We start from the raw sequence: 57,671 nt of genomic DNA on the forward strand, positions 1-57,671 counted from the left end.
CGATCCGACTGTGGGTTCAAGGTCTGTGCAGCGTGTAGAAAGGAACCTACACCGCAGGTTGGTTCAAGAACCTGGGCAGGCGTGTCAGTGGGAAATCCGAGGACTTCCAAGCAGCGTTGTGCCAGTGGCAGTGGTGTTTGGAAATCACCAAATTCATTATTCGCCATGCTTAAGATCCAGTACCTCGTCAACGATCTTCTTGGTCGCTACATCAATGACTCGTTTGTACTGTAGTCGCCACTGCAAAGCGTTGGAGATGGTGAGATAGCCCTGTTCTGGAGGGTCGATGACGATTTGCTGTGCTAGCTGGTAGCGAGATGTTTCGTCCAGAGGGACATTCTTGTCCTGCAGAATTGCGTCAATGTCTTCAACTGCCAGTTCTGGGTCTTCGGCATTATCGATGATCTCGCGCAGCTGGCGTGTCAGGGTGTAGTCGGCTGTGCGGGACTTGTCTACGAAGATCACGTTGTGAATGGTGAAGAACGATGCTTGCTGTTCGATGTCATCGTTCTTGGTGTAGACGATGATCATGAGGTTGTAGCCGAGTCCGTAGATCTTCTGCTTGGCGTCTTTGAATGGACAGCTGGATTGTGGCTGTCGCAGTGAGGTGACCTTGAGGTCGGTGTTAATTGTTGGGAAGTCAAGACCCTTTGCTGCATTGCCGGTGGTCACACTGTAGCGCCTTTCCAGAAATGCTTTGAACATTGCCTCGATTCGAGTGCCTACTGCCTTGCCGTCGGAGGAGCCGTAGAGCTCTGGAAATGGGAGGTCTTTGAGAGTGTCGGCAAAGTCTCCTGCGGCTTCTCGGAACAAGTCAATGGTCATTTCTGGAAGTGATACATCAGCGTCAGACATGCCTAAAAATGGTAGACGTCAGTGGTGTTTCTTCGCAGTTGAACACGCGAAAAGGTAGATAGGTCACACTCGGTTGAGGGTTCGTAGTCGCAGAGAGTCTCCAACGCGTTTCAGTGTTTCTGGCGCGCCGGGCTTTACTGTGTCCTGTTTTACGGGAACCGATCCGACCACAGCTGCATCTAACCTATGTATGAACCATTTCTCTCTTTCGAATTTTCTCGACTCAGCTATTTCTCGCCACGAGACGCTGTGCAGTTGGAACTATGTTGAAGCAGGCGACGATGACGCGCATGTAGACGTTGTTACTGTCTCAGGAGTTGTTCGTGTCCATGTGTTCCTGGAAACGAGCTTCACGGCCTTTCTACGCACTGAAACGCACTTCCTGAAGGCCACGACCCCAAGCGATTTTGAATCCGCCCTTGTCTCCTTGAGCTAGTGGCCGACACGTCTTCACCTCTTTACCCAGTGTCAGTAGGTCCGTTGTCTCTCCTCGCGACAATCTTCCCGAGCACACTTGTCAGCGTCGATAGCCTCTTTTCATAGAACATTTTGACTATGAAAAATTGGCTGATGAGGGAGCCGAGTTCGGTGACGGCCGCTGGAATCATATGCTGATTCAGGCAGCAGGACTTACCAGTGCAGAAGCCGTGTACGTCCGGCGCAGCGACTTCCACTTCACTAGAGACGGGATTCTGGTGACCACACCTACCCGTATTGCTGTTCTTGACCCGAGTGCTGCACCTTTAGCTTTCGAAGCGATTGACGACATTAGCCTCGATTATCTGATGTGGCCTGGATATCCACGAGCACCGGAGAACTTGGAGACGTTGACGCTTCTGGCGGGTAACGATGAAACCAGATGAAATCTTCTCTCGCCGCCCGCACACCGTCGATTCCTTGACATGGAAAGCGATTGGCCCTGTCATATGCGACCTCGCAGCTGAGGTAGTAACGAAACGACCAGAGACTAACCTGGAGCATGTTCGCGCTGCTATCACTCGACATGTGCTCTACTGCTATTGCCACGGACTTCCGCTTGAACGAGGGGTGCTGCTCGATGAGTACGTTATCGAGAGGCACTATATGAATTTCGACGGTACGGTGCAGACGCGAAAGGCACACCACAGCACCATGAAACTCGCCGCTCGAATCCTGAATGGCTCGCTACCACAAAGAAGACCAGTTCATCCTGACTACGAACCTGAAAAGCCCTACAGCCCAGCTGAGATTGAGAAGCTGCTGACGTGGACCACTGCAGCGAGAAGCTCAACGAAAAGAGACAACAGGCTGTTGGTTTTCGCTTTGGCTTATGGCGCTGCGCTGAAAACGAACTAGATCAAGGCTCTTCGCGTAAAGGATGTGTTGATCGAGGGAGACGTTGTTTTCGCCGGAACCTCGTCACGGATAGTTCCTGTCGCAGATGATTACGCTGAGATAGTCGCTGACGCAGCTGTAGGAGACCCAGACGCGTTCCTTGTGTGCCCAGGTCGCATGGCTCGCGACGTACGCTCGCGGCTGAGTAACTGGTTAGCTGAGCTTGGTGAAGACACGAGCGCAGTCCCGTCGCTGCGCAGGCTTCGTACCACGCGCATCATTGAGCTCATTCAGCAGGGACTGGCTGATGAGCTAATTTCAGCAGTCACGGGTATTGCGAGACTCGACTGTTACGCGTCGTATCGTCCTAAGTACTCCCGCAGCGATGTTATTGCTGCAGCAAGCCTTATTGCAGGAAAGCCGACGAAGCTGCGAGCTGTATAAAGACACAAAGAAACCTCCTGGCAAGTAACAGTCAGGAGGTTCTTCTATAGCCAGGGGCTCTAAGCTACTTTGCCCCATTCAATGACATCTTCACCGCCAACAAGACGGCGGACGATACGCCACGGGTTCTCATTGGTGATGAGTTCAGGATCCAGCTGGTACATGGAGTCTTTCCAACGGGACACTCGTGCCCAGTGTTTTTCTGAGATGCGGAGCTCGACGGCGTATTCGTAGTTGAGGGAGGCGATGGTTTCGCAGGCTTCGAGGGTGATGGGGCTGATGTTTCTGTCTCTGTTGAGGACGAGGTTGGCGGTCTCTGGTGACATCACAATTGCTTCCTAACTGCCGGTTGTTACATGAACCGCTTTTGAGCGTATCGGCCATAGGTTTGGGTCGTCAAATGGCTTTTGGGAAAGGCTGATCGATTCCAGAGCGGTCATTTCAGTACCCAAAATCAAGAATAGGCATCCTAAGCAACAATGAACTAGGAGCAACCGCTATTCGCTATCGCTTCCGCCAAGATTCAGCTCATACTGCTCATCCGGACCCGAATCCAAAGGGACCATTCTCAACACTTGGTATTGAGGTCGGACCGCTTTGCCATTCTCAATTCTGGACTCAGCGTGGATCTTCGCCTTAAATCTGGATCCGTGTTTTACGTCTACATTGTCCTGTAAAACGTCTTCAGCAAAATCAGCATCGAGCATCTTTGCCATGAAAGAGTAATCATCCTCATCCCTTAGCAAACGCCACTTGCGAGCGAGTGGATTATCCAGATGAGGAGTTGCTACGCGAACAATCCATTCTTCGATTGAGACTGAAACATCTTCATCTTCTTCAAAGGATTCAACAATTGCGGTGGCTTGCTGTTTGTCAACTTCAATAGGCGCCTCTACGACCGGAGACTCAATCGCAACCGTGTCTACTCCCTCTGCAGTTACTGGTTTGACGATTTCTTTGACCTGCCGGTGAACAACCTTCTGTTTGGCGAGACTGTCACAAAGAGCCTGAAGTCGTTGATCTTCTGCATGCTCCTTGGAAGAAATGTCTTCGACCTTCTCATTCCCCTTATTCTTGAAGCGGTCGATCACCTTCATGAACATGCCGACTAACGGTGTACCAATGCCGGCTAAGGTAGCAGCAGCTTGAACTTCTCTTGTGGTGAGAAAATCAACAACATCGTCTATGTTGACCATGGTCAGTTCAAAGAGGACAGTGAATGACCCAGGCTCTGCTCGTCGAACTCTCACCTGCGGGACGTGGTCATCGAAAACGTCGTATTGGCGGTGAATAATCTCGAATAACTGGGCAGTGGCGGCAAGGACAGGTGCGAGAGTTTTCGCAGACATCGGTTCGGCATGAAGCCGCTCACCATCGTACGTTAATGAAAACTCTGTGCTGTCCATGAAAATATCCTAACCCTGAGCTGAAAGATAACCATTGTCGAGAAACTTTCGGGTGCCCTATATTCGCCCTGTTCAGGCAGCGGTAGTTTCTGGTGAGGAAATCTCGTTTCGACAGTGAGGACGCTTGGATGGAGAAGCGAGACGGCTGAGGTAAGGCAGTTGTACGAGAGCCCCCTTTTTTATGCCCTCCATCTCCCTAGCGCTCCCCCACCATTGTTGATATTGTGACTGAAGTGTTAGAACTCAACTCGCGAGTTCACTAAAACCCCTGGAGTGTCATGTCTCAGCATTTGTCCCGTCGCGCTTTCCTGCAAGCAACTCTCAAGGCTTCCGCCCTTGCGGCGGCCGCCCCGATTGCGTTAGGGGGCGTCGTTAAGCTGCCTCAGGCGCATGCCCTGGGCGCACCGATCGGCACCGTGATTGACTACTCCGCTGGCGTGCCGAACGCGAAGGACGTGAAGGCGAAGGGGCACCTCGGCGCGGTGCGCTACGTGTCGGAGCGTCGCCCTGGCGCCGAGTGGATGAAGGGCAAGCCGGTTCGTAAAGAGGAAGCCACGGCGTATGCCGACGCCGGGCTGGAAGTCGCGTCTGTGTACCAGTTCGGTCGCGCCGAGACCGCCGATTGGCTCCAGGGCGCTGCCGGCGCCGCAACGCACGCCCCCAAGGCCATCTCCCTACACTCCGCCGCCGGCGGCCCCGCTGGTCGCCCGATCTATGTCGCCATCGACGACAACCCCACCCGCGCCCAGTACGACGGCCAAATCCGCCCCTACCTCACCGCCTTCAAAACCGCACTGGCCGCCGCGAACCTCAAGCTAGGCGTATACGGCAACTACAACGTCATTGAGTGGGCCTCCAAGGACGGGCTCGGCGAGTACTTCTGGATGCACGACTGGGGCTCCGAGGGGCGCATCCACCCACTCACCACCATCCACCAAAAGGCCGGCCTGAAAGACACGATCGATGGCATCGAGGTGGATATCAACAACGTCTACGCCCACGACTGGGGTCAGTGGAAGCCGGGCTACGGACCCGCAGCAGCCAACCCGCTCTCTTACCTGCTTCCCGCCGACATTCCACTGCCGAGCCAGCAGCAGCTTAACGACGCCGTCCAGCTCATCAACAAAGCCCAGGGATTATCGCATTAATTCCGGCTCCATATAGCGCTTCACCAGCGCCGTGAGGTCGCTCGCGGAACCATACACCGCGGCGGCCGCCACGAAATCCTCCCCGAACGTCACCGAGGAGTGGAGGTCGTACCAGTTGGACCATCCCCACTTTGTTCCTTGCGCCCCGGGGAGCTTTGCAGTGCCGTAGTCCTGCCCATAGCCATCTGCAGCGATAGCGGCGCTCGCCTTCATGGCCTCCAGCACCGGCGATGTGGGGTCTTGCTCTAACTTGGCCTGGACGAATTTCACCACGTCGTATGTCGAGGTCGTGCTCAACCCCCATGTTTCGCCCGCCCGTGTGGACCACAGCCCATACTTGCGGGCGGTGGCTGAGATCGCTTCCGGGTACTTTTCAATCAGCTCATAGGCCAAGGAGTCACTGGACCGCTCAATCATCTCGCGTGCTTTGTCACGGTCGTTGTCATCGCCGTGCTCGAAGACGTAGTCGGCTAGATACAGCTTCGCCAGGCTGAGCGCCGGGCGGGGAAAGCGTTCCGTGGCGCTTCCAACATGCTCGCCAGTGCGAAGCTTCACGAGCGTCATCTGCGAGCCACCGGGAAAGTCCCGAAAGTTATCCAGCTGCTCCACCGCGATGTAATCGGCTTGTGCCTCAGTCTTCGCCACTACCGTGGGCTCAGGAGGCTCAGGCTGCGACCAATCTTTCACCGCCAACGTTCCCCCGATGAGTCCCGCCACTGCGGACAATGACACTGTCCAGCGGAACACTTCAAACATACGACTAGCCACGAAAAATGATCTTAGCCCGCACCCAAGCGCGAAACTTAAGTGCGGGCTAGTTAACGTCGAGATCCGATCTTAGTGGTCGACCGGAGCCTCCACGCCAACACCGGTGAGGGAACGAACTTCCATCTCGGCCTGCAGGTCATCGAGGTTGTCTGGCTTACCCAGCAGGCTGCCGACAATACCACCGAGGAAGCCCATCGGGATGGAGACGATGCCTGGGTTCGCCAGTGGGAACCAAGCGAAGTTCGCATCTGGGAACATCGAGGTCGCGCTACCGGACACCGCTGGGGAGAAGATGATCAGGACCAGGGCGGACACCAGGCCGGCGTAGATACCGACCACAGCACCGGTGGTGTTGAACTTCTTCCAGTACAGGGAGTACAGGATGGTAGGCAGGTTAGCGGATGCTGCGATAGCGAACGCCAGCGCCACCAGGAAGGCCACGTTCTGGCTCATCGCCAGGATGCCGAGGATGATTGCAGCGACACCGATCACCACCACGGTGATGCGGGAGACGCGGACCTGCTCCTCTTCCGTGGACTGACCGTTACGGATGATGGAGTGGTAGACGTCGTGCGCAACGGAAGCAGAGGCGGTAATTGCCAGGCCAGCCACCACAGCAAGAACTGTAGCGAAGGCGATTGCGGAAATGATGGCCATGAAGAAGGAACCGCCGAGTTCCAGTGCCAGCAATGGAGCTGCTGCGTTCGCACCACCAGGAGCCTTCTTAATGACGTCCGGACCAACCAGGGCGGCTGCGCCGTATCCGAGGACCAGGGTCATCAGGTAGAAGGAACCGATGAGGATAATTGCCCAGGTCACAGACTTACGTGCTTCCTTAGCGGTAGGCACGGTGTAGAAACGCATCAGAACGTGTGGCAGACCCGCGGTACCGAGCACCAGGGCGAGGCCCAGGGAGACGAAGTCAAGCTTGGAAATCTCCGTCTTGCCGTACTTCATGCCCGGCTTGAGCAGCGCCTCATTGCCGTTGTGAGCCTGCACAGCCTTGGAGAACAGCTCAGACAGACCACCCTTGACTGCGAAGAACACGAGTGCGGTCATGATCACGACAGTACCGACCAGCAACACAGCCTTAATCATCTGGACGTAAGTGGTGCCCTTCATACCACCGATCAGCACGTAGGCAATCATGATGACGCCCACGACCGCCACGACGATGGCCTGCTCGGTCTTACCATGCAGGTCCAGCAGCACGGCCACCAGCGAGCCCGCGCCTGCCATCTGGGCAATCAGGTAGAACAGGGACACGAACAATGTGCCCATCGCCGCGGCCAGACGCACTGGCTTCTGACGCAAGCGGAAGGACAGCACGTCCGCCATGGTGAACTTACCCACGTTACGCAGTGGCTCTGCCACCAGCAGCAGCGCCACCAGCCACGCGACGAAGAATCCGATGGAGTAAAGGAATCCGTCGTAACCCGTCAGCGCGATCGCGCCGACGATACCGAGGAAGGACGCGGCCGAGAGGTAGTCCCCCGCGATAGCCAGACCATTCTGGGTACCGCTAAAGGACGCACCACCGGTGTAGAAGTCGGATGCCTCGGAGGTCTTCTTACCTGCGCGCATCACGATACCCATGGTGACCACGATAAAGATGATGAAGACGGAGATATTAAGGATTGGGTTGCCGGTATTACCTTCGGCGGCAAGGATCGCAGTGGTATTCATGGTCGCCTACCTACCCTTCCATTTCTTGGCGAATCGCGGCAGCGCGCGGCTCAATGTTCTTGTTGGCATACTTGATGTAAATCCAGGTGATCAAGAATGTGGTCACAAACTGGAGCAGACCCAAAATGATGCCGAGGTTAACCTCACCCACCACCTTGGTTGCCATTGCTTCCGGCATGTAGGTAGCTACCAATACGTAGCCGATAAACCACACGAAGAAGGCCACCGACATAGGGAAGGTAAAGTTGCGGAAAGTGGAGCGCAGTTCCTTAAACTGTTGGCTCGTCTGCATCGCGCGAAATTCCGCGGCCGTAGGCTCACGACGCGTGAGCGGGGCGTGTGTACCAGTGCTCATCGTGGAAGTCCTCTCGAATTCTCATTTTCAACTTAAAAGGGCTACGGGAGTGACCAGAGATTAACTGGCTTGGCAGTGTGCAACCAGTCACAAATTCCGCATGCATGAAAAGTTACCCAGCTCACATTGCAATTGTGAAGTTGATGACTAAAGAATTTGCCAATTAGCTAAGTGAGCACCCCCGACTTTGCCACCTAGCTGGACTAATGGCGATTTGCCAAGCACCCCCACATGGAAAACTGAAGCAAGTCTGCAAATGTTGTTAATGTTTAACTCATTGCGATCTAAGGCTTTGCAACCGACACAAAAGCCAACTTTGTGTTGCGCTAGCGACGCCGATTGTCCACCCACCGAGACAGCCATCGAGTCCCCTCGATCGCTGCCGCGCCCACGAGGCCCGTGAGGATGGCGTCGATAAGCAGTGGCACGTTAGCAGAGTCCAACAGCAACCACCGCTGAAGCACCGGCACCGAAAAAATCACCACATACCCCAAAACGCCCGCCCCGATGAGAAGCACCTTCCACCAGCGCCACGGCCGCGCGACCACGCCGAGCACCCACATCGCCATGATGAGCAGCACGGCTAGCGTCGCCGTCGCCACCTGACGATGCTCCACTCCCCCAAACTCCGCCGGATAGTGCGCGAACCAAAAACCCATGGTGAACAGCGCAATCAGCACACCAAACGGAATCGCCAGCCACAACACGCGCCGCACAAACCCTGGACGCGCACGCTCCGTATTCGGTGCAAGCGAGAGCACGAACGCCGGAATTCCGATCGTGAACCAGCCAATCATGGTCACGTGAATCGGCTGGAAGGGATACGTAAGTCCCGCCACACCCAGCACAAACGCAACCACCACAGAGTAGATTGTCTTGGTCAAAAACAGGTTAGCTACCCGCTCAATGTTCCCGATCACTCGGCGGCCCTCCGCAACGACGTGCGGGAGCGTCGCAAAGGTGTTGTCCAGCAGCACCACCTGCGCCACCGACCTACTTGCCGGAGCTCCCGCCCCCATTGCCACGCCAATATCGGCGGCCTTGAGCGCCAACACGTCATTGACGCCATCGCCGGTCATCGCCACCGTGTGGCCCTCCGCCTGCATCGCTACCACCATGGCGCGCTTTTGATCCGGCTTCACCCGACCAAAAATCCGTGCCTTCGCCACCTGCTCCCCCATGGTGTCCGAGGTGAGGTCGCGAGCGTCCATGGCTTCCCCTTCGATCCCCACCTGACGCGCCACAGCCGACACCGACACCGCGTTGTCACCCGAAATCACCTTCACCGTGACGTCTTCGTGAGCAAAGTACTCCAGAGTCTCCCGAGCGTCCGGGCGTAGTTTCTGCTGCAAAATCACCATGGCCTGCGGTGTCGGCCGATCCCTGAACTCAGCGACCTGCGCCACGAGCAGCACCCGCAGCCCCTGGTCTAGCTGGCCAGCCACCGCATGGAGCACCGCGTCCTCATCGCACAGCACCTCGGGCGCGCCCAACACCCATTTGCCGCGCTCCCCCAGGTCCACGCCGGACCATTTCCGGGCGGAATCAAAGGGCTCCACCCGCACCAGCTGCGGAGTTTCTCCGTCATCCAGGCCCGCAGCGATGGCCTGCATTGTGTCGTTCGGGTGCTTATCCGCCGCCACCATCGCGCGTAGTACGGGCTGCACATCCGTCTCCCCCAACGGCTGAATCTTCAGCAGCTCCATCCGATTTTCCGTCAGCGTGCCCGTCTTATCCACGCAGACGGTGTCCACGCGCGCCAAGGACTCAATCGCAGTTAGCTCGTTGACCAGCGCTTTCCGACGTCCCAGCCGGACCACACCCACGGCAAACGCAATCGACGTCATGAGGACCAGCCCCTCCGGGACCATGGGTACGAGCGCCGCAACCATCGCCAGGATCGCTTCCTTCACCGGTGCGCCCGTGCGCCACAGCTGAGTCCAGATTGTCAGCGCGCCCGTGGGAATCAGCAGCCATCCAATGATTTTCAGGATCTTGTCGATGCCCTTTTGCAGCTCCGAATCCGTAAGCCGAAACTCCCCCGCCTCTGCGACCAGCTTCGCAGCATAGGAATCTTCCCCGATCCGCGTCGCCTGAAACGTGCCATCACCAGCGACAACGAACGACCCGGAAAGAACCTCGTCGCCAGCCTTCTTCCGCACCGGGTCCGATTCTCCGCTGAGCATCGATTCGTCCACTTTCAGCTCGTTAGCCTGCTTAACGACGCCGTCCACCAAAATCTGCTCCCCCGAGCCGACCTCGATAAGGTCGTCGAGCACAATGTCGCTCTGTGAGATTTCTGTGGTGGTGCCGTCGCGAAGCACGCGCGGCTTGCTTTCCCCCAAAATGGTCAAGCGGTCGAGGGTGCGTTTCGCGCGGAGCTCTTGGATGATGCCGATGCTGGAGTTCGCGATGATCAACAGTCCGAATGCGCCGTTGATCCAACTTCCGGTGACCATCACGATGGCGAAGAGGATCGCCAGGATGGCATTGATGCGGGTGAACACATTAGAGCGCACAATCTCACTGACTGTGCGCCCCGTTTTGCGTACCACGTGATTGACTGCGCCTTGTTCGCGTCGCTGAGCTACTTCTGCGCTGGTCAAACCGTTTTCGGAGGTCACAAAACTCATGTGACCTAATTTTAGTGCAGGTTAGCGAGCCTTAAACTCAGGTGCTCGCTTTTCGCTGCGGGCCTGGCGCGCTTCTTTAGCATCTTCGCTGTTCCAGGCCGCTTCATAGTCCTGTTGTTGCATTGGCGACAGGTCAAAGCCGAAGCCTTCATCATTGAGGACGTTCTTCAGGTGCTTCATGGATAGTGGAGCGTTTCGAGACACCTCGTGTGCGTATTCGAGCGCAGCATCGGCGTCCCCCAACAGATGCACAAACCCAACATTGTGAGCTTCGTGCGCATCCATTTTCTGCGCCGCCAGCAACACCCCACGGGTGACTGAGCCACCCAGCAGCTGCACGCAACGACGAATAGTCCAGTTGTCCAGGGCAAACCCAAGTTTCGCCGGTGGCACCTGGAACCAGGCCTTTTCTCCCACCACCCGCAGGTCACAGGCGAGGCTAAGCTGCACGCCGGCGCCGACGGCCGGTCCCTGAATATCCGCGATGACCGGGACTGGGCAGTTCATGATGGAAGTGAGCATGTGCTGCAGGCTGGTGAGGAAGCCACCACCGTAGACGCCCCCGTCTTCCTTACCGAGGTCAGCCCCGGCGCAAAAGGCCCTGCCCTCACCCCGAATGAGTACGGCGCGGATCGGCGCTTCATTGTCCAGGGTGATTTCACCCACTAATTCTGCGATATCCATGCACAGTTCGGTGTTGAGTGCGTTCCGCTTTTCATCGCGATCAATCGTCAGGACCAAGACCTTCTCATCAATCGCGCTGTTCAGGTGTGACATCTAGTTGTTCTCCTCGAGTGGTTCTGGGAAGGTCATTGGGGCAGCGCCCAGGCGACCGTGTTCTTCGCTGCGATCAAGGTCGCTCAGCACCGCCATCTGGGCTGGGGATAACTCAAAGTCAAAGATCTCAAAGTTTTCCGCGATCCGCTCGTCATTACTGGAACGTGGCAGCACCATGTTTCCGAGCTGCAGGTTCCACCGCAGGATAACCTGCGCATTCGTCTTGCCGGTCTCCGTTGCAATGTCAGTAACTTCCGGAAGGTCGATGATCTTTCCCGACCCCAACGGGGACCACGCTGAGGTGACAATTTTGTGTTTCGAGTGATACTCACGCAGCTCCTGCTGGGAAAAGCCAGGGTGCAACTCAATTTGGTTGCATACCGGGACCACGCCGGTGCGCTCGATCAGATCATCGAGCACCTGTGGGTAAAAATTAGATACACCGATGGACTGGACAGTGCCCATCCCCTGGATCTTTGCCATGTTCTCGAAAGATTGGGCATACCGGTCTGCGGACGCCCAGGGCCAGTGGATGAGGTACAGGTCAAGATAGTCAAGGCCGAGGCGTTCCAGGGTCTGGTGGAAGCCAGTAGCAGTGTCCTCTCCCTGCTGGTTGTGCCACAGCTTGGAGGTAACAAAGATTTCATCGCGGGTGACGTCACCAGCAGCGATGGCGTCGCGGATCGCTTTCCCTACTGCTTCTTCGTTTTGGTAAATGGCTGCGGTGTCAATGTGTCGGTAGCCCACTTCGATGGCGCGACGTACGCAGCGTTCCGCATCTTCTGGTGAAAGTTGCCAGGTTCCAAATCCCACTTGCGGGAATTCTGTGCCGTCGCGGAAAACAATCATGGGGTTATAGGTGGTGTCTGTCATATCGCCAATGTAGCGCGCCCCACCGCTGTTGTGCAGGGGCTTTCTAAAAACTTCTCCCTCAACCTTGACATTTTGTTGGGTTTATACAACACTTTAAAGTATGAGCCCAGCAAAGAAACCTACAAAACCAATATTTAACCGGATCCGATTACTCAGAACCGAGCGTGGGCTCTCCCGGGCCCAACTTGCTGAGATCATCGGAGTCAACGTTCAAACGGTCGGCGCATTGGAACGAAGCGACCACTACCCCAGCCTCGACCTCGCAATGAACCTTTCAGAGGCATTCCAGCTCCCCATCGAAGCCATCTTCTCCCGCACGGAGTTCACCCCCATGTCCACGCAGATCTACCAGGAGAAATAGTCATGAAGCTCGAAACATACCGCAAGCAACAACAGCGCACCGCAGGCCAGCTTCCTGGCTGGCGCAGCCAAGCACGCCGCCGAATGCTGGTGAACGCCTACGTGCTCATCGCCGCCCTTACTACTCTGGGCGTCCTACTCATTCCGGCATCCAACCTCTATCTGCTCACCTTGACCGTCGGCCTCGGAGCTCTGGCTGTACTTTGGACGATGATCCGCATCACCATTGATTGCGAGGACCAAGCCCCACCGGAAGCACTCGATGAGTACCAATTCGAGCGCCTGGAAGGCTACCGTTCTTTCGCATTCCGCCTCTACGGTTTCTTTGGTGCAGCTCTTGCATTCTTCCTTATTGCCCTGGGGGCAGTTCTTCCTGACCTGGCAATAAGTCCGCGTTCCGTCTACCTCGTCGCTGGTTACCTGCTCCTGCTGACCACCTTGACTGTGGGCGGCTATCCAGCGCTCGCTCTCGCCTGGAACAAACCCGACGAGGATTAATACCCCCATTAGTAAGAAACCCACACGAACTACGTGTGGGTTTCGCTACGTTTAAGACATGACTCGCACAAGCGCACATGACTTAATCACCGAAGTTCTCGACCCAGGTTCCTACATCAGTTGGGACACCCCTCCTGAGTACGGCGACATTTCCGACGACTACCGCGCCACCCTCGAGCGGGCCCGGGAAAAAAGCGGCGTGGATGAGTCCGTCATTACTGGTGAGGGGACGATTGATGGCCGTCGCGTAGCGACGATCCTCAGCGAATTCAGCTTCCTCGGCGGCTCCATCGGTGCCGCCACTGCACGCCGCATTATCGACGGCATCCACCGCGCAACCGCGCAGCAGCTACCGCTTCTCATCTCCCCCAGCTCCGGTGGCACCCGCATGCAGGAAGGCACCCCCGCTTTTGCACTCATGGTGTCTATCACCACCGCCGTTTACCGCCATAAGGATCAGCACCTTCCTTTCTTGGTCTATCTGCGCAACCCCACGACCGGTGGCGTGATGGCCTCGTGGGGTTCGGCAGGTCACTTCACTTTCGCCGAACCAGATGCACTGTTGGGTTTCCTGGGGCCACGAGTGGTGGAGCTCACCACGGGGACCCCGATGCCGGAGGGTGTCCAGACGGGCGAGAACCTGGCCCGGTGTGGTGTTATCGACGGTGTAGTCTCTCCAAAGGACCTACGCGCCTCAGTTAAGAAGATCAATGAGGTTCTGCTATCCACCGTGCCTTCTCAGCAACCCGCACTTCCCGAGGTGCAACCTCACGAGCCGGAGAGCGTGTGGGATGCCATCCAGCGGACCCGGCGTACTGATCGTCCTGGGGTGCAGGATATCGTCGCGAAGCTGCGTGCGAAGCTCATTTACCTTTCTGGCAGCGGTGATGGCCGACGTTCCCCTGCTGTGACGGTGGCCCTGGCCCAATTGGATGGCCGCCCTGTGGTACTCATTGGGCAAGATCGCCACCAGCAGCCGCCGCTGGGTGAGCACCCACTGGGAACCGAGGCACTGCGCATGGCCCGTCGTGGCATTGCGCTCGCGCACCAGCTCCAGCTGCCATTGGTGTCAATCATCGACACCCCTGGCGCAGAACTGTCCCAGTACGCAGAAGAACATGGCATGGCCGGATCCATCGCGCGCACCCTGGGTGAACTGGTGGAATTGGATGTACCCACTGTCTCCATCATCCTTGGCCAGGGCTGTGGCGGCGGTGCGCTCGCGATGCTGCCATCGGATCGGGTGCTGGCCGCAAGCAACTCGTGGCTCTCCCCGCTTCCCCCAGAAGGGGCGTCCGCGATCATCTACCGTGACACAGAACACGCACCACAGATGATGGAAGAACAGGATGTTTCCGCATCCGCACTGCTCAAGGCGGGAATTGTGGACGCTATCATCCCTGAGATTGGCGATGCCGCGGACGAGCCGGAGGCCTTTATCGACCGCGTTTTGGCCACCGTCAGCCACACTTTATGGGAACTGGATCACAATCCGCAGCGAGTTGGCCGAGAGAAGCGTTTCCGACACTACGAAAAGTTAGCGACGCTACAGTAGCATTAAGAAATGATCAGCGACCAGGATATCTTTGACACGCACCGCGGGGGCAAGCTGACGATCTCTTCCACTCGCCCCCTCGAAACCACCCGCGATCTTTCGATCGCCTACACCCCAGGCGTAGCCCGGGTCTGCGAGGCGATCCACGACGATCCCGCGCTGGCACGCGAGTACACCTGGGCGGGAAAAAACGTCGCGGTCATTTCTGACGGCACCGCCGTCCTCGGCCTCGGCGACATCGGCCCTGCAGCCGCGCTCCCCGTCATGGAAGGCAAAGCGCAGCTATTCGGTCGTTTCGCCGGGCTCAACGCCATCCCGATTGTCCTGGACACCACCGACACCGACGAACTCTTCGATACGATCGTGCGCCTGGCCCCCTCTTTCGGCGCCATCAACCTCGAGGACATTTCTGCGCCCCGCTGCTTCGAACTGGAACGGCGCCTGATCAAAGCCCTCGAGATCCCCATCATGCACGATGACCAGCACGGCACCGCGATCGTCATCACCGCAGCGCTGCGCAACGCCTGCGAGCTGCTCGACCGCGCATTGAGCGACCTCAAGGTAGTCATCACCGGTGCGGGAGCGGCAGGCGTAGCGACGGCCAAAATGCTCATCGCCGCCGGCGTCCGCCATATCGTGATGGTGGATTCCCGGGGCATTATCCACCAGGATCGTTCGCCCCTGAACACGGTCAAGCAGGAACTAGCTGCCATCACCAACCCAGAGGGAATCACCGGCGGACTGGAGGCCGCTATGCTGGGCGCCGATGTGTTCATCGGCCTCTCCCGTGGCCACGTCAATGAAGAGCAGCTGCAGCTCATGGCCCCTGACCCGATCCTATTCTCGCTAGCGAACCCGACCCCGGAGATCGCGCCAGAACTCGCAGCCCGCTACGGCGCCGTCGTCGCCACTGGTCGCTCTGATCTGCCTAATCAGATCAACAACGTGCTCGCCTTCCCCGGCATTTTTAAGGGCGCGCTGGAAGCGGGGGCCACGGAGATTTCCCAGACCATGAAGCTCGCCGCCTCCCGCGCTATCGCGGAAATCGCTAAGGAAAACCTCGACGCGACACACGTGGTGCCGTCCCCGCTCGACCCGCGGGTGGCGCCGGCCGTGGCTAAGGCCGTGAAAGCAGCTGCGTTAGCGTAGGAATATAACAACAAGTGGCAGGCATTAGTGCATCATTCCCAAAAGTAACAGTTCGATAAAGATGCTATCGATAATCATTGCAGTTAGCTAGATTTAAATCGAAGCGTTCCCACCGGAATCGCTTCCACCACAGCCCATAGAAGGAGCATCGATTGAGTCCGTTAAAAAAATCTTAGTAGCATCTGTGGCATTTCCATTGCTACTCAGTCCAAAGACCACACTCGCACAGACTACGGTTGAGACTAACACCGGTTCCCTACATTCCGATAACCATGCGAGCACCTCACCTGCAGTAGAAGAAGTTTTAAAAACCTTGGAGCAGCTCGAACCATACGTATTCACGAAATCCAAAGAATTGGACTTCGAATCAGCCAAAAGCAATCCACTGGTCGACAACAACATTCTGAGTGAGTATTCAGCAGCACTTGCCTCGCAAGGTTGGGCCGTAAAAGCATCAGAATCCGACCTCATAGCCATTCAGTCGCAAGCATCTGAAGTTCTACCCACAATGACAGCTCTGCGTAATAGCTGCGAAGGGCGCAATGGCTTCGAAGCAGTTCCCCCTGCAATTCTTTTGGACAGCTGCGCTGCAACAGCAGTTCAAAATGCATACAGCTCTGGAGCTGGCGTTGCGGCCATAGCAGCGCTACTCACTGCCTAAACTGGCGTAGGTCCTTTGCTCGCTGGAGCTATTGCAGGCGCTTTGGCCACCCAATCGGGAATCGTTGGTCTCTGCAATTCATGGGGACACGGCGTTAAACTTTTCCCAGGCGGTGCCTGCTGGTCTCAGTAACTGGAGGGAAAGTGTCAAAACTAGAATTAACTCTCGCAGCTGTCACTTGTATCGGCATCTTGCTTAGCTTGGCCGATTTGTTCGGCTTACCCCTATCCCCAATAGTTCGGGCTCTTGGCGGTCCGCTAACTACTGGTGGCGGAATGTGTCTCGTCATGTGCGTACTCTACCGACGCCGAAACAAGGACAGACGAAAAAGGCGCGCTCCTGCAATAGGTAGTGCGCCTTACTGCGTCGAAAAGCTTAGTGCGTGCCGACCAGGTCGATCACGAACACCAGGGTGCGGCCGGACAGTGGGTGTCCGCCACCTGCTGGGCCGTAGGCTGCCTCTGGTGGGATGGTCAGCTGGCGGCGGCCGCCAACCTTCATGCCTGGGATGCCTTCCTGCCAACCGGCAATAAGGCCGGCGAGTGGGAATTCAATGGTCTGGCCACGGTCCCAGGAAGAGTCGAACTGCTCGCCGGTTTCAAAGTCCACGCCAACGTAGTGAACTTCCACCATGCCACCGGCTTGTGCTTCTGGGCCGTCGCCGACGATGAGGTCTTCAATGACCAGGTCCTCTGGCGCTGGGCCGGTCTGTGGGGCGATTACTGGCTTTTCCATGATGTCTTGATTCTCCTTTTAGTGAAGGGGATAAAACGCGTTAAGCCAAACGCTTCTCCACGATCTTACGTAACTGGGAGGCGTTTGGCTTTATGCTGCGGCGTGTGTCTTAGCCGCGCTGGTCGCGTGGCACGAACTCGCGGAGGGTCTCGCCGGTGTAGATCTGACGTGGACGGTAGATCTTGCCACCTGGCTGGGAAACCTGCTCGATGTACTGTGCGATCCAGCCTGGGAGACGACCCATGGCGAAGAGCACAGTGAAGAAGTCGGTTGGGAAGCCCATGGCACGGTAGATCAGGCCGGTGTAGAAGTCAACGTTCGGGTAGAGCTTACGGGAGATGAAGTAGTCATCTGCCAGCGCGATCTGCTCCAGGTTCATGGCAAGCTCAAGCAGCTCGTCCTTGCCTTCCTTCTCCAGCAGCTCGTGAGCGGTCTTCTTGATGATCGCAGCACGTGGGTCGTAGTTGCGGTAGACGCGGTGGCCGAAGCCCATGAGCTTGACGCCCTTTTCCTTGTTCTTCACGCGGGTCATGAAGTCGGTTGCGTCGCCGCCGTTGGCCTTGATCTCGTCCAGCATTTCCAGAACAGCCTGGTTTGCGCCACCGTGCAGTGGGCCGGACAGTGCATTGATGCCGGCTGCAACGGAGACGAACATGTTTGCCTGTGCGGAGGCAACCATGCGGACGGTGGAGGTGGAGCAGTTCTGCTCGTGGTCAGCGTGCAGAATGAGCAGCTGGTCCAGGGCCTTAACGTGCAGTGGGTCTACCTCGTATGGCTCGGTTGGGAAGCCGAACATCATGCGGAGGAAGTTCTCGCGAGCGTTGAGGGAGTTGTCTGGGTACATGTATGGCTCACCGTGACGTGCGCGGTGTGCGTATGCAGCCAGCATCGGCACCTTTGCCATGAGGCGGATGGTTGCCTTGTGGAGGTGATCCTCGTTAAGTGGGTCGAGGGTGTCCTGGTAGTAGGTGGACAGAATGTTCAGGGAAGATGCGAGCACGGCCATTGGGTGCGCGTCGCGTGGGAACACGCTGAACTGTGCCTTGAAGTCTTCATCGAGAAGGGTGTGGTGACGGACTTCGTCGTTAAACTTGGACAGCTGCTCCTGGGTTGGCAGCTCGCCGTGGATCAGCAGGTAGGAAACCTCGTTGAAGGTGGCCTTCGCTGCCAGGTCTTCAATGGCGTAGCCACGGTAGCGGAGGATGCCCTGTTCGCCGTCGATGTAAGTAATCTTGGACTCGGTGGAGCCGGTGCTCACGTAGCCTGGGTCGAAGGTGACCAGGCCGGTCTCAGCAAGCATCTTGCCGAGGACGATGCCGTCGTTACCCTCGGAAGCGCGAGCAATGTCCATTTCGAACTCGCCACCTGGGTAGTGGAGTACAGCCTTCTCTTTGTTGTCAGAAGCCACAGTTTCCCTTTCGATTTATCACAGTCCAGGAACCCTGGTGGGATCTCCTGCTGTAAGCGGGTAGTGCTATTAAATTTTTGCCGCATGTGTTAGGCGTTCTAAGTTCACCATATGTGCTGGAAAACTTTTGCTTACCAGCACTGGATCACTGTGCGTTTGAGCCACATCATATTGCACCTTAGGCAGACCTACACAATATGCACCATTGTTCCACAATTAGAACGTTAGGATATTGCAAGGTCACCTCAAATGTAGCGCGGGCGCAATCCTAGAACCTACTGCGGCAAGAAATTTAGCAAGAAAATCCACCGCGTTAGGCTCACGGGACTATGGCAACCAACCATAACCCCGTGGGACAACACACATAATAGCAAAAACTGTGACGCCTCCAACAAAATTTTTAGTTTCCGCTCCAGCCACCCCCTCGCATGATTTGCAAGCCAGGTCGAAGCATTAACAAACTTTGCACATTAAAAAAAACTTAGCTAGACAAAACCGCGTAGTTGCAACGATTGTTACAACTCGGCTGACGTCACCCCCATCTTTGCATACTTTCAATCCTTTGTATTTATTACAGGTAGAATGTTGACATTCTTTAACCGCGCCGAAGAAGAAAAGAAGGTTGGCCCATGACCGATCAATTCCCTACCCTGCCCGCAGAACTTCTCCCAGCTGATGGCCGTTTCGGCTGTGGCCCTTCCAAGGTCCGCTCTGAGCAGATCGACGCCATTGTCCAGGGCGCTTCCGGAATCATCGGCACCTCCCACCGCCAGGCAGCCGTTAAGGACGTTGTCGGTTCCCTGCGTGAGGGACTGAGCGAGCTCTTCTCTCTGCCGGAGGGCTACGAGATCATCTTGTCCCTCGGTGGCGCTACCGCGTTTTGGGATGCTGCAACCTTTGGCCTGATCGAAAAGAAGTCCGGCCACCTGTCCTTCGGCGAGTTCTCCTCCAAGTTCGCCAAGGCTTCCAAGCAGGCCCCGTGGCTCGAAGCTCCGGTCGTCGTTGAGGCTGAGCCGGGCGACGCTCCTGCACCACAGGCAATCGACGGCGTTGACCTCATCGGCTGGGCACACAATGAGACCTCCACCGGCGCGATGGTTCCTGTCGAGCGTCCAGCTGGCACCGACGCCCTCATCGCTATCGATGCCACCTCCGGCGCAGGTGGCCTCCCAGTGGACATGCGGAACACTGACGTCTACTACTTCTCGCCACAGAAGTGCTTCGCCTCCGACGGTGGCTTGTGGTTCGCGGCGATGAGCCCGAAGGCCATTGAGCGCATCGAGAAGATCAATGCTTCTGACCGCTTCATCCCAGCGTTCCTGAACCTGCAGACTGCGGTGGACAATTCACGTAAGAACCAGACGTACAACACCCCGGCCGTCGGCACGCTGCTGATGATGGATAGCCAGGTAAAGTGGATGAACGCCAATGGTGGCCTGGACGGCATGGTGCAGCGCACCACTGCTTCTTCGGACATCCTGTACAAGTGGGCTGAGGCCCGCGAGGGCGCTACCCCGTTCGTCACGGACCCTGCGAAGCGTTCCCTGGTCGTGGGCACGATTGACTTCGATGACGCTATCGACGCCGCGAAAATCGCTAAGGTGCTGCGCGCTAACGGCATCGTGGACATCGAGCCGTACCGCAAGCTCGGTCGCAACCAGCTGCGCATCGGCATGTTCCCGGCGATTGACTCCCAGGATGTGGAGAAGCTGACGAAGGCCATCGATTGGGCTATCGACGGCGGCCACGCTAACGCATAACACGCCCTAGCAAAAGCGCAGTAACTCCCACGTTATTGCGCTTTTTTCGTCTACAGTGGTGTCTGACACGTCCACGTTAGAAGGAGTTTCCCGTGCGCGAGCTGAAATTTGTAGCCGAAGAATCCACAGCGTCGTCGCTGGTTTTCCGCGCAGACGACGAGGACTTCTTCGTTGAGGTCACCGACGAGTTGCGCCAGCTTATCGACGCCTCCCCCACCGAAACACCCGCCCCAGCGGACACCACGGAACCCGAGCCCGAGCAGACCCCTGAGCCGGAGCCTGTGGCGGAAAAACCGGCACCCCGCGAGGTCGATCCGCGCCTCTCCGCGCCACTAAAAATGCGGCCACGCGAGATTCAGGATCGGGTTCGCGCTGGCGCTACGATCGCGCAGCTCGCGGAGGAAAACGAAGTAGCGGAGGCCCGTATTGAGCCGTTTGCACACCCAGTGCTGATCGAGCGCGCTCGGGTAGCGGATATGGCGAAGCGTTCCCACCCGGTACGGGAAGACGGCCCGGCTAAGCTCACGCTGTGGGAAGTGCTAGCTACCGCCTTCGCTGCCCGTGGCAACGACCTGTCGACCTCAACCTGGGATGCATACAAGGATCCTTCCGGCCAATGGGTGGTGCGGGTGTCCTGGCAGACAGGAATGTCCGATAACACCGCGGAATGGTCCTATCACAGCCACGGCATGAGCAACGCTACTGCGGTTGCCCGGAACGCCATCGCCGCGGAGCTCACTGATCCAGACTTTGGTCAGCCCGCTGTGCGTAACCTGTCGCCGGTGGAACGCGATGAACAACCGGCCGAGGAACCGGTGGAGACTACCGAGGAAGAATTCCTCCAGCATCCGGAGAGCGCTCCACAACCACAGAAGCGTCGTCGTAAAGCGGTGACGCCCCACTGGGAGGATGTCCTCCTTGGTGTGCGCACTAACACGAAGCGACCACGAGGGTAGGCCGCCATGCAGCCGCATGACGCCGTCGTGACATTGTGGTTTGTCAATGTTAGCGATCCCGCAGCGGTTCTTAACGCAGGTCCGAAGGCTGACCGCGGGTTTGGGCGGAAATACCTGGCCTTGATGAATCCCTCCTGGCCTATCTCCGTGTTCGGCGAGTTCCCACTGAATCGTTCGGTCAGCGCGTCGAAGGGCGAGTTTTATATCGCGGGTTACCCTGGTGTGACGGTGGTGCAGACGTTCCTCGAGGAGATGACTGTGCTGTCAGAGCTGCCCACGAAGCTGCTGAACTCCATCGAAGCCCGCGACGTGTACGCCTTCGCAGAAAACGGCGACACCGGTTTCGGTGGGATTGCGCACTGGCAGGGTGGCGAACTGCGACGCAGCTTCTGTGCGCGCCGCGACCGGGTCTATGAGGACGTCGGCCTGCCGGAGCCCTTCGAAGCGCCGCTGTGGGCCGGGCAAGCTACTGGCATCAACCTGCCGTTTGAGCCGATTGACCTGGTCCGCGAGGCAGACACGCACTGGCTCGGCATCGACATTTCCGCCGACGGCCCTGACCTCTCGGTGGTCGGATACGCCGTCGACGGCCGCAAAGAGCCGCGCTTATCGACGCCCCGTCCCCCACGTTCAGTCAGCGACATGGTAGAATCCGCCTCCACCAAGCTCGGTCTGAACCCAGCCACCCGCGCCTACGACGACTACGAAGAGGCCCCCGACGATGCCCGCCTCGACCGTGCCGGTCAAGCCTGGGCTGACGCGAAGGCCCTGGCAAAGTCTGCGAGACGATCCCTGCGAGCATTCGGTGAAACAGTGAAAGACAAACTGCGCCACACCGATCGGGGTTAGAAGGGAGCGCTGTGCCTCGCAAATCACTTAGTTTAGGTTTTATCCCCATACTGCTCTTCTTAACGCTAACCATATGTGCGACAGCAACGAACACCTTTCGCACGGAGAGCCTGCTCCTCGTTCCAATTGTTGTAATTCAGACACAGTGGAAAGAAGTCGGATTTTTCAGTCAGCTGCTGTTTGCGGTCTTTGTGGTGGCCGACGTGGCAGTGCTGTCAACGTGGCCACACCACTGGGATCAGTTCGCCCCCTATTTCCTCGTCCAAATCGGGCTAATCCTGGCGCTGTCGCTCGTAGAACGCTATCGCCGCGGCAGTCGCCAGGTTCAGTGAGTCGGTGCCGGGAGCCATCGGGATCTTCGCGCGGGCATGCGTGACACGCATTGCCCGTTCTGTCAGGCCGGGCCCCTCCGCGCCCACCAGCAGCGCAACCTTCTCGTGATCCCCCGCCAACGCGTCTTTCAGCAGGGTGTCCGTGTTGGGGGTCAAGGACACCAGGTGGAAACCTGCTAATTGTTGTAGTTCGTGGTGCCAGGTCCGCGGAGTACCACCAAAATGTGCGAATGGAGTGCGCAGCACGTGCCCCATGGATACTCTCACTGATCTGCGGTAGAGCGGGTCAGCGCAGGCCGCCCCGAATAAGATCGCGTCCACCCCCCATACCGGCGGCGTTGCGGAACATCGACCCGATATTTTCGTGATCCCCCACACCTTCGAGGATCGCGATGGTTGTTGCTCCGGCGATCGCTTCCGCGATGCTGAGGGCTGGGGCACGATCGGCTGCTGCGAGCAGGCCCCGGTGCATGTCGTAGCCCGCGACCTCAGCGAGCACGTCCCTAGTCACGCAGTAGATCGGAATGTCCCGGGTCAACTCCGCCACACCTTCCTCAGCAAGGAAGGAATCCAGCTTGTGTTCAAAGCCCACCAGCGCGCGGACCGGGAACCGCGACTCAAGGCAGCGTCGCACCACCAATGGCCCCTCAGTGATCACGAGCCCCTTGCCGCCGGGCAGGTCGGGGCGGTTGTCGGAGTGCTTGAGGTCGCGGAAATCGTCCAGGCGTGGATCCGCTGGGTCATCGATGTGAATGTAGGTAGCCATAGCAGTGTCATTTTAGCGCCCCGGAACTGCGTCGATAAGCCAGCGCCCTATGCGAAAACCCGGCCGCGCCTTAAGGCAGCGCCGGCCGGGTCACCAGAAACAGCAGTGATTACGCCAGGGCGTTCATCACTGGGTCGATAGCGAAGAACACCATGAACAGGATGGCGATCAGCCAGAGCAGCCAGTGCACCTGCTTGCCCTTGCCGGAGGCCAAAGCCATGAAGACGTAGGCGATGAAACCGACGCCGATGCCGTTAGCGATGGAGTAGGTGAACGGCATGACCACGATGGTCAGGAACGCCGGGAGCGCGATGGTGAAATCGGTGAAGTCGATTTCTTTGATTTGCCCCATCATCAGGGCACCGACGATCACCAGTACCGGGGCCGCGGCTTCGATGGGAACCACAGAGTACAGCGGGGTGAGGAACATGGCCAGCAGGAACAGCACACCGGTGATCACGTTGGCCAGGCCAGTGCGGGCGCCGTCAGCGATACCGGCTGCAGAGTCAACGTAAACCGTGTTGGAGGACGCAGACATGCCACCACCAACGATCGCGCCAGCGCCCTCCACGATCAAGGCCTGCTTCATGTCTGGCAGGTTACCGTGTTCATCAGTGAGTCCCGCCTGCTTACCAAGGGCCGTCATGGTGCCCATGGCGTCGAAGAAGTTGGCCAGCACCAAGGTGAAGATCAACAGGCAGGCGGAAAGCACGCCGACGCGGGTGAAGGCGCCAACCAGGTCAACAGCACCGATGATGGACAGGTCTGGCAACCCGCCGAGGGAATGCGGAATTTCTGGGACAGCCAAAGACCAGCCGGTTGGGACTGGCTTGCCATCGACGAAGGACGGCCCCGCACCGAAAATGCCTTCCACCACCATGGCGATCACCGTGGTAATCACGATGCCCAGGAACAGTCCGCCACGCACGTGCCGGGCCACCATGATGCCACAGATGATGAGACCTGCGACGAAAACGAAGGTCGGCCAGGAAGCGATGGAGCCGTTAATACCAAGGCCCACTGGCACGGTGGTGCCTGCTGCGTCCGGGATGCGACGCACAAAACCGGAGTCCACCAGGCCGATCATGGCGATGAACAGGCCGATACCCACACCCATCGCAGCCTTTAGCGCGTCAGGGATCGCGTTGAATACAGCTACGCGGAAGCCAGAGACGGCCAACAGGACGATGATGATGCCGTCGATGACCACCAGGCCCATGGCTTCGGGCCAGGTCAAACCTTCGCCCGCGACCATGGTCACAGCCACGAGGGTGTTAATGCCCAGGCCGGTGGCGATACCGAACGGGTAGCGTGCGACTAGGCCGAAGAGGATGGTCATGACGCCAGCGGCCAGCGCGGTCGCAGCCGCGACCTGTGGGACGCCCAGCGCGTGGCCAGTGTGGTCTTCGATGGTGCCGATAATCAGCGGGTTAAGAATGATAATGTAGGCCATCGCGAAGAAAGTCACGACGCCAGCGCGAACCTCGTTCCCTACTGTGGAACCGCGTTCACTGATAGAAAAATATTTATCCAACGCACTGCGTTGCGATACTGCGGGTGCAGTCATATGTTCTCCCAAAAACTAAAATGCACCTTGTCATGGTGATTGGTGCCCGTTACACTTTTGCACCTCACGCAGGGCTTTCGCAACATGGGCTGTACAATAAACCAAACCAAAAATGCAGATGGGACCACCGCCACGTGACCAAGATCGCGCTCATTGATAACCATGATTCATTTACGCACCTACTCGCTGATTTGATTTTCCGCGCAGTAGGGATAGCGCCCACGATCGTGCCCAATGACGCTCCCCTCCCCGACGCCGACCTCTACATCATCTCGCCGGGCCCGGGCCACCCCGCACATCCAGCGGATATTGGCACCTCGGCCGAGGCGATCCGCAGCGACACCCCCGTGATTGGGGTGTGCCTCGGGCACCAGGCGATCGCCCTGCACGCCGGCTGCACTGTGACTCGCGCGCAGCATCCGCGCCACGGCCTAGAAAGCCAGGTACATCACGACGGCACCGGGATTTTCGCCGGGATCCCCTCCCCTTTCCAGGTGATCCGCTACCACTCGCTCGAAGTCACCGACCCGACCGGCGTCGAAGTGCTAGCGACCGCGGAAGACGGCACGATTATGGCTCTCCGGCGCGTCGGCAAGCAGCAGTGGGGCGTGCAGTTCCACCCCGAGTCGATCGGCACCGGGCACGGTGAGCGGCTGATGCGCCAGCTTATCGACGCCACCGGCGCCCTCCCCACCTGGCACCGCCGCGCCACCGACCTGATGAGCCCCGCCGCGCTTGTCGACGCCTGGCGCACCGAATACCCCTACCTGTGCTGGCTCGATACCGCGACAGGCGACGGCATGCACCTTATTGGCGCAGGCCACCGGCTCGTTGCGCCAGACGATGTTCCACACGGCTTGCTGAGCCTCGACTCCGATCCCGCTCCGGTGGACTTCGTGCCCGGCGCGCTCGGTGTGCTGCCCTACGAGGCGACGGGTGGCAGTGACGGTGGGCCGTATGCGGCAGGTGAGCTGCTCGTTCCGGAGGTGGTGTACCAGGTGTGCGGCGAGCAGGCGTGGCTGCTGTCCCAGCGCGATGTGCAGCTGCCTGAGTTGCGGGAGCCGGAGCCAGGGACGTTCTCCGGTGAGATCACCCTCAAGCACGCAAAAGACGAGTACGTGGGGCTGGTTCAGCGGTGCCAGGAGGCCATCGCGGCTGGCGATTCCTACGAGTTGTGTCTAACCACGGTGGCGTCGGCGCGCTGCGAGGCCGATCCACTGAAGCTTTATCTGCGCCTGCGGGAGCAGTCTCCGTCCCCAATGGCAGGGTTGTTCTTGGGCGAGGTCAACGTGCTTTCTGCGTCGCCGGAGCGGTTCCTGTCCATCCACAATGGCGTGGTGGCGGCGTCACCCATTAAAGGCACGAGGCCACGCGGGCATGACGACGCCGCCCTCATCAAAGATCTGGAAGCCAGCGTGAAGGATCGGGCGGAAAACCTCATGATCGTGGATTTGCTGCGCAATGACCTGGCTCGTTCCTGCGAACCTGCCAGCATCGCGGTGCCGGAGCTGTGCCAGGTGTACACGTTTTCCCGCGCCCACCAGATGATTTCCACGATCACTGGGACGGTACGCGCCGGGGTGAGTCCCATGTCGGTGGTGCGGGCAGCGTTTCCGGGCGGCTCCATGACGGGCGCGCCGAAACAGCGCTCCATGGACATCTTGGCCTCACTGGAAGCTCAGCCACGCGGTTTTTACTCCGGCTGCATGGGGTATGTGTCCGCCACTGGCGACGCCGATTTTTCCATCCTGATCCGCACTGTGGTGCAGCGCGGTGACCTGCTTACATACGGTGCCGGCGGCGCAGTAACGGCGCTGAGTGACCCGGCAGAAGAATACGAAGAAGTGCTGGTGAAGATGGAGCCCTTCCGGGTGCTGCTGGGGCAACAATGACGGTGACGAGTTTCCGGATGGTTGGAGGCCGGGTCCGTGGCCTGGAGCTGCATTGGCGTCGGCTCGGGCTGTCTCCGCAGGTGCAGCGCGAGGTGCGGAAGCAGTTGCGTGGGTTCGGGCCGGACCCATGCTTTCCTCTAGTCAGGTCTACCGGCGAGGTGGAGTACCGTCCCGATCGCCCTATCAAGGATCTGATTAGCGTGGATCCGGTTCCGCACCTTGATCAGCGGAGCAACCCCACCTGCAAGGGACCGGATCTTGATTGGCTAGCTGGGACAATATCGACATCCCAGTCCCGGGGCTACGACGAAGGGCTCCTCGTTGATGGCGATGGCTTCCTGGTGGAAGGCATCTTCTCCGCATTGATCGTGTTCACACCTTCCGGCCCGGTAGTTCCGGCACACCCCCGTCAGCTGGGATCGACGACGCTGCAGCAGGTCACCGAGTTTTTCGGCGGACTTCCCACCCGACAGCTTCGCCCGGAGGGGCATCCGATGTGGCTGCTCAACGCGTTTTCCGGGGTGCGCACCACCTCCGCCGAGTACCCGGTGGACGAGATCAATGCGTGGCTGTGGGCGCGGGCGGATCTGGTTTAGAAGCGCTGTTCTTTAGAAGCGCTCGTCGTCGAAGGGGGTGTGCTCCTGTGCAGCGAGGTTTTTCGCAGGTGGGGTCTCCGAGTGGGCGCCGCATCCGTAGGAAGCGTGCACGATGTGGCCGTCATCGGCGAATTCGTTAAAGCACACGCCGAAGAACTTTCCGATCTGGTCCACCTGCACGTAGAAGGCGCAGGTTTCGCATTTGAGCGGGGATAGTTCGGCGCTTTCGGTGGTGGGCCCGTAGGCGTCCTGCCAGCGTTTGAGGGCGCCTTGAAATCCGATCTTGGTCAGGGTGTGCCCGCGGTCTGTTTCTTCCAGACGTTCATCGTCGGCACGAGGCGGGATGTACAGGCCGGGTTGAAGGTCGCCGGGTTGGACGCGATCTTCGTAAGGCACCCAGTCGGGAGCTTGCAGAGCGTCGCGGCCCGCCATGAGGGCAACTTCGTTGACGGTGACGAAGCGTGATCCTTCCGCGCATGCCAGAACGACGTTCCATTCCCAGCCACGATAACCGGGAACATCGGCCTCAAAATGATGCGCGACAGCGTTTTTGGAGAGCACGGTGACTCCGGTGTGTTCTCCGACGCCATCCTCCCCCATATCGGTGATGGCGCGGCGTGCGATTCCGATTGCTCGGGTGTCAAAAAGCGGTCCTCGGCGTCGTCTCTTAGCTGTTCCCACACCCCCATTATGGCTGATGGGGCAAAATAGGAATCTATGAGATCCGCATTTGTCGCCGCGCTGGCCGTGTTACCCCTCGTTGTGAGCTGTTCGAGCGAGCCGAAGCAACTTACGGTGGAGATCGTGGCGACTCACCCCGGGGACCCCACTGCGTTTACCCAGGGCTTAGAGGTATCCCGGTCTAACCCGCAGGAGTTGCTCGTGGGGACCGGGTGGTACGGCGAAAGCCGGATCCTGCGTCGCACCGTAGATGGGCGGGAGCTCGCCAGCCAACCATTGTTACCGCAGGAGTTTGGGGAGGGCATCACCCAGCACGGCGACGAGGTCTGGCAGCTGACCTGGCAAAATGGCACCGCTTATCGACGGCACTCCCACACTTTCGAGGTCACCGACCAGGCAACGTTTGACGGCGAAGGGTGGGGGCTATGTTCCTTCGACGATGCACTGATCATGTCCGATGGCACCAGCTCGTTGCGCGTACTGGCCCCGGAGACCTTTGCGGAAAAGGAGCGCGTGGATACGGGCGTCGACAAGCTCAATGAGCTCGAATGCGTGGGGGACGCCATCTACGCCAACCGTTTCCTCACCACCGACATCTATAAGTTTGATCGAAAGGGCCACGTCACAGCCATTATTGATGCCTCCGGGCTACCGAACAACGCGGCGCCGGATTCCAATAATGTCTTGAACGGCATCGCGCACATCCCCGGCACAGATCGGTTCTACCTCACCGGAAAGAGGTGGCCTGACATCTATGAGGTTCGGTTTGTCGAGAAGAATTAACTAGCATTAAGCACCATGGCGAGCACTCGTAAACGCAACCTCACCCAGTTCCTCATCTTGATCGTCGCTGTCGTCGTGGTGGTGGCTGGTTCCATCGCATTCCAGAAATGGTGGAACAATCGGCCGGGCCCAGAACCTGCGACCGTCACGATTAAGGCGAATGGCCAGGACATTAGCCCCTACATGGTGTGCGAACCGGGACTGGAATGCCCCGAAGGCGAGGTCCCATCCGTGACTGTGGGGCCGGATGACACCTTGAAGATCGAGGTTCCGAAAGAAATCTACGACCACGACTGGTCCGTACTGAAGATCTACGACGATCCAGCGTTCAATGATCAAAGCTTCTTCAAAGGCCACGAAGCCAAGGACGTGGAGATTAAGGGCTCCGCAGACGCAGAACCTCGACCACGATTGGTCGTGGTCGAGGTCTCTACAGTATTAATTGGTCACGATGCGAAAGGTGTGGAAACCCCTTACACCGTGGTCTGGTCAGTACATACGTCCTAAGCATCCAGTTCTTTAGCCACCGCCCGCAGGATTTCCGCCACCTGGCGGCCTTCCTTGCGGTCCGGGTAACGACCAGCCTGGAGTGGCCCCTGCACGCTTTCCAGCAGGGTCATCATGTCGGAAATCATCGATGCGAGTTGCTCAGGCTTGTACTTGTGGATTGGTTTGCGGCCAGGGGCGTCATCAAGCACCTTCACGCGCAGGGCCTGTGGCCCACGACGGCCGGCAGCAAAATCGAAATCTAAGCGCTGACCGGGGTACAGTTCAGTGACACCCTTCGGCAGCACCTGGCGGTTAACGTAAACGTCTTCATCACCCGGGTTAGACACAAATCCGAACCCGCGTTCGGCATCAAACCACTTCACTTTGCCAATAGGCATGTTCCATACCTCCGTGTTGTGCAGGATGTTAGGCGACCAAAATGTGGCCACTCGAGCGATTTAAGATAAAGACTAAAGTCTACCCTAGCCCGGTTCTGGTCAGGAAGTCGCCCCGGTCGCCGACTTCACAGCTACTACATTCCCCTAGGTGATCACCTTCACAACCGGCCATTTCCCCGCGATGTGCAGGCATTTTGTGTCCAAATTGAAACTTACAGCAATTTTTAAGGCTCAGAACGTGACTATTTCGTAATAAACCGGTACCGTTAAGTCTCAAGCACGGCGCTCGTTGACACCTACTCTATCGCCTAACCCTGTCTGAGAGTAGATGCAGCAAGCACATAGTCAGTGCAGTTTCAACATTGACCGTACAAACTTCATCAACAGACAGGGGCGGGGAACCCACAATGGGGATTTTCCCTAGGGGTGAAGCCGCTTCCCGCGGCCAGGCAATAATCCTCCGCCTGAACCCGACAGCTAACCTCGCAGGCGTTAAATGAGAGGAAAACAACTACTTATGGCACGTCACGCCGCTAAGTCTGCTTCTTTTGCAGCAAAGTTCGCCGCTTCCACCATTGCTTTCGGCACTGCAGCAACCCTGCTCGCCCCAACCGCTTCTGCAGCTTCTGACTCCGACTGGGACCGTCTCGCAGGCTGCGAAGCTGGCGGCAACTGGTCCATCAACACCGGCAACGGCTACCACGGTGGCCTGCAGTTCTCCCCTTCCACCTGGAACGCGAACGGCGGGCAGGAGTTTGCACCATATGCATACCAGGCAACCCGTGAGCAGCAGATCGTCGTCGCTGAGCGCGTGCTCGCCAGCCAGGGCTGGGGCGCATGGCCATCTTGCTCCGCCAAGCTGGGCCTGAACTCCGCACCAACCCCTCGCGCAACCCCAGCACCTGCAGCTGTTGCCTACGACGCACCAGTCACCCAGGCAGGTGCGCCAGCAGCTGACGCAACCTACGCTCAGATCGAAGCTTTCTTCGCCGCTCGTGGCCAGGAAGTTCCAGCTGAGGTCAAGGGCTTCTACAACGCCAATAAGGGCGCAGTTCAGTCCTTCCTCAACGCTAACCCAGCACAGGTTGCCACCAGCTCCTAAGACAGCGCCCTAGCCAGCTAACCGCCCGCCACCAAATTGGCTGGGCGGTTTTTTGCTATTTCTGAGGTGAAGTAACTGGGCTACGGACATCGTTAAGCCCGCATTTTCACCCCCTTTACAGGTCAAAAGTCGTTTCTCCCCCTGAACTAGCAATTTGTAACCTAGGCGACAAACAGCCGGCAAATCACCCTAGATCACCGTGGCGACTACCCCCACTATCACCTTTTCATTCTTCGCAAATCCCACATATACCCAAATCTTCACAAATTTGTGAAGATTGCTATTTACGGCAAATCACACCCGTGACCTGGAATGACGTGCATCACAAGTAAAAACTGTGTAGCGTCTCACATGATCTTCACAAAGGTGACAGACACCCCTTAACGCATTAGAGGTGAAAATGAAATCCGCAACTCCAACTCCTGAAGAGTTCCTCGCGGTCAGTGAGTCCGAGCAGTTTAACGAGCTCCGCGGCACTTTCCGGACGTTTGCCTTCCCGCTGTCCTTTGCATTCCTCGCATGGTTCCTCTTCTACATCGTCACAGCGACGTACGCCACCGACTTTGTCTCGCAGCGTGTGTACGGCGCCATCACCGTCGGCATGGTCCTCGGCCTGGCACAGTTCGCCACCACCGCCCTGGTGACCTGGATCTACGTCCGCTTCGCCGACAACAAGCTCGACCCAGCAACCGCCGCTCTTCGTGACACGATGACCGGCTCCTCCCCAGAAAGCGCGGTGGTCTAAATGAACTTCACCCTCGCAGCATCGGAATCCGTCTCCACCGGTAACCCGATCCTCAACATCTCCATCTTCATCCTGTTCATCGTGGTCACGATGGGCATCGTGGTCCGCGCTACCCGCCAGACCTCCCAGAAGGGTTCCGACTTCTACACCGGCGGCGCGTCCTTCTCCGGCTGGCAAAACGGCCTCGCTATCTCCGGCGACTACCTGTCCGCAGCAGCCTTCCTCGGCGTAACCGGCGCCATTGCGCTCGCAGGATACGACGGCTTCCTCTACTCCGTCGCCTTCCTCATCGCCCTCCTGGTGGCCATGGTCCTCGTGGCTGAGCCGCTGCGTAACACCGGCAAGTTCACCATGGCAGACGTGCTGTCCTTCCGTCTGCAGCAGAAGCCAGTCCGCATGGCCGCTGCTATCTCCACCCTCGCGATCTCCCTGTTCTACCTGATCGCGCAGATGGCTGGTGCAGGTGGCCTCGTGGCACTGCTCCTCGGCATTAACGGTAAGGCAGCTCAGGCCATCGTCGTCGCCATCGTCGGCGTGCTGATGATCGTCTACGTCCTGGTCGGTGGTATGAAGGGCACCACCTACGTCCAGATGATCAAGGCTGTCCTACTCGTTGGTGGCTCCATCATCATTACCCTGCTGACCTTCTTCGCCGTCAAGGGAGGTTTCAACGCTGTGCTCGAAGCTGCTGTAGCCAACCACCCTAAGGGCGACGCCATCCTCAACCCGGGCCTGAAGTACGGCAAGAACGAACTGACCAAGCTTGACTTCATCTCTCTCGGCCTCGCACTCGTCTTCGGTACCTCCGGTCTGCCGCACGTGTTGATGCGCTTCTACACCGTGCCAACCGCGAAGGAAGCACGCCGCTCCATCGTGTGGACCACCGCCATCGTGGCACTGTTCTTCCTCATGACCGTAGTCATGGGTTACGGCGCCGCGGCACTCGTCGGCCCTGAGCAGATCTCCGCAGCACCTGGTGGCGCAAACTCCGCAGTCCTCCTGCTGTCCTCCAAGGTCGGTGGCACCATCTTCATGGCCTGCATCTCCGCAGTCGCATTCGCCACCATCCTCGCCGTCGTGGCTGGCCTGGCGATCACCGCCTCCGCGTCCGTGGCCCACGACATCTACAACTCCGTCCTCCGCGATGGCAAGGCCACCGAAGAAGAGCAGGTCCGCGTTTCCCGCATCACTGTTATCGTCATCGGCATCCTCGCCATCGTCATGGGCATCGGCGCTATGGGGCAGAACATCGCCTTCCTGGTGGCACTCGCCTTCGGCATCGCAGCAGCAGCGAACCTGCCAACCATCCTGTACTCCCTGTACTGGAAGAAGTTCAACACCACCGGCGCGCTGTTCTCCATCTACGGTGGCCTGCTGACCTCGATCGTCCTGATCATCTTCTCCCCAGCAGTTTCCGGCGCCCCAACCTCGATGATCCCCGGCGCAGACTTCGCATGGTTCCCGCTGACCAACCCGTCGATCATCGCAATCCCAACCGGATTCATCTTGGGCATCATCGGCACCCTGATCGGCAAGCCAGACAACTTCCCGCTCAAGCGAGCTGAGATGGAAGTCCGCTCCCTCACCGGTATCGGTGTGGAGAAGGCTATCGCTCACTAACCCTAGGTTCGCATGATCCCCCTGGCAGGGTGTGAACTGCTCCCCATTAGTTGGAATGAAATAATCAGTTTCTAACTAATGGCGAGCAGTGCTTTGAGAGCACGACGTTCTCTAAGCACACTGCAGTGTTTGAACAAGGCGTGGGATACAGATCAGCGGTGTTGCTTATATCCCGTGCGACTCCTTGCACACCAGCTCGCGCTTCACCGCAGACTATAACTTTAAGACAAACGAAGCTGTCGATCGCTTCCTTACTGCCAAGTCCTAGATGGCAATCCCCGGGGAGCATAACCCGGGTCTCGGAGCAAAAACACCCAAATAGCAAATCTACAGCAACAAAATGGCCCGAGATCCGAGTTTTGCTTCCCGGGTTTCACAGAAAAAGCATCACCCTAAACCCTTAAACCCTAAAACCTCCAACAAACAAAAACTACAGGCCCGTCAGCCGAAGCTGCGGGCCTGTAGTGCAGTAATGTACTTACTTGTTAATGCGGGTGTATGGGTGAACGTAACCGATCTTCTCTGCTGGAAGTGGGAATGGCATTTCGTCGCCGTAAGGGCTGGACGCCCCAGCCAGACGAGAAACCAATTCCGTAACAGGGTGATCGCTGGTTCCCGGGATGTGCTCTGGCCAGCCCGGATCGACGTAGCTATTCTTCTCGATTTTTGCCATGTGTCTATTGTTTCAAACCTTGGGCGAAAAAGTCACTTCTCGGGGCGTTAAACTTGGTCAATCATGAAAAAACTTAACCCCCACTCCACCAAGTCCTTGTGTTTTCGGGATTGGTTGGCCTCGTTGTCCGATGAACAGTTGTCGGTTTTGCTGCGGTTACGGCCGGACACTGTGTTACCTCTCCCACCCGGAATCGGGTCGCTAGCTGCGCGTTTGCAGCTGCGGGCGTCGGTAAGCAGGGCGTTGCAGGCGCTCAATACCACTGATCTGCTGGTGTTGGAGGCTGTGGCCGAGCTTGGTGGGGAGCTCACACCCGTTGCTGCCCCCGAAGTGGTGGAGCTTATCGGTGGGCGCACGACCGATGCGCCCTCGTCCGACGATGTACTGGCATCGGTGGCGAAGCTGACGTCATATGGCTTGTTGTTTGGCCACGACTCTCTCCGGGTGGTGCAGGAGGCCCTGCCCGCGCTTCCGTCCGGGTGGCAGCTGCTCCCGGATCCCGAGGGGCCACCGGAAGATCTCGCGGAAGTGCTAAGTGACCTCCCCCAGCGGGCAATGAAGATTTTGACTACGTTGGCCCAGTCCGGTGGCACGGGAGTGACGAAGGATGCTGCGTTCGATGCGGACCCGGAACGCCCGATTCCACGGCTCATTTCCCAGGGGTTGCTGCATCGGGTGGATGAGTCGACAGTGAAGCTGCCCCAAGCGGTACGACGCGAATTGCTGGGCCAGCAGCAGCTACCGCTGGCATGTCCTCCCGTAGTTGCTGAAGGCGATGATGCGCTCGCCGTGGCGGACCAGGCGGGGATCTCCGCGGGGCTTGAGGTGTGTCGCCTCATGAGGCTGCTGCTGCAGGACCTGGGGCAGCGTCCGGTCTCTACGCTCAAAGGGGGTGCGGTGGGCGTCCGGATGGTTTCCCGCTTGTCCAGAGCCCTAGAAATAAGTGAAGCTGACCTGGCGCGGCTGATGTGCCTGGCGGTATCGGCTGGGCTGGTCGCCCGCGGTGTCCCAGATCCACTCCCCGACGATGACGACGGCGGCGACTACTACGCCCCCACCCCGCGCGCCGACGAGTGGCTCGCGAGCCCACTCGATGAGCAGCTGCGCATCGTGTTAGATGGTTGGCGCACCAGCCCCTGGGCGCCGTGGCTGCTGGGGACAACGAAGGAAAAAACAAAAGTGCACCTGCTAGCCGCCCAGATGCACGACGAGCGCCTGGCACAACTACGCACGCAGCTTATCGACGCCCTATCCGCCCTTCCTCCCGGCGGAAAAGTATCGGACACCTGGGAATACTTCCGCTTCCTGCACCCCCTGAGCAGTTCGACACTGCCAGAAAGCATATTCAACCAGCTCTTTGAGGAGGCCCGGTGGATCGGCGCCGTGCACGACGGTGTGCTCACCAGCACAGTACGCACCGGCGACATTAAAGTGCCGGCTGCGGTGGAGCAGCTCATCATCCAGGCGGACATGACGATGCTCGCCCCTGGTCCGCTGACTCCGAAAGCTCAACAGTTCGTGGACCTCATCGCGGAGCTGGAGTCCTCCGGTCTCGCGAGCGTCTACCGAATCACGGAAGCGTCGCTCCGCACGGCACTCGATTCGGGGCTCACTGGCGCAGAGATTATGGAACGTCTCACTGCCCTGTCGGTGATGGAGCTGCCACAGTCGATCGGCTATCTGGTAGACGATGTCGCCCGCAAGCACGGCAGCCTGCGCGGCGGGCCCGCGATGAGCTACCTGCGCTGTGATGACCCGTCGCTTATTGTCCAAGCCGTGGCAGCGATCGGCGACACGGTGGCGCTTCGCGCGGTGGCTCCCACAGTCGCCATTGCGCAAGCGCCGCTGATACAAGTGATCAAGGCGTTGCGCGCCGCTGGTTTCCAGCCGATCGCCGAAGATGCCTTCGGTCTCAGCATCGACCTGGCCCCGGAGCCGTCGCGCGTCGCCCAGCCAGCTGCCCGCCCTGGTCCCACCACACTTGACCCAAGTCGCATCGAGGCGGCAGTCGCCGCTATCCGGCGCGGTGACACGGCAAAGGAGGCGGTGGCCACCGGGACGCGCGCCCCAGCCTCCGAAACCCTCAGCATCCTGCAGGCCGCTGCCCGCGGTGGCAAGACGGTGACGCTGGGCTTCGTCGATAAGCATGGCGTTGCGGTACACCGTGTGGTGCGCCCTGTCACCGTCGCTGCCGGGCTTGTCGACGCCATTGACACCACCACCGGAAGCGTCCACCGGTTCCAGGTCCACCGAATCACCGAGGTAATAGTGCAATAATGGTGGTTTGACTCTTATCGGCTTTAAGGAGTGTGCCCCGTGAACTTTGACGGCCCGATGATTGTCCAGTCGGATAAGACGATCCTGCTGGAAATCGACCACCCGAAGGCAACCGAAGCCCGCATCGCGCTAGCCCCGTTTGCTGAGCTGGAACGCGCCCCGGAGCACATTCACACCTACCGCATCACCCCGCTCGCGCTGTGGAATGCCCGCGCTGCTGGCCACGACGCTGAACAGGTCGTCCACATGCTGGAGACCTATTCGCGTTTCCCAGTACCCCAACCGCTGCTGGTGGATATCGCGGAGACCATGTCCCGTTATGGTCGAGTGAGGCTCCATAAACACCCAGCTCACGGACTGATCCTCGAGTCCGAGGAGCCAGCTATTTTGGCTGAGCTGCAGCGCCACAAGAAGATCAAGCCGATGCTCGGCGCCGTGATCGATGACGCCACGATCGTGGTGCCCCCTTCCGAACGCGGTCGCCTCAAGCAAGAGCTGCTGAAGGTGGGGTGGCCCGCAGAGGACCTGGCGGGCTACGTGGACGGTGAATCGCACCCCATCTCGCTGGTGGAAAAGGACTGGGCGTTGCGCGACTATCAGCAGATGGCCGCGGAATCCTTCTGGGAAGGCGGCTCCGGTGTGGTCGTGTTGCCGTGTGGCGCCGGTAAAACCATGGTGGGGGCAGCCGCGATGGCGCGAGCACAAGCCACGACGCTGATCTTGGTCACCAACACTGTGGCCGGCCGCCAGTGGCGCGATGAGCTGCTACGTCGCACCTCCCTCACTGAGAACGAGATCGGCGAATACTCCGGGGAGAAGAAGGAAATCCGCCCCGTCACCATCGCCACGTATCAGGTGGTGACGCGCAAAACTAAAGGCGAGTACCGGGCCCTGGAACTGTTTGATTCCCGAGACTGGGGCCTCATCATCTACGACGAGGTCCACCTGTTGCCGGCTCCGGTGTTCCGGATGACGTCGGATTTGCAGTCCCGGCGCCGGTTGGGGCTCACGGCAACTTTGGTGCGTGAGGACGGCCGGGAGGGCGACGTATTCTCCCTCATCGGCCCGAAGCGCTACGACGCACCATGGAAGGACCTGGAGGCCCAGGGATTTATCGCTACCGCCGAATGCACCGAGGTCCGTGTGACGATGTCCGAGGCAGAACGAATGACCTACGCGACGGCGGAACCGGCGGACCGTTACCGACTCGCGGCATCTGCCGCTGGGAAGATGACGGCCGTGCGAGCGATCTTGCGCAAACATGCAGGGGCACCGACGCTGATCATTGGCGCGTACGTTGACCAGTTGGAAGAGATCGGCGCCGAGCTGGATGTCCCGGTGGTGGAAGGCAAGACGTCCACCGCGAAGCGCGAGAAGCTATTTGAGGAGTTTCGCAGCGGCGCTCTGCGCACCTTGGTGGTGTCGAAGGTGGCCAACTTTTCCATTGACTTGCCCGAGGCTGCGGTCGCCATTCAAGTAGCGGGAACGTTCGGTTCCCGTCAGGAGGAGGCCCAGCGGCTAGGCCGGTTGCTTCGTCCGAAGGCAGACGGGGGCGAGGCCCACTTTTACACCGTTGTTAGTCGCGATACGCTTGATGCGGAATACGCAGCTCACCGCCAGCGTTTTCTTGCCGAACAGGGCTACGCCTACCGCATCATTGATGCGGAAGATCTTTAGAAGGACTCACATGCGCACGTTTTCTTTCCCCATCAACCCAGAGCACAATAAGCAGAACAATGAGTTTTCGCGTGATGCGGTCCGCCTGCAGATTTCCGCTGGTGTGTTCGGCTTGATCCTGGCCGTTATTGCATTCTTCGTGTTCCGCATCTCTGACGGCGCCATCTGGGGGCTCGCGGTGACCATTGGGCTCGCTGCCTTCGCGGCATTTTGTTTCCTGCTGATCTTCATCCTGCCGCGCCAGATGGGGTCGGCGCAGCAGATGTTTGATAGGTATCCGCTGGTCCCTGCTGTGGTCGCCGAGGTCGAGCCACGCGGCATGGTGCTGATGGCGCTTGTCGACGCCAATGCCTCCGAATCCGGTAAGCCTATCCCCGCCCTAGCCATCCGAAACATTTCGAATCTGCGGGGGCATGAGCGGGTCGTCGGCGAGCGGGTGCCTGCTGTCGCGGTATCGGGCCGACGCTCTGTCAGTTCCAAAGATCGCTGGGATGAGATCTCCCCTATGCCTATCGCCTGGGGCACCCCGGATATGGACGTGGTGAAAGAAGCGCAAAAGGCGATCCCAGAAAATGAATGGAATCGCCTTCACAAGTGCCTCGAGCGGCTGGACGACGTCAAAGCCAACCCGATGAACCTGCTGGTTCTTTAAACTGCACGCTTAAACTGTTTCGACTGCTTAGCAACAATCCGGAACAGCATGAAGATCGCTGCCGCCATGGTGATGTGGCTGAGGCCCGACACGCCCGAGAGCGCCGCCGAGTACTCACCACCCGGGTTCTGTACCTGCCAGATCCCCTTCACCACCATCATGGTGGTCATCCAGAGCAGGCCCACCACGTACGTGTAGAAGAACGGAGGGAAGAGTTTATGGTCCTCCAGGTTGAACACAGCGTTGAGAGCCATGAGCAGCAGGAAGAACATCATGCCCAGCACCAGGTAATGGGTGTGGAGGGTGGACAGTTGGGTCTGGCCCACGAAGTCCGATGCTCTGGTGAATTCCCTATAAAACACACCGGAGATCAGACCCAGGGTAGCGAACGAAGCAGCTGCGACAAATAACTTATTCATACTGTTAAGCCTAATCACGATTTAGACCATTGGCCTCAGACTTTAGTCTGATTTGTTGTCGGTTCACCACAGTGGGCGCGACGCTTCTACGGCCAAGCCACCATCACCTGTTTCGTACACTGTGGCTCGCACTCCGTAAACTTCTCGCAGCATGTCCTCGCTGATCACCTCCCGGGGTTTCCCGGCTGTGTACACCCCACCCCCTGCTAGTACCACCACTTGGTCGCAGAACCGTGCGGCATGACCTAAATCGTGAACGGTCATCACTACCGCCGAAGGAAGCTCCCGCGCGCAGGCCCGAATCTTCCCGAGCAGCATGAGTTGGTTCCGTAAATCCAGAGCGCTGGTCGGTTCATCAAGTAATAACACTGCAGGCCGACGAATCACCGCCTGGGCAAAGCTGACGAGCTGGCGTTGACCACCAGATAGCTGTGCCATGGTGCGCGAAGCGAACGCACCGAGGCCCAGCATCTCAATGGTTCGTTCGACGTCCAGACGCGCTGTGCGCCCCACGAGCAAGCCGGCGAACCCACTAAATGATTGCTGTCTGGCCAGTAGAACGCTTTCAAAGACAGTCAATGAACTAGCCGGTGGCGGATCTTGCGGTAGGTATAGGGTCTCTGCCGCGGCAATGTCACCGTTGTGTTTCTCAAGGCCTGCTATACAGCGCAACAGCGTCGATTTTCCGGCGCCATTGGGCCCAATGAGCGCGGTAACAGTTCCTGCCTGTATATCGGGCAAAGTCACATTCTCAAGTATCGGTGTGTGCCCGTTGCTTCCATAGGCAAACCCCACGCTACGCACTCTAAGAGCAGGTTCTTTGGTTAGGAGAGCCACTTTTTCCTCCTTTGAGCGGCGATGATGGTAACAAAAACGGGTACCCCCACGATGGCGGTGATGATGCCTACCGGGAGGATGACTCCTGGCTGAATGATTTTTGACACTGCTGATGCAGCCAGTAGCAGCAGCGATCCGGCCAGTGTGGCTGCGGTAAGGAAATAGCGTTGATCTTCGCCCACCAGCATGCGAGCGATGTGTGGCCCCACAAGGCCAATGAATCCGACTGTTCCTGCCATGGACACAGCAGTGGCTGCCATGAGAGAAACTACGACCAGCGTCGTAGCCCGCATTGTGTCCACTTTCACGCCCAGCGCTCTGGCGCGGTCGTCCCCCATTCGAAACGCTGTCAGCGCCCACGCGTTCCGATAGAAAAACAACAACCCCACCGTGATGACCACTGCGAGCAAAGCGATCTGATTCCAGGTTGCGCGCGTAAGGCTCCCCATCGTCCAGAAGATCACTTGCTCCAGCTGAGATTCAGATGCCAGGTATTGCATGAGAGCCAGCAGCGCATCGAAGAAGAATACGATAGCAATACCGACCAAAATCATGGCCTCAGCCCCAGCCCCCTTAAACCGGGAAAAAGTCAGGATGATCGCACAGGCAATCATCGCGAATACCCATGCGGTACCGGCCATCCCCAGCGCAGCTCCTATTCCGGTGGCCGTAACACCGGTGACCGTCGCTAATGCTGCACCGAAACCTGCGGCAGCGGAAACCCCTAGGGTATATGGTTCTGCAAGGGGGTTTCCGAGAATCGTCTGCATTTGTGATCCTGCGGCAGCCAGGGCGCCGCCTACAACAATCGCTGTGAGCGTCATAGGCAGACGAATATCGAAAACTATTTGTCGATCAATCGCACGCGAATTCTGCGGATGTGTGAGGGTGTATAGCACCTCGCTCGCGGGCATACTTCCTGCGCCGAGAAGGAAATCTGTTAATGCAATAACGCACAACGCTATGACCAGCCCGGTGATGATAAGAAACTTCCTGCGAGCGCTTCGGCTATACCATTGCGGTGTGTGTTCGGTCTGATCGACAGCGACGGTCATTGCAGCCCTGTCCAAAAGGTGCCGGAGGCTTCGATCGGAAGGAATTGTTCATGGAAATCACGAACTTCCTTTTCGATATCCACATCCGCAAATAATTCAGGATGCATCGCTTTGGCGAACATTTCTACCGCAAGGAAATTGTAGGGAGAATCGTAGAAATGGTGCCAGGTGGCAAAGGTTCTGTTGTTCTTTACCGCGTCGGTTTCTCGGACCGCAGGCTGCTTATCGACGACAGCGCGCAGGTCTGCGGCAGCCTTTCCAGGTGGCTCACTGTACCCGAGTGGCACATAAGAACCCGGTTTCACAGGGGTTTTCCCTTGCGCCCAATCTGCACCTGTTGCGAGGATGACCTGTGGATTCTTGCCGGCTACCGCTTCCGCGGAAACCGACCCCTGCTTAGCATTGATCATGTTATCTCCTAAGTTCTCTCCCCCGGCCAGCTCGACGAGTTGTGCCAGGTTGGATTGTGCAAAGGTAGAGCAGCAGTCAAAGTAGCCGGGTGCTCGCCAGAGGAAAGTTGGGGTACGTTCCGCCTGAGCTTTTTCTAGGCGCTCAGTTACCATTCCGACCTTTTGTTCGTAGTAGTCGATGAAAGCTGCTGCCTCTTTTTCTCGTCCCAGCACTTGCCCCATGAGGCGAACACTCGGCACCGTGTTTTTTACTGGATCGACAAAATAATCCACTGTTACCGTAGGAATTCCTGCTTTTTCTAAACCGTCGATGATCCCAGCGTCTTTTGCAGCATCAAATACTCCCACGCTCATAACAAACACGTCTGGTCGGGCTTCTAGAGCCTGTTCCAGGGATAGGGTGTTGTTGTACACCTCGCCGGTGGTGGCAATTTCCGTTATTTGGGGGAATTTTTCGGCGTAACGCTCGAAGGTAGAATTGTCATTTTCCTTCAAGTCCGCAGGCCATGCGACGATTTTGTCTATCGGATTGTCCTTATTCAGCAAGGCGGTGGTGTAAAGCAAACGTTGCCCGCCCATGAGCACTCGTTCGACCTTTTGTGGTATTTCTACCTCACGCCCCATCACATCAGTCACCACCTGCGTTGGCCCTTTCTGAATGTCATCTTCTGGGGTCGCGCTGGTGCAAGCGGTGATGACCGACAGTGCCAGGGTGAGCACTGCGGCGATTGCCAATCGCGTGTGCCGAATTGGGTTATGTGTCATATGTAATGCTCATCTTTCTATTTTTCTTCTTCGAGGAGTTTGTGGTTAGTGAGTAGCTGAAGCTTTCGCAGCAGAATGAATGTGGTCGTAGCGAAACCAAGGATGAGGCCTAACCACACCCCGTATCCTTGCCAACGAAGCCCAACGCCTAGCAACAGCAGCGCTGGTACGCCTACCACCCAGTAGCCCCAAACAGTGGCTTGGAGCCCTGACTTGGTGTCTTTCACACCGCGCAGGAGACCGACCAGCACGTTTTGTGTTCCTTTGCAAAATTGCTGTGCTACCGCCAGGTACAGCAAGAGCGTCGCTACCTGGAGTGTCTCTGACGGCGTGGCGCCCAGAAATGGCCACAGTACGTAGCGTCCTAGCGCCACCCACACCAGCCCGACCACGCCTAAGTAGGCCCAAACTGAATACAGCACGGTTTTCGACGTCGCCCATACCGCTGCTCGCCCTGTTGATGCAACCCGGCTTAGCAGCACGGATCCGCCGTGGGAGAACCCGATGCATACTTGATACACGATGTAGGCCAACTGATTTACTACGGTATGCGCCGCCAAAACCACTGGAGACAAAATGCCGAGCACAATCCCGGCAATAGTTGAAATGGCGGCTTCTGAGCCGTACGTCAGCGACACCGGAAACCCTAGTTTCAACAGCACCTTGATCGTGTCGGCATCTTCCCGACGGGGAAGCAAAGCTACATATTGTGCCAACAAGGTATCTCGGCGAATGAGGCGGAGAAAGGCGCTAAGAGTGAACACTTGCACTAATGTGGTGGAAAGTCCGATAGCAGCTACGGACAGTGCAGTGCCTCCGCCTAAGGTATGAGAGAGATACAGCAGCAAAAGGTTTAGTCCGGCATTAACTGCTATAGATACGAGGGTGACCGCCAGCAGCGAGCCGGGCCGACGCATACCGACGGCGAAATGCCGGAGTACATTGAACCACACCATCGGAAACAGTCCCGGAGCTAGCGAAGCAGCCATACCCAAAGTGATGGAAGCGACTGCTGAGTCCATAGGTAGCAATAGCAACGTACCTGCCAGTGCGAAGATGCACACCACCCCTACGGTGGCGGTCGCTGTTCCTACTGCAATTGAGCTACGAAGGACTTGCCGGAGGCTCCGCCCTCTGACTACTGGATCGTTGATTGCGTCTGCTTCTGCCACAAGGTTGCCGCAGGCCGTTACCATTCCGACGCACATGGTGCGGATCTGGTTGTATAGCTGCATTGCTAACCCACCACCGGCTATCGCCGTAACACCGAGGGGCCGAAGCATAATCACGTCTGTGGTGGTGAGGGCTACGCCTGCCAGTTGAACTCCCGCTATGGGCATAGCAAGGGAATAGACGTCGCGATAAGTCACCGGACGAACGTTCATGTTCGAATCACCCAAGAGAGTTCGGCAGGTAGTGAAAGTGATTTCATGCATACCTTGGAAGCTAGACAACAAACTAGACCACCGAATGGCAGACCTTAGGTTAGGCTACCCTTATTCCGGTCAGGGGTGGAAGGGTTATTAGGGATTTGCTATTGAACTCTTAACCTTTTTGGCCGGGTATGGGCATGAAAAAGGGGGTGTGTGCCGACAAAGATCGACACACACCCCCACCACAAGTGGAGCATAGGAGAATCGAACTCCTGACCTCCTGCTTGCAAAGCAGGTGCTCTACCAATTGAGCTAATGCCCCGAGGACACCTTCGGCCCCCACCCACGCACTGTGAGCAGAGGCCAAAGGCTATGTTTGAAGTTTTTAGGCCGGCAGTGACCTACTCTCCCACACCCTCCCAGGTGCAGTACCATCGGCGCAGCAAGGCTTAGCTTCCGGGTTCGGAATGGGACCGGGCGTTTCCCTCACGCTAACAACCACCGACACAAACAACAACACAAACACACACCGTGTGCTGCGTCAGACACTGCACAATGAACACGAACAACACTTAATTTCCACCCAACGTTTAGCACTACATGTGCACCCAAAGGCAGGTGTTTTCATTATCGGCCAATTAGTACCAGTCACCTCCACACCTTACAGCGCTTCCAGATCTGGCCTATCAACCCCCTAATCTAGAGGGAACCTCAAAAGAAACCTTATCTCAAAACAGGCTTCCCGCTTAGATGCTTTCAGCGGTTATCCCTTCCGTACGTAGCCAACCAGCCATGCACCTGGCGGTACAACTGGCACACCAGAGGTACGTCCGTCCCGGTCCTCTCGTACTAGGGACAGCCTTTCTCAAGTTTCCACGCGCGCGGCGGATAGAGACCGAACTGTCTCACGACGTTCTAAACCCAGCTCGCGTGCCGCTTTAATGGGCGAACAGCCCAACCCTTGGGACCTACTCCAGCCCCAGGATGCGACGAGCCGACATCGAGGTGCCAAACCATCCCGTCGATATGGACTCTTGGGGAAGATCAGCCTGTTATCCCCGGGGTACCTTTTATCCGTTGAGCGACACCACATCCACAAGTAGGTGCCGGATCACTAGTCCCGACTTTCGTCCCTGCTCGACCTGTCAGTCTCACAGTCAAGCTCCCTTGTGCACTTACACTCACCACCTGATTGCCAACCAGGCTGAGGGAACCTTTGGGCGCCTCCGTTACTCTTTAGGAGGCAACCGCCCCAGTTAAACTACCCACCAGGCACTGTCCCTAACCCAGATCATGGGCCGAGGTTCAAGGTATCTACTACGATCAGAGTGGTATTTCAACAACGACTCAACAACACCTAGCGACGCTGCATCACAGTCTCCCACCTATCCTACACAAACCGCACCAAACACCAATACCAAGCTATAGTGAAGGTCCCGGGGTCTTTTCGTCCTGCCGCGCGTAACGAGCATCTTTACTCGTACTGCAATTTCACCGGGCCTGTGGTTGAGACAGCAGGGAAGTCGTTACGCCATTCGTGCAGGTCGGAACTTACCCGACAAGGAATTTCGCTACCTTAGGATGGTTATAGTTACCACCGCCGTTTACTGGGGCTTAAATTCTCCGCTTCGGTATTACTACCTAACAGGTCCTCTTAACCTTCCAGCACCGGGCAGGCGTCAGTCCGTATACATCGACTTCACCGTCTTCGCACGGACCTGTGTTTTTAATAAACAGTCGCTTCCCTCTATTCTCTGCGACCACAACCAGCTCACACCGAAAAGACGATCACCAGCCATGGCCCCCCTTCTCCCGAAGTTACGGGGGCATTTTGCCGAGTTCCTTAACCACAGTTCACCCGAACGCCTTAGTATTCTCTACCTGACTACCTGTGTCGGTTTCGGGTACGGGCCGAATATGCACATCGCTAGAGGCTTTTCTCGACAGCACAGGATCACCAACATCAACCAACAAAGGTCTACGCATCACGCCTCACCCAAAACGTGGTCCCGGATTTACCTAGGCCACAGGCTACACGCTTACACCACAATCCAATAAGTGGCTCGGCTACCTCACTGCGTCACCCCATCACTTAGCTACTACCAGATCAGGCCCCACGCATCACACCAACCACATCCCAAAGGACGCAGACGACGATCAGGGCGGTTAGTATCACTGATTCACCATGGTCGCACACACTCGGGTACGGGAATATCAACCCGTTATCCATCGACTACGCCTGTCGGCCTCGCCTTAGGCCCCGACTCACCCTGGGAAGACGAACTTGACCCAGGAACCCTTAGTCATCCGGCGGATAAGATTCTCACTTATCAATCGTTACTCATGCCTGCATTCTCACTCGCACACACTCCACACCACGGTCACCCGGGCGCTTCCACACGTGCACGACGCTCCCCTACCCAAACAACAAACATTGCTTGCCGCGGCTTCGGTGGTGTACTTGAGCCCCACTACATTGTCGGCGCAGAACCACTCGACCAGTGAGCTATTACGCACTCTTTCAAGGATGGCTGCTTCTAAGCCAACCTCCTGGCTGTCTAAGCGATCCCACATCCTTTTCCACTTAGTACACTCTTAGGGACCTTAACCGGCGATCTGGGCTGTTTCCCTCTCGACTACGAAGCTTATCCCCCGCAGTCTCACTGCTGCGCTAACTTAAACCGGCATTCGGAGTTTGGCTGACGTCGCTAAGATGATAGTCCCGCTAAACCAACCAGTAGCTCTACCTCCAGCAAGCAACACACAACGCTGCACCTAAATGCATTTCGGGGAGAACCAGCTATCACGGAGTTTGATTGGCCTTTCACCCCTACCCACAACTCATCCCCTCAGTTTTCAACCTAAGTGGGTTCGCGCCTCCACAACCTCTTACAGCTGCTTCACACTGGCCATGGGTAGATCACCCCGCTTCGGGTCCAAGACATGCCACTAAACACACTCGTTAGTATTCGCTTTCGCTACGACTACCCCACACGGGTTAACCTCGCGACATGCCGCTGACTCGCAGGCTCATTCTTCAAAAGGCACGCCATCACCTTAAAAAAGGCTCTGACGGATTGTAAGCACACGGTTTCAGGTACTATTTCACTCCCCTCCCGGGGTACTTTTCACCATTCCCTCACGGTACTCATCCGCTATCGGTCAATCCAAGTATTCAGGCTTACCGGGTGGTCCCGGCAGATTCACAGCAGATTCCACGAGCCCGCTGCTACTCGGGAAACAAACACGCACGCAGCATGCATTTTCAGGTACCGGGCTATCACCGTCTACGGCAGGCATTTCCACACCACTTCCCCTAACACACACAAACACACGACCAACACGGCAGTATTGGAAAAAGTTCATCCCCACAACCCCACACACGCAACCCCTGCCGAGTATCACACGCATGCAGTTTAGCCAAAAATCCACGTTCGCTCGCCGCTACTAGCAGAATCACTCTTGTTTTCTTCTCCTACGGGTACTGAGATGTTTCACTTCCCCGCGTAACCCCCAAACCCACTATGAATTCATGGGCAGGTAACTACACATCACTGTAGCCAGGTTTCCCCATTCGGACACCCTCGGATCAACGCTCTATTGGCAACTCCCCGAGGCTTATCGCAGCCTTACACGTCCTTCATCGGCTTGGATTGCCAAGGCATCCACCGTGCGCCCTTAAGTAACAAAAACACCATAAACAAGGCACACAATACTAAAACACTAAACAAAAAATAAAGATGAAAAAAATTGCTCGCGTCCACTATACAGTTCTCACACAACACACCCAACCCACCAGCCACCACCACAACAGTGGCAGCACACCAGGCCAGAAAAAGGAACAACACATGCTGCCCCAGACACCCAACAGCGCACCAAACACCCAACACTAATTATCTGTTTTTCGATCATGCCGACCACCACCATATCGATGGCTAGCTGGCGTCCACCCGATAAATAAAACCAACAGCCACACACACGGCGACTCAGCTGGCACAAACACGCAACTGCGTGTCACAAAAATAAGCTCCTTAGAAAGGAGGTGATCCAGCCGCACCTTCCGGTACGGCTACCTTGTTACGACTTCGTCCCAATCACCGATCCCACCTTCGACAGCTCCCCCCACAAAGGTTGGGCCACTGGCTTCGGGTGTTACCGACTTTCATGACGTGACGGGCGGTGTGTACAAGGCCCGGGAACGTATTCACCGCAGCGTTGCTGATCTGCGATTACTAGCGACTCCGACTTCATGGGGTCGAGTTGCAGACCCCAATCCGAACTGAGGCCGGCTTTCAGCGATTAGCTCACCCTCACAGGCTCGCGACGCGTTGTACCGACCATTGTAGCATGTGTGAAGCCCTGGACATAAGGGGCATGATGATTTGACGTCATCCCCACCTTCCTCCGAGTTAACCCCGGCAGTCTCTCATGAGTCCCCAACCGAATTGCTGGCAACATAAGACAAGGGTTGCGCTCGTTGCGGGACTTAACCCAACATCTCACGACACGAGCTGACGACAACCATGCACCACCTGTATACAAGCCACAAGGGAAAGACCATCTCTGGCCCGGTCCTGTATATGTCAAGCCCAGGTAAGGTTCTTCGCGTTGCATCGAATTAATCCACATGCTCCGCCGCTTGTGCGGGCCCCCGTCAATTCCTTTGAGTTTTAGCCTTGCGGCCGTACTCCCCAGGCGGGGCGCTTAATGCGTTAGCTACGGCACAGAAGTCGTGGAAGACCCCTACACCTAGCGCCCACCGTTTACAGCATGGACTACCAGGGTATCTAATCCTGTTCGCTACCCATGCTTTCGCTCCTCAGCGTCAGTTACTGCCCAGAGACCTGCCTTCGCCATCGGTGTTCCTCCTGATATCTGCGCATTTCACCGCTACACCAGGAATTCCAGTCTCCCCTACAGCACTCAAGTTATGCCCGTATCGCCTGCAGCTCCGAAGTTAAGCCCCGGTATTTCACAGACGACGCGACAAACCACCTACGAGCTCTTTACGCCCAGTAATTCCGGACAACGCTCGCACCCTACGTATTACCGCGGCTGCTGGCACGTAGTTAGCCGGTGCTTCTTATCTAGGTACCGTCACTTACGCTTCGTCCCTAGCGAAAGAGGTTTACAACCCGAAGGCCGTCATCCCCCACGCGGCGTCGCTGCATCAGGCTTGCGCCCATTGTGCAATATTCCCCACTGCTGCCTCCCGTAGGAGTCTGGGCCGTGTCTCAGTCCCAATGTGGCCGATCGACCTCTCAGTCCGGCTACCCGTCGACGCCTTGGTAGGCCATTACCCCACCAACAAGCTGATAGGCCGCGGGCTCATCCCACACCGCAAAAGCTTTCCACTCTCCACACTAAAGAAGAGTCATATTCGGTATTAGACCCAGTTTCCCAGGCTTATCCCAAAGTGCAGGGCAGATCACCCACGTGTTACTCACCCGTTCGCCACTCGAGTACCCTGCAAGCAGGGCCTTTCCGTTCGACTTGCATGTGTTAAGCACGCCGCCAGCGTTCGTCCTGAGCCAGGATCAAACTCTCCATAAAAACCATGTGATGATAATCAGCCATATGAAAAGCCAAAAACCTAGCAAAACAAACAACCAGCACAAAAATAATGATGATTGTCCAAAAAACAGTTCCTGGTACATCCGACGAGGAAGACACCAAAAACCACAAAAATTGAGTATTAAAGCGCTTACACAGACCACTCCTGGCCTGCCGGCACCAACACACAACCAAAAACAAAAAATAAAAGTACTTGGCACACTATTGAGTTCTCAAACAACACACGCACACTGCGATCACCTCGCAACGGCTGGAGTTCTAAGTTAACCACCCGTTTACCCGGATGTCAACTTCGTTCAGCCAGACCCTGTCTCGCTGACCCGGATTAATTTACGCACAACCACGCCACAACACAAATCCGCAGGTCAGTGATAACAAGCGAGGGGTCCGTCGGGCCCATCGATGACACGCACCGGCGTATTGAAGATGTCGGTAAGGAGATCATCTTTCATGATGTCCTCCGGTGTTCCGAACTGAACTACTTGTCCGTGCTTCGCAGCGCAGATGTAGTCGGCGTATTTCGCGGCGAAGTTGATGTCGTGCAGTACCACCACTACGGTGCGGCCGAATTGCTCGGCTGCGTTCTTCAGGTGTTTCATCATCTGAACACTGTGGGCCATATCGAGGTTGTTCAATGGTTCGTCGAGAAGCACGTAGCTTGTTTCTTGCGCGAGCACCATGGCGACATAGGCACGCTGCCGCTGCCCACCGGACAGCTGGTCCAGGTAGCGTCCCTCAAGCTCGGTAAGACCTAAGAAGTCAATGTAGCGGGAGATGATTTGTTCATCTTCCCGGGTAAGGCGCCCGCCGGAATGTGGGAACCGGCCAAATCCGACTAGTTGACGCACAGTCAGGCGAGTAATGAAGTGGTTCTCCTGACGGAGGATGGACACCACGCGTGCCAGGTCTTTGGACTTGGTGGTGGACACGTCCATCTGTGCGATGCGGATGATGCCCTCGTCGAGGTCGAGAAGGCGTCCGATCATGGTGAGCATCGTGGATTTGCCGGCGCCGTTAGGCCCGATGAGTGCTGTCACTCCCCCGGCGGGAATCTCAAGACTGACCGGCCCGATCTGCACCGAGGAAGAATAATTCTTTTTGACGTCAACGAGTTCAATCACAGCTTTCCCTTTCGGAGCAGTACAAACAGGAACACCGAACCTCCGACAAGTTCGATGATGATGGAGACCACGCCTTGAGCGTAGAAGATATGGTTCATCACAAAGTAAGCACTGGTGAGAACGAGGAATCCGCAGGTGGCAGCCATCGGTAAAACGGCGCGATGATCGTAGGTATCAGCGAGCTGGTACGCGAGGGTTGCTACGAGAAACCCAAGGAACGTCATCGGCCCGACCAAGGCGGTGGACACAGCCATGAGCACAGAGACCATGGTGAGGAAGTAGATCGAGCACCGACGGTGGTGAATACCCAGATTGTTTGCCAGGTCCGCTCCCAGTGACACCACATTCAGCACCTTGGCCCGCGCGACGATCGCTATCGATGCCGCCACTACCAGCGCAATCGCCAGTCCCAAGTATTCTGTCTTCGCGTTGGTGACGGAACCAAACATTCGGGCGGTGAGCACGTCGAATTCGCTCGGGGTGAGCAACCGACGCATGAACGTGGACAACGACCCCAATCCGCCGCCAATGATAATACCGACCAGCAGCATGACCTGGATATTCGCGAACCGCCCGGTGAGCAACCAGCCGTACAGCACCAGACTCAGGGCGATCATCAACCCAACTTGGGTGACGAACTGCCAGGTTCCAGAGAAAGCCGCGAGCCCAGCCGCTCCCAGGAAAAACACCACGGAGGTTTGAATCACCATGTAGAGCGCTTCAAACCCCATGATCGACGGAGTAACAATCCGGTTATTCGTTACCGTCTGGAAGGTGACCGTGGCGATGGCCTGTGCAATGGCCACCACCGCCATCACGATCACCGCGGTGGCGCGTCGCTGAGCGATCAGCCAAAACCCCGGGGAGCCCACCGGCATGGGGTTATTCCACGCCAGCAGCCCGAAGGTAAACAGGGCGCAAAGCGCGAGCATCACACCAAGAATGATCCAGTATCGGGCTCGAAGCTGCGGCGTCGCGAAGCTGCCAGCGCTACGTCCGCCCGGGAAACCGAGGTAGCTTTGCTCGGCAACGGGTCGCTCGACAGCGACGTCGATCGGCGGGGTGCGTCGAACTTTGAAACGAAGCGGAAGATTAGCCACGGCGCTGCTGCCTCACGATCAAGACGATGAACACGGTGGCACCGAGCACGCCGAGTACCAGCGACACCGGCACTTCGAAAGGTGCGATGATGGTGCGGCCGAGGATATCGCACAGCGTAACGACGCCAATCCCCAGCAAACACACCCACGGAAGGTTGCTACGGAGGTCATCGCCACGGAACATGGACACCACGTTCGGCACGATCAACCCCAAAAACGGCAGGTTGCCCACCACCACGGTGACCACGCCCGTCGCCACCGCGACGAGGCCGGTGCCGAGCAGAATGATTTTGTTGTAGTCCAATCCCACGTTGGTGGCGATGTCCTGACCGAGTCCAGCCACGGTCAGCCGGTCAGCGAATAAGAACACCGCCACCACTACGAGCGCGACGATCCACAACACTTCATACTGGCCACGCAGCACCGCGGTGAAGGAGCCCGCGAACCACGTGCCCAGTGTCTGCAGCTTGTCAGTTTCGAGAGCGATGAACGTAGACACGGAACTGACCACGGCGCCGAGCATTATACCCACGATCGGCACGATGAGAGAGGATCGAAGCGTCACGCGGCGCAAAAACAGGAAAAACACCATCGTGCCCACGAAAGCGAAAACGATCGCGATGATCATGCGTAGCATAAGCCCTGCTTGTGGGAAGAAAATTAGAGCAAAGAGCAACCCCAGCCCCGCCCATTCTGTGGTCCCGGTGGTGGTGGGTTCCACGAAGCGATTCTGGGTGAGCAACTGCATGACCAGGCCACACATCGCCATGGCGGCGCCGGCTAGCACCAGCGCCAGGGTGCGTGGGATACGGGTGATCGCGAAGATCTCCTTGCCGTGTTCATTGCCAAGGACATCATATGCCCCGACAAACAGGGAGACCACGAGCAAGACCGCAATTGCTGCGAGCCCCACCAGGAGGCGCCAATCGAAAAGTGTGCTTCGCGTGGTGTGGGTTCGTAGTGCCGTCATAGGGTTCCTTCCGGTGACCGACATGCCAAGAGGCCACGCCGAGTCTTTACGGGGCGTGGCCTGGGCTTTTAGGCATTAACCTTTGAATGCCTTTGCGAGTGCTTCAAAGATTTCAATGTGGGTGTGGATACCATCATTGGTGTAGGTGTCCGCTGGCAGGAAAATTACTTTGCCCTGCTTGACAGCTTCGACGTTTTGCAGCACCTGATTTTCCTTCAGCAAGGTTTCGGCTGGGCGGAAGCCTTCCTTCTTTCGGGCGCTGGTGCCAGCGTCGCGGTCCAGGATGACAATCCAGTCAGGGTTGGACTGCGCGATTGCTTCGACGGAAACCTCGTCACCCTTGTGGTTGTTGGAAGTGTTCTCCAGCTTGAGCGCCGGGGTCCAGCCAAACAGGTCGAACATTGGCCCCACAGTGCGCCCCTTGGTTGGGGCGATGTAGCCAAAGTTGCCACCAGAGACGTTCAGCGCCATGACGGTGTCGCCGGTTTTGTAGGAATCCTTGACCGCCTTGACGGCGTCATCGAGTTCCTTGTTCAGGGCTTCTGCTTCCTTTTCCTTGCCAAAGATCTTGCCCAGCGCTGTGACCTCGCGCTTCAGTTCATCGTCGATTGGCTTGCCTTCCCGAACATCGAAGTTCAGGTAGGTCGCCTCTGGAGCCAGCTTCTTGATCTCATCCTCGTGGGATAAGAATCGCTGCCCACCCAGAATCAGGTCAGGCTGCGCAGCCACCAGGTTCTCCAGGTTTGGCTCGCGGTGCATACCCAGATCCAGGATCTTCTCGTTGGAGCCGTAGGAGATACCATCCGGAATGATCGGCTTCGGAGCAGCCTTCAGCTCCACACCCCACTTATCCAGCGTTTCGAAGTTCCGGTTCACCACGGACACTGGGGCCGTCGGAGGAGAAGGGACCTCATGAGTGCCATAGTTGTCCTTAATGCTGACAGTCTTTGCAGACTGGTCAGTTTGGGCCTGTTCAGTGGTTGAAGCACCGCCACATGCGGTCAGTGCGAAAGCAGCAGCCGTAACGACGGCCACAGTACGGAATCGGGATGCGAACAAGATGACGGTTCCTTCGAGTTGCGGACAATAATACGTAAGCCTTACCTAAGTGAGGTTAGGTTAGCATAATTACCCGGCATTTACGCAAGACGGGTGTGACCTAATTGCATTTGGAGGGGTGGCGCTTGCTTGATAGCGATTTGTCTTGCGTTTCGAATCCCTACGCCTACCCAAAGCAAAATCCCAGGTCAAAATCGCGAAAGGCGTAGTTTTTGGCCACACGCCACCCAATGGCTATCAGCCCACATTCACATCACCGGGAAGTAAAACTCGGATCTCGGCAGAACATCACCCACATAGCACTCGTGAAGCTCAAGAAGCCCCCGTGTTCCGGGTTCTACTTCCCGGGTTTTAGCTAAAACAGAGTTCCACCCATTAAAAAAAGGGGGCGCACCAGGCGCCCCCTTCACTGGGAAAGGTTACTTGCGGAAGAACTCCGCGGCGGACTCGAACAGCTTCATATCGTATTCGCCTGGCACGTTCTTGTAGGTGGAGGCGGAGATGCGCTCCGAGTGCCCCATCTTGCCCAGGACGCGGCCGTCCTCGGACATGATGCCTTCCAGCGCGAACAGGGCACCGTTCGGGTTGGATGCAATGTCCATGGCAGGGTTGCCTGCTGCATCAACGTATTGGGTGACTGCGGCGGCCTTGAGGCGCTGCCACTGGGATTCACCTGCGGTGATACGGCCTTCACCGTGGGAGATCGGCACGGTGAAGACGTCCCCGACGTTCACCTTGGACAGCCACGGCGAGTCATTGTTGACTACCCGGACGCGGGAGATCCGGGACTGGTGGCGACCGATGTGGTTGAACGTCAGGGTTGGAGTATCAGGGCCCGGCTCCGAGATCGCGCCGAAGGGCACAAGTCCCAACTTAATGAGGGCCTGGAAGCCATTGCAGATGCCGAGGATCAGGCCACCACGGTCGTCGAGAAGCCCCTGCACCCCTGCGGTGAGCGCGGGGTTACGCAGGAAGGATGTCATGAATTTTGCGGAGCCGTCTGGCTCATCGCCACCAGAGAAGCCGCCTGGAAGGAACAACATCTGGGACTGCTCCAGGGCGGTTGCCATGCGTTCGACCGACTCGGCGATGTCTTCCGGGGTGCGGTTGCGCACGACCAGGATTTCCGGTTCGATCCCGGCGCGCTGGAGGGCGCGGGCGGAGTCGTATTCGCAGTTGGTTCCTGGGAATACCGGGATCAGCGCCTTCGGGGTTGCGCCGCCGAAGGTTGGCTTCGATGCTGCAACCGTGGTGGCACCAGTGACGTCCACCGCACCGGACTGCTGCACCACGGTTGGATAGATCGGCTCGAGGGTGCCACGGTAGGCGGCCTCGGCTTCTTCGAAGGTCACTTCCTGTCCGCGGTAGGTGAAGCCTCCCTCGGTGGTGGAACCGAGCAGCGTACCGACGGTCGGTTCACCTGCCCACTCAAGGACAAAGGCACCATACTCATAACCGTACAGATCAGCATCGTTGTCAAAGGAGAAGCCCAAGCCCTCCCCGAGGCCCATCTTGAACACGGCCTCGGCAACACCGCCGAAACCTGGGGTGTAGGCAGACACGACCTTGCCGGAACGCAGCAGCTCGGTGACAACAGCGAAGTTCTCCAAGAGAGACGCCGGCGTCGGCAGACCAGCCAGTGCAACCTCGGTGCCGAGCTCAGGAGAAAGCAGCGTCACCTTGTGGCCTGCCTCCTTGAAGTGGTTCGGGACCATGTTGGTGGCGTCGTCGTGGCTCACGGCAACGGAGATCACCGTCGGCGGGACATGCAGCTCTTCGAAGGTGCCGGACATGGAGTCCTTGCCACCAATCGCCGCAACACCGAGGCCGAGCTGCGCCTTGATCGTGCCAAGCAGCGCAGCGGCCGGCTTGCCCCACGCCTGTGCCGAGGACATGCGCTCGAAGTATTCCTGGAAGGACAGGTACGTCTCATCAAAAGAAGAGCCGGTGGCAATGAGCTTGGCTACCGATTCCACTACCGCGAGGTATGCGCCGTGGTAGGGGCTGGCCTCCGTGATGTAAGGGTTGTAGCCCCAGGACATCACGGAGCAGTTGGTGGTTTCGCCCAGTACTGGCAGGGTGTTCGCCATTGCCTGGATTGGGGTGGCCTGGCGGGAACCACCGAACGGCATGAGGACGGTTCCCGCGCCGACGGTAGAGTCGAAGCGCTCGGAAAGGCCCTGCTTGGAGGCGACATTCAAGTCGGATACCATCCCCAGGAAGGACTCCTTGAAGTCATCCACGCGTGCCCATTCGCGAGCTGCGCCGCGCCAGTCGCCAGCCGGGGCGATCTCCACATCCACGTGCTTCTTCGCACCGTTAGTGTTCAGGAATTCGCGCGAAAGGTCCACGATGGTGGTGCCACGCCAGTGCATGCGCATCCGGCCAGAATCGGTTACCTCAGCCACGACGAACGCATTCAGGTTTTCCTCGTTGGCCAGCTCGATCAGCTTGTCGGCGTCCTTGGCTTCGACAACGATCGCCATGCGCTCCTGGGATTCGGACAGTGCCAGCTCAGTACCGTTCAGGCCTTCGTATTTCTTTGGCACGGCGTCCAGGTTGATCTCCACGGAGTCGGCGAGCTCGCCCACTGCCACGGACACGCCACCCGCGCCGAAGTCGTTGCAGCGTTTGATCAGGCGGGTAAAGTCGCCGTTTCGGAACAGGCGCTGCAGCTTGCGTTCCTCTGGCGCGTTACCCTTCTGCACCTCCGCGCCAGCGGTGGTGAGGGATTCGACGGTGTGCTTCTTGGAGGATCCGGTTGCGCCACCGATACCGTCGCGGCCGGTGGCACCGCCGACCATGACGACAAGGTCGCCCGCAGCAGGCACTTCACGACGCACCTGCCCCGCCGGCGCGCCTGCCACCACGGCACCCATCTCCAGGTGCTTGGCAACATAACCCGGGTGGTACACTTCGTCTACCAGGCCCGTGGCCAGGCCGATCTGGTTACCGTAAGAGGAGTTACCCGCGGCAGCAACGCGAGCGATGGTCTTTTGTGGCAGCTTGCCCGCGCGGGTCGTGGTCTCTAGCGGGTTACCGGAGCCAGAGATGCGCATCGCAGCGTAGACGTAGCCACGGCCGGAGAGTGGGTCGCGGATTGCACCACCGATGCAGGTAGCGGCGCCACCGAAAGGCTCAATCTCGGTTGGGTGGTTGTGCGTTTCGTTCTTGAACAGCAGCAGCCATGGTTCTTCCTTGCCGTCCACAGTGATGGTGACGTGCACGGTGCAGGCGTTGATCTCGTCGGAGACGTCCATGGCATCCAGCTTGCCGGTGGCGCGCAGCACTTTTGCGGCGATGGTGCCCATGTCCATGAGGGTCACTGGCTTAGTGCGGCCAATAGAATCACGTGCTGCGAGGTAGTCCTGGTAAGCAGCCTCCGCAGCAGGCTCGTTGAACGTGATGGAGTCGAGGACCGTCTCGAAGGTAGTGTGACGGCAGTGATCTGACCAGTAAGTGTCGATCACCTTCAGCTCAGTGATGGTCGGGTCGCGGTCTTCGGAGGCAAAGTAGTCGCGGATCAGGATGGCGTCATCAGCGTCCATGGCAAGGCCGTGCTCAGACACGAAGGTGGGCAGTTGGGCGTCGGTAAGCTGCGTAAACCCGCTGAGCTTTTCGACGTCCGCCGGCGTCTCCACCGTCATCGTGAGGGTGTCCGGATTGTCCAGGGAGGCCTCGCGGGACTCAACCGGGTTAATCAGGCCGGTGCGCATCGCCTCGGGGATGTCGCCCTCGACAGCGTAGAGGACCGCGGTGCGCACGACCGGGCGCTGCTTTTCAAAAAGGAACTGGATGCACTGCGCGGCGGAATCGGCGCGCTGATCGAACTGGCCAGGCAGTGGCTCCACAGCGAGGACGTTGCCAGTGATGCCGGCTTCCTCGAGGGTGGCGTACGTGTTGTCTACCTGAGGCTCGGAAAGAACCAGCTTAACGGCGGTATCGAACTCCGCGTCGGTCGTGCCTTCGACGTCGTAACGGTTGAGCAGGCGCACCTTTACGCCATACTCCTTCGACAGGGCCGCAGCGTGCCCACCCTCGCGATTCTCGACGTACACCCGCTGAACCATCGTGCCTCCATTGTGATCGGCTTTAACTAGTCCCCACCAGCGTATTGGGTGGAGTTATCCGATACCAATTCTAGGGGGTTCTTCTCGCGGCGAGCGCCAGGCTATCGGGCGAGGCCGAGGAACACTGCGACGAGGCGTTCAATATCGACCATTTGATTCTTGCTCAGCATTCCCACTCGCTACGTCACACAGTTGTGAGCTTATCGATCATGACATCACTATCTCGCTGCAAGCCGGAAAACTCGTTGGCCGCTATTCGATAACTCAGGAGGGGCGTTTCCAGCAATGTGGAACTCAGAGGCAGGACCGTCACTGAGTCAGTACCTGCAAATTCGTCATCTTGCACGATCAACGCCGGCCGAGGTTTTGAGGCATACACTCCTTCGGCGGCGATCCACAGCTCGCCACGTGTCACTCATCGCGCCAATCGACAGACACAGCTTCAATGAAGTCTTGATCGTCAGCGCGCCGATCCATT

Annotated in this window: 51 protein-coding genes, 1 tRNA gene, 3 rRNA genes, 1 pseudogene and 1 riboswitch (2 of these 57 cut by a window edge); of the genes and pseudogenes, 23 read left to right on the top strand and 33 right to left on the bottom strand. The window is 57.8% G+C overall.

The features are described from left to right. Together HW450_RS03640 and HW450_RS03645 are read right to left on the bottom strand one after the other, a co-directional pair. Positions 1 to 167, bottom strand: the start of a protein-coding gene (locus HW450_RS03640; RefSeq protein WP_182386655.1) for a class I SAM-dependent methyltransferase. It extends 1,345 nt beyond the left edge of the window; only the first 167 of its 1,512 coding nucleotides appear in the window; the start codon lies at positions 165 to 167; its stop codon lies beyond the left edge, outside the window. After that, a complete protein-coding gene (locus HW450_RS03645) occupies positions 157 to 855 on the bottom strand; it encodes a type II restriction-modification system restriction endonuclease (protein ID WP_220463904.1) in 699 nt (232 codons plus the stop codon). Before HW450_RS03645 ends, HW450_RS03640 begins: the two co-directional genes overlap by 11 nt. A gap of 190 nt (positions 856 to 1,045) precedes the next feature. Between HW450_RS03645 and HW450_RS12955 the strand changes: the two genes are divergently transcribed. The 4 genes from HW450_RS12955 to HW450_RS03660 all read left to right on the top strand — a co-directional run bounded on the left by HW450_RS12955 (position 1,046) and on the right by HW450_RS03660 (position 2,613). Continuing rightward, positions 1,046 to 1,291, top strand: a complete 246-nt coding sequence (locus HW450_RS12955; protein WP_220463905.1) for a hypothetical protein — start codon at positions 1,046 to 1,048, stop codon at positions 1,289 to 1,291. Positions 1,292 to 1,418: 127 nt separating this feature from the next. Further along, on the top strand, positions 1,419 to 1,718 hold the full coding sequence (locus tag HW450_RS03650; RefSeq protein WP_182386656.1) for a hypothetical protein: 300 nt from the start codon (positions 1,419 to 1,421) through the stop codon (positions 1,716 to 1,718). Further along, complete coding sequence (locus tag HW450_RS03655) at positions 1,705 to 2,190, top strand: hypothetical protein (protein WP_182386657.1); 486 nt, start codon at positions 1,705 to 1,707, stop codon at positions 2,188 to 2,190. The genes HW450_RS03650 and HW450_RS03655 overlap by 14 nt, the downstream gene beginning before the upstream one ends. A gap of 24 nt (positions 2,191 to 2,214) precedes the next feature. Then, on the top strand, positions 2,215 to 2,613 hold the full coding sequence (locus HW450_RS03660; RefSeq protein WP_182386658.1) for a hypothetical protein: 399 nt from the start codon (positions 2,215 to 2,217) through the stop codon (positions 2,611 to 2,613). Positions 2,614 to 2,672: 59 nt separating this feature from the next. On the opposite strand, the gene HW450_RS03665 is transcribed toward HW450_RS03660, so the two are convergent. Together HW450_RS03665 and HW450_RS03670 are read right to left on the bottom strand one after the other, a co-directional pair. Next, entirely contained in the window at positions 2,673 to 2,939 is a 267-nt protein-coding gene (locus tag HW450_RS03665) for a hypothetical protein (RefSeq protein WP_182386659.1), read from the bottom strand. A gap of 171 nt (positions 2,940 to 3,110) precedes the next feature. Then, positions 3,111 to 4,019, bottom strand: a complete 909-nt coding sequence (locus tag HW450_RS03670) for a hypothetical protein (protein WP_182386660.1) — start codon at positions 4,017 to 4,019, stop codon at positions 3,111 to 3,113. Positions 4,020 to 4,297: 278 nt separating this feature from the next. Here HW450_RS03670 and HW450_RS03675 point away from each other — a divergent pair, with 278 nt between their 5' ends. Then, positions 4,298 to 5,167, top strand: a complete 870-nt coding sequence (locus HW450_RS03675) for a DUF1906 domain-containing protein (RefSeq protein ID WP_182386661.1) — start codon at positions 4,298 to 4,300, stop codon at positions 5,165 to 5,167. On the opposite strand, the gene HW450_RS03680 is transcribed toward HW450_RS03675, so the two are convergent. The 6 genes from HW450_RS03680 to HW450_RS03705 all read right to left on the bottom strand — a co-directional run bounded on the left by HW450_RS03680 (position 5,156) and on the right by HW450_RS03705 (position 12,259). Further along, a complete protein-coding gene (locus HW450_RS03680; protein ID WP_232843317.1) occupies positions 5,156 to 5,935 on the bottom strand; it encodes a hypothetical protein in 780 nt (259 codons plus the stop codon). The two genes, HW450_RS03675 and HW450_RS03680, sit on opposite strands and share 12 nt — an antisense overlap. Positions 5,936 to 6,004: 69 nt before the next feature. Then, positions 6,005 to 7,621, bottom strand: a complete 1,617-nt coding sequence (locus HW450_RS03685; RefSeq protein WP_182386662.1) for a solute symporter family protein — start codon at positions 7,619 to 7,621, stop codon at positions 6,005 to 6,007. Between the two features lie 10 nt (positions 7,622 to 7,631). Beyond that, positions 7,632 to 7,976, bottom strand: a complete 345-nt coding sequence (locus tag HW450_RS03690; protein ID WP_182386663.1) for a DUF485 domain-containing protein — start codon at positions 7,974 to 7,976, stop codon at positions 7,632 to 7,634. 326 nt (positions 7,977 to 8,302) lie between these two features. Continuing rightward, a complete protein-coding gene (locus HW450_RS03695) occupies positions 8,303 to 10,609 on the bottom strand; it encodes an HAD-IC family P-type ATPase (RefSeq protein WP_182386664.1) in 2,307 nt (768 codons plus the stop codon). Positions 10,610 to 10,630: 21 nt separating this feature from the next. Next, positions 10,631 to 11,386, bottom strand: coding sequence for an enoyl-CoA hydratase (locus HW450_RS03700; RefSeq protein ID WP_182386665.1), 756 nt, complete (start codon positions 11,384 to 11,386; stop codon positions 10,631 to 10,633). Further along, the gene (locus HW450_RS03705) at positions 11,387 to 12,259 is read right to left on the bottom strand and encodes an aldo/keto reductase (protein ID WP_182386666.1); all 873 of its coding nucleotides are present in this window, start codon (positions 12,257 to 12,259) and stop codon (positions 11,387 to 11,389) included. It lies immediately after the preceding gene. A gap of 100 nt (positions 12,260 to 12,359) precedes the next feature. Here HW450_RS03705 and HW450_RS03710 point away from each other — a divergent pair, with 100 nt between their 5' ends. The 5 genes from HW450_RS03710 to HW450_RS03730 all read left to right on the top strand — a co-directional run bounded on the left by HW450_RS03710 (position 12,360) and on the right by HW450_RS03730 (position 16,482). Continuing rightward, complete coding sequence (locus tag HW450_RS03710) at positions 12,360 to 12,620, top strand: helix-turn-helix transcriptional regulator (RefSeq protein ID WP_182386667.1); 261 nt, start codon at positions 12,360 to 12,362, stop codon at positions 12,618 to 12,620. A 2-nt stretch (positions 12,621 to 12,622) separates the two neighbouring features. After that, positions 12,623 to 13,117, top strand: a complete 495-nt coding sequence (locus HW450_RS03715; RefSeq protein ID WP_182386668.1) for a hypothetical protein — start codon at positions 12,623 to 12,625, stop codon at positions 13,115 to 13,117. A gap of 58 nt (positions 13,118 to 13,175) precedes the next feature. Further along, entirely contained in the window at positions 13,176 to 14,672 is a 1,497-nt protein-coding gene (locus HW450_RS03720) for a carboxyl transferase domain-containing protein (protein ID WP_182386669.1), read from the top strand. Between the two features lie 9 nt (positions 14,673 to 14,681). After that, positions 14,682 to 15,821, top strand: coding sequence for an NAD(P)-dependent malic enzyme (locus tag HW450_RS03725; RefSeq protein ID WP_182386670.1), 1,140 nt, complete (start codon positions 14,682 to 14,684; stop codon positions 15,819 to 15,821). A 184-nt stretch (positions 15,822 to 16,005) separates the two neighbouring features. Beyond that, positions 16,006 to 16,482, top strand: a complete 477-nt coding sequence (locus tag HW450_RS03730) for a hypothetical protein (protein ID WP_182386671.1) — start codon at positions 16,006 to 16,008, stop codon at positions 16,480 to 16,482. Positions 16,483 to 16,857: 375 nt separating this feature from the next. On the opposite strand, the gene fkpA is transcribed toward HW450_RS03730, so the two are convergent. Together fkpA and HW450_RS03740 are read right to left on the bottom strand one after the other, a co-directional pair. Next, positions 16,858 to 17,217, bottom strand: a complete 360-nt coding sequence (gene fkpA / locus HW450_RS03735; protein WP_182386672.1) for an FKBP-type peptidyl-prolyl cis-trans isomerase FkpA — start codon at positions 17,215 to 17,217, stop codon at positions 16,858 to 16,860. Between the two features lie 109 nt (positions 17,218 to 17,326). Continuing rightward, positions 17,327 to 18,625, bottom strand: a complete 1,299-nt coding sequence (locus HW450_RS03740) for a citrate synthase (RefSeq protein ID WP_182386673.1) — start codon at positions 18,623 to 18,625, stop codon at positions 17,327 to 17,329. Positions 18,626 to 19,254: 629 nt separating this feature from the next. Between HW450_RS03740 and serC the strand changes: the two genes are divergently transcribed. The 3 genes from serC to HW450_RS03755 all read left to right on the top strand — a co-directional run bounded on the left by serC (position 19,255) and on the right by HW450_RS03755 (position 22,190). Continuing rightward, the gene (gene serC, locus HW450_RS03745) at positions 19,255 to 20,385 is read left to right on the top strand and encodes a phosphoserine transaminase (protein WP_182386674.1); all 1,131 of its coding nucleotides are present in this window, start codon (positions 19,255 to 19,257) and stop codon (positions 20,383 to 20,385) included. A gap of 92 nt (positions 20,386 to 20,477) precedes the next feature. Beyond that, positions 20,478 to 21,341, top strand: a complete 864-nt coding sequence (gene sepH / locus HW450_RS03750) for a septation protein SepH (RefSeq protein WP_182386675.1) — start codon at positions 20,478 to 20,480, stop codon at positions 21,339 to 21,341. Between the two features lie 6 nt (positions 21,342 to 21,347). Then, entirely contained in the window at positions 21,348 to 22,190 is an 843-nt protein-coding gene (locus tag HW450_RS03755) for a DUF6928 family protein (RefSeq protein WP_182386676.1), read from the top strand. A gap of 272 nt (positions 22,191 to 22,462) precedes the next feature. Here the strand turns inward: HW450_RS03755 and HW450_RS03760 are convergent. After that, a pseudogene (locus tag HW450_RS03760) lies at positions 22,463 to 23,288 on the bottom strand (TrmH family RNA methyltransferase). Positions 23,289 to 23,397: 109 nt separating this feature from the next. Further along, on the bottom strand, positions 23,398 to 24,855 hold the full coding sequence (locus tag HW450_RS03765) for an NCS2 family permease (RefSeq protein WP_182386677.1): 1,458 nt from the start codon (positions 24,853 to 24,855) through the stop codon (positions 23,398 to 23,400). A 134-nt stretch (positions 24,856 to 24,989) separates the two neighbouring features. On the opposite strand from HW450_RS03765, the gene HW450_RS03770 reads away from it, so the two are divergent. Together HW450_RS03770 and HW450_RS03775 are read left to right on the top strand one after the other, a co-directional pair. After that, entirely contained in the window at positions 24,990 to 26,747 is a 1,758-nt protein-coding gene (locus HW450_RS03770; protein WP_182386678.1) for a chorismate-binding protein, read from the top strand. After that, positions 26,744 to 27,343, top strand: a complete 600-nt coding sequence (locus HW450_RS03775; RefSeq protein ID WP_182386679.1) for an aminotransferase class IV — start codon at positions 26,744 to 26,746, stop codon at positions 27,341 to 27,343. The genes HW450_RS03770 and HW450_RS03775 overlap by 4 nt, the downstream gene beginning before the upstream one ends. A gap of 12 nt (positions 27,344 to 27,355) precedes the next feature. Here the strand turns inward: HW450_RS03775 and HW450_RS03780 are convergent, their stop codons facing one another. Continuing rightward, positions 27,356 to 28,024 carry a DUF3027 domain-containing protein gene (locus HW450_RS03780; protein ID WP_232843318.1) on the bottom strand — a complete coding sequence of 223 codons (669 nt, stop codon included), beginning with the start codon at positions 28,022 to 28,024 and terminating at the stop codon, positions 27,356 to 27,358. Between the two features lie 36 nt (positions 28,025 to 28,060). On the opposite strand from HW450_RS03780, the gene HW450_RS03785 reads away from it, so the two are divergent. Beyond that, positions 28,061 to 28,807 (top strand): glutaminyl-peptide cyclotransferase, encoded by a 747-nt coding sequence (locus HW450_RS03785; RefSeq protein ID WP_182386680.1) that lies wholly within the window; start codon positions 28,061 to 28,063, stop codon positions 28,805 to 28,807. A 15-nt stretch (positions 28,808 to 28,822) separates the two neighbouring features. Further along, positions 28,823 to 29,314 carry a DUF2771 domain-containing protein gene (locus tag HW450_RS03790; protein ID WP_182386681.1) on the top strand — a complete coding sequence of 164 codons (492 nt, stop codon included), beginning with the start codon at positions 28,823 to 28,825 and terminating at the stop codon, positions 29,312 to 29,314. Here HW450_RS03790 and HW450_RS03795 read toward each other — a convergent pair. Next, positions 29,311 to 29,694, bottom strand: a complete 384-nt coding sequence (locus HW450_RS03795; RefSeq protein WP_182386682.1) for a cold-shock protein — start codon at positions 29,692 to 29,694, stop codon at positions 29,311 to 29,313. The two genes, HW450_RS03790 and HW450_RS03795, sit on opposite strands and share 4 nt — an antisense overlap. 363 nt (positions 29,695 to 30,057) lie before the next feature. Then, positions 30,058 to 30,202, top strand: a riboswitch (cyclic di-AMP (ydaO/yuaA leader). Between the two features lie 9 nt (positions 30,203 to 30,211). Here HW450_RS03795 and HW450_RS03800 point away from each other — a divergent pair. The 3 genes from HW450_RS03800 to HW450_RS03810 all read left to right on the top strand — a co-directional run bounded on the left by HW450_RS03800 (position 30,212) and on the right by HW450_RS03810 (position 33,161). Continuing rightward, the gene (locus HW450_RS03800) at positions 30,212 to 30,796 is read left to right on the top strand and encodes a resuscitation-promoting factor Rpf1 domain-containing protein (protein WP_182386683.1); all 585 of its coding nucleotides are present in this window, start codon (positions 30,212 to 30,214) and stop codon (positions 30,794 to 30,796) included. Positions 30,797 to 31,196: 400 nt separating this feature from the next. After that, positions 31,197 to 31,541, top strand: a complete 345-nt coding sequence (locus tag HW450_RS03805; protein WP_182386684.1) for a DUF485 domain-containing protein — start codon at positions 31,197 to 31,199, stop codon at positions 31,539 to 31,541. Continuing rightward, the gene (locus HW450_RS03810) at positions 31,542 to 33,161 is read left to right on the top strand and encodes a solute symporter family protein (RefSeq protein ID WP_182386685.1); all 1,620 of its coding nucleotides are present in this window, start codon (positions 31,542 to 31,544) and stop codon (positions 33,159 to 33,161) included. A gap of 478 nt (positions 33,162 to 33,639) precedes the next feature. Here HW450_RS03810 and HW450_RS03815 read toward each other — a convergent pair whose 3' ends face one another. After that, the gene (locus tag HW450_RS03815; RefSeq protein WP_182386686.1) at positions 33,640 to 33,834 is read right to left on the bottom strand and encodes a hypothetical protein; all 195 of its coding nucleotides are present in this window, start codon (positions 33,832 to 33,834) and stop codon (positions 33,640 to 33,642) included. 63 nt (positions 33,835 to 33,897) lie between these two features. Between HW450_RS03815 and HW450_RS03820 the strand changes: the two genes are divergently transcribed. Genes HW450_RS03820 through HW450_RS03830 form a run of 3 tightly spaced genes read left to right on the top strand, consistent with a single transcriptional unit; the run spans position 33,898 to position 38,440 of the window. Continuing rightward, positions 33,898 to 36,111 carry a helicase-associated domain-containing protein gene (locus HW450_RS03820; RefSeq protein ID WP_182386687.1) on the top strand — a complete coding sequence of 738 codons (2,214 nt, stop codon included), beginning with the start codon at positions 33,898 to 33,900 and terminating at the stop codon, positions 36,109 to 36,111. 57 nt (positions 36,112 to 36,168) lie between these two features. After that, positions 36,169 to 37,788, top strand: coding sequence for a DNA repair helicase XPB (locus tag HW450_RS03825; RefSeq protein ID WP_407926295.1), 1,620 nt, complete (start codon positions 36,169 to 36,171; stop codon positions 37,786 to 37,788). A gap of 10 nt (positions 37,789 to 37,798) precedes the next feature. Further along, positions 37,799 to 38,440: a DUF3239 domain-containing protein gene (locus HW450_RS03830; RefSeq protein ID WP_182386689.1), complete on the top strand. Its 642-nt coding sequence runs from the start codon at positions 37,799 to 37,801 to the stop codon at positions 38,438 to 38,440. Here the strand turns inward: HW450_RS03830 and HW450_RS03835 are convergent. The 16 genes from HW450_RS03835 to HW450_RS03910 all read right to left on the bottom strand — a co-directional run. Then, on the bottom strand, positions 38,437 to 38,859 hold the full coding sequence (locus HW450_RS03835; protein WP_182386690.1) for a DUF2871 domain-containing protein: 423 nt from the start codon (positions 38,857 to 38,859) through the stop codon (positions 38,437 to 38,439). The genes HW450_RS03830 and HW450_RS03835 overlap by 4 nt on opposite strands. 63 nt (positions 38,860 to 38,922) lie before the next feature. After that, positions 38,923 to 39,606: an ABC transporter ATP-binding protein gene (locus HW450_RS03840; RefSeq protein WP_232843319.1), complete on the bottom strand. Its 684-nt coding sequence runs from the start codon at positions 39,604 to 39,606 to the stop codon at positions 38,923 to 38,925. Positions 39,607 to 39,683: 77 nt separating this feature from the next. Further along, on the bottom strand, positions 39,684 to 40,610 hold the full coding sequence (locus HW450_RS03845) for a FecCD family ABC transporter permease (protein WP_232843320.1): 927 nt from the start codon (positions 40,608 to 40,610) through the stop codon (positions 39,684 to 39,686). Between the two features lie 137 nt (positions 40,611 to 40,747). Continuing rightward, positions 40,748 to 41,926: an ABC transporter substrate-binding protein gene (locus tag HW450_RS03850; protein ID WP_182386692.1), complete on the bottom strand. Its 1,179-nt coding sequence runs from the start codon at positions 41,924 to 41,926 to the stop codon at positions 40,748 to 40,750. Positions 41,927 to 41,943: 17 nt separating this feature from the next. Continuing rightward, entirely contained in the window at positions 41,944 to 43,362 is a 1,419-nt protein-coding gene (locus HW450_RS03855) for an MATE family efflux transporter (RefSeq protein WP_232843321.1), read from the bottom strand. Positions 43,363 to 43,548: 186 nt separating this feature from the next. Beyond that, a tRNA-Ala gene (locus HW450_RS03860) sits at positions 43,549 to 43,621 on the bottom strand. A gap of 66 nt (positions 43,622 to 43,687) precedes the next feature. Further along, positions 43,688 to 43,805: ribosomal RNA gene (gene rrf / locus HW450_RS03865) — 5S ribosomal RNA — on the bottom strand. 112 nt (positions 43,806 to 43,917) lie between these two features. Continuing rightward, positions 43,918 to 46,992: ribosomal RNA gene (locus tag HW450_RS03870) — 23S ribosomal RNA — on the bottom strand. A gap of 342 nt (positions 46,993 to 47,334) precedes the next feature. Next, a 16S ribosomal RNA gene (locus HW450_RS03875) occupies positions 47,335 to 48,852 on the bottom strand. Together the 16S, 23S and 5S rRNA genes with 1 tRNA gene alongside form the textbook arrangement of a ribosomal RNA operon. A gap of 386 nt (positions 48,853 to 49,238) precedes the next feature. After that, entirely contained in the window at positions 49,239 to 49,994 is a 756-nt protein-coding gene (locus HW450_RS03880) for an iron ABC transporter ATP-binding protein (RefSeq protein ID WP_182386693.1), read from the bottom strand. Continuing rightward, positions 49,991 to 51,049, bottom strand: a complete 1,059-nt coding sequence (locus HW450_RS03885; RefSeq protein WP_232843367.1) for an iron chelate uptake ABC transporter family permease subunit — start codon at positions 51,047 to 51,049, stop codon at positions 49,991 to 49,993. Before HW450_RS03885 ends, HW450_RS03880 begins: the two co-directional genes overlap by 4 nt. A 37-nt stretch (positions 51,050 to 51,086) precedes the next feature. Continuing rightward, positions 51,087 to 52,088 carry an ABC transporter permease gene (locus HW450_RS03890; RefSeq protein WP_407926270.1) on the bottom strand — a complete coding sequence of 334 codons (1,002 nt, stop codon included), beginning with the start codon at positions 52,086 to 52,088 and terminating at the stop codon, positions 51,087 to 51,089. 51 nt (positions 52,089 to 52,139) lie between these two features. Then, entirely contained in the window at positions 52,140 to 53,123 is a 984-nt protein-coding gene (locus HW450_RS03895; protein ID WP_182386695.1) for a siderophore ABC transporter substrate-binding protein, read from the bottom strand. 419 nt (positions 53,124 to 53,542) lie between these two features. Continuing rightward, positions 53,543 to 57,181: a phosphoribosylformylglycinamidine synthase gene (locus HW450_RS03900; RefSeq protein ID WP_232843322.1), complete on the bottom strand. Its 3,639-nt coding sequence runs from the start codon at positions 57,179 to 57,181 to the stop codon at positions 53,543 to 53,545. Between the two features lie 196 nt (positions 57,182 to 57,377). After that, the gene (locus HW450_RS03905) at positions 57,378 to 57,608 is read right to left on the bottom strand and encodes a type II toxin-antitoxin system PemK/MazF family toxin (RefSeq protein ID WP_232843323.1); all 231 of its coding nucleotides are present in this window, start codon (positions 57,606 to 57,608) and stop codon (positions 57,378 to 57,380) included. Further along, a protein-coding gene (locus HW450_RS03910; protein WP_182386697.1) for an antitoxin MazE family protein crosses the window boundary here: on the bottom strand, positions 57,605 to 57,671 show its 3' portion. It continues 140 nt past the right edge of the window; 67 of the gene's 207 nt are visible here — the last part of the coding sequence; the start codon falls outside the window, past its right edge — the gene reads right to left on this strand; the stop codon is at positions 57,605 to 57,607. The genes HW450_RS03905 and HW450_RS03910 overlap by 4 nt, the downstream gene beginning before the upstream one ends.

The sequence above is a fragment of the Corynebacterium hindlerae genome (genome assembly GCF_014117265.1).
GTDB classification, from domain to species: Bacteria; Actinomycetota; Actinomycetes; order Mycobacteriales; family Mycobacteriaceae; genus Corynebacterium; species Corynebacterium hindlerae.

Coding starts and splice junctions, on each gene's coding strand:
- HW450_RS03645 (WP_220463904.1), bottom strand. CDS start 855: ATGTCTGACGCTGATGTATCACTTCCAGAAATGACCATTGACTTGTTC.
- HW450_RS12955 (WP_220463905.1), top strand. CDS start 1,046: ATGAACCATTTCTCTCTTTCGAATTTTCTCGACTCAGCTATTTCTCGC.
- HW450_RS03655 (WP_182386657.1), top strand. CDS start 1,705: ATGAAACCAGATGAAATCTTCTCTCGCCGCCCGCACACCGTCGATTCC.
- HW450_RS03665 (WP_182386659.1), bottom strand. CDS start 2,939: ATGTCACCAGAGACCGCCAACCTCGTCCTCAACAGAGACAGAAACATC.
- HW450_RS03670 (WP_182386660.1), bottom strand. CDS start 4,019: ATGGACAGCACAGAGTTTTCATTAACGTACGATGGTGAGCGGCTTCAT.
- HW450_RS03675 (WP_182386661.1), top strand. CDS start 4,298: ATGTCTCAGCATTTGTCCCGTCGCGCTTTCCTGCAAGCAACTCTCAAG.
- HW450_RS03685 (WP_182386662.1), bottom strand. CDS start 7,621: ATGAATACCACTGCGATCCTTGCCGCCGAAGGTAATACCGGCAACCCA.
- HW450_RS03690 (WP_182386663.1), bottom strand. CDS start 7,976: ATGAGCACTGGTACACACGCCCCGCTCACGCGTCGTGAGCCTACGGCC.
- HW450_RS03695 (WP_182386664.1), bottom strand. CDS start 10,609: ATGAGTTTTGTGACCTCCGAAAACGGTTTGACCAGCGCAGAAGTAGCT.
- HW450_RS03700 (WP_182386665.1), bottom strand. CDS start 11,386: ATGTCACACCTGAACAGCGCGATTGATGAGAAGGTCTTGGTCCTGACG.
- HW450_RS03705 (WP_182386666.1), bottom strand. CDS start 12,259: ATGACAGACACCACCTATAACCCCATGATTGTTTTCCGCGACGGCACA.
- HW450_RS03710 (WP_182386667.1), top strand. CDS start 12,360: ATGAGCCCAGCAAAGAAACCTACAAAACCAATATTTAACCGGATCCGA.
- HW450_RS03715 (WP_182386668.1), top strand. CDS start 12,623: ATGAAGCTCGAAACATACCGCAAGCAACAACAGCGCACCGCAGGCCAG.
- HW450_RS03720 (WP_182386669.1), top strand. CDS start 13,176: ATGACTCGCACAAGCGCACATGACTTAATCACCGAAGTTCTCGACCCA.
- HW450_RS03725 (WP_182386670.1), top strand. CDS start 14,682: ATGATCAGCGACCAGGATATCTTTGACACGCACCGCGGGGGCAAGCTG.
- fkpA (WP_182386672.1), bottom strand. CDS start 17,217: ATGGAAAAGCCAGTAATCGCCCCACAGACCGGCCCAGCGCCAGAGGAC.
- serC (WP_182386674.1), top strand. CDS start 19,255: ATGACCGATCAATTCCCTACCCTGCCCGCAGAACTTCTCCCAGCTGAT.
- HW450_RS03755 (WP_182386676.1), top strand. CDS start 21,348: ATGCAGCCGCATGACGCCGTCGTGACATTGTGGTTTGTCAATGTTAGC.
- HW450_RS03765 (WP_182386677.1), bottom strand. CDS start 24,855: ATGACTGCACCCGCAGTATCGCAACGCAGTGCGTTGGATAAATATTTT.
- HW450_RS03775 (WP_182386679.1), top strand. CDS start 26,744: ATGACGGTGACGAGTTTCCGGATGGTTGGAGGCCGGGTCCGTGGCCTG.
- HW450_RS03785 (WP_182386680.1), top strand. CDS start 28,061: ATGAGATCCGCATTTGTCGCCGCGCTGGCCGTGTTACCCCTCGTTGTG.
- HW450_RS03790 (WP_182386681.1), top strand. CDS start 28,823: ATGGCGAGCACTCGTAAACGCAACCTCACCCAGTTCCTCATCTTGATC.
- HW450_RS03795 (WP_182386682.1), bottom strand. CDS start 29,694: ATGCCTATTGGCAAAGTGAAGTGGTTTGATGCCGAACGCGGGTTCGGA.
- HW450_RS03800 (WP_182386683.1), top strand. CDS start 30,212: ATGGCACGTCACGCCGCTAAGTCTGCTTCTTTTGCAGCAAAGTTCGCC.
- HW450_RS03805 (WP_182386684.1), top strand. CDS start 31,197: ATGAAATCCGCAACTCCAACTCCTGAAGAGTTCCTCGCGGTCAGTGAG.
- HW450_RS03810 (WP_182386685.1), top strand. CDS start 31,542: ATGAACTTCACCCTCGCAGCATCGGAATCCGTCTCCACCGGTAACCCG.
- HW450_RS03815 (WP_182386686.1), bottom strand. CDS start 33,834: ATGGCAAAAATCGAGAAGAATAGCTACGTCGATCCGGGCTGGCCAGAG.
- HW450_RS03820 (WP_182386687.1), top strand. CDS start 33,898: ATGAAAAAACTTAACCCCCACTCCACCAAGTCCTTGTGTTTTCGGGAT.
- HW450_RS03825 (WP_407926295.1), top strand. CDS start 36,169: ATGATTGTCCAGTCGGATAAGACGATCCTGCTGGAAATCGACCACCCG.
- HW450_RS03830 (WP_182386689.1), top strand. CDS start 37,799: ATGCGCACGTTTTCTTTCCCCATCAACCCAGAGCACAATAAGCAGAAC.
- HW450_RS03835 (WP_182386690.1), bottom strand. CDS start 38,859: ATGAATAAGTTATTTGTCGCAGCTGCTTCGTTCGCTACCCTGGGTCTG.
- HW450_RS03845 (WP_232843320.1), bottom strand. CDS start 40,610: ATGCCCGCGAGCGAGGTGCTATACACCCTCACACATCCGCAGAATTCG.
- HW450_RS03850 (WP_182386692.1), bottom strand. CDS start 41,926: ATGACACATAACCCAATTCGGCACACGCGATTGGCAATCGCCGCAGTG.
- HW450_RS03855 (WP_232843321.1), bottom strand. CDS start 43,362: ATGCATGAAATCACTTTCACTACCTGCCGAACTCTCTTGGGTGATTCG.
- HW450_RS03890 (WP_407926270.1), bottom strand. CDS start 52,088: ATGTCGGTCACCGGAAGGAACCCTATGACGGCACTACGAACCCACACC.